Below are 45,008 nucleotides of genomic sequence, written 5' to 3'. Positions count from 1 at the left end.
TTTGATCGGCGGACTACACCTTAACACCCTGTCCGAATTCCTAGGACCACCTCAGTTCCGCGGACGCCGGCCTGCCCTCGCCACGCGACAAGGCTTGCACCGGCCGCGCTTTTCCGCCATAAGCCGCCTCGCTGTAAGGCACCCGGCTGGGGGCTGAACGGAAGGGTCATGTGCTTCAAAGCAGATGGCCAGGGGGTGAACCCCGTCTTCCCGTGTCTCCGCTCTTTCGTTTGACCGGTCTTTCGAGCCTTTCTGGGTTCGAAAGAGGCTCTGCGCCGGATGACTTAGGCTGTTGAAACGTAACGAAAGGCACAATCAATATGGCTCTCTATGAGCACGTGTTCATGACACGTCAGGACGCTGCGCCCACTCAGGTCGATGCCCTGACGGAGCAGTACAAGGCGCTTCTCGCTGCCAATGGCGGCAAGGTGACCAAGACCGAATACTGGGGCCTCAAGTCCCTCACCTATCGCATCAAGAAGAACCGCAAGGCGCATTACACGCTCTTCAACATCGACGCCCCCTCTGCCGCCGTGCAGGAGATGGAGCGCCAGATGTCGATCTCGGAAGACGTGATCCGCTTCATGACCGTCAAGGTCGAAGCCCTTGAGGATGGTCCGTCGGCCCAGATGCGCCGCCGCGAGGACCGTGACCGCCGCGAAGACCGCGTCGAAGCCACCGAGGAGAGCAACTAATGTCCGCTCCGCAAGCCCGCCGCCCCTTCTTCCGTCGCAAGAAGAGCTGCCCCTTCACCGGCGATAACGCCCCGAAGATCGACTACAAGGACGTGCGCCTCCTGCAGCGCTACGTCTCCGAGCGCGGCAAGATCGTGCCGAGCCGCATCACCGCGGTATGCGCCAAGAAGCAGCGCGAACTGGCCAAGGCCATCAAGCGTTCCCGCTTCCTGGGCCTGCTGCCCTACGTGCTCAAGTAAGGAGTAGCCCAGATGGACGTCATTCTTCTCGAACGCGTCGCCAAGCTTGGCCACATGGGCGAAGTGGTGAAGGTCAAGGACGGCTATGCCCGTAACTTCCTTCTCCGCGGCGGCAAGGCGCTGCGCGCCACCGAAGCCAACAAGGCCAAGTTCGAACGTGACCGCGCGGCCCTCGAGGCCCGCAACGCCGAACGCCGGGCCGCTGCCGGCGAGGAAGCCAAGTCGCTGGACGGCAAGAGCTTCACGCTCATCCGTCAGGCCGGCGAATCGGGCCAGCTCTACGGCTCCGTCAGCCCGCGTGACATTGCGGACGCCGCTGGCGCCATTGGCGTCAAGATCGACCGTGGCCACATCCAGCTGACCGCGCCGATCAAGACCATTGGTCTGCACGAGGTGATCGTCTCGCCGCATCCGGAAGTCGAAGTCAAGGTGACGGTCAACGTCGCCCGCTCGCCCGAGGAAGCCGCCGCCCAGGCGCGCGGCGAAGACCTCACCGGCCCGACCTCGGACCGTGCGGAAATCCGCGCTGCCGCCGAAGCCCTCTTCGAGGAAGCCCAGGCCGAAGCCGCCGCGGAAGACAACGCCTAAGCATCGCATCGACGGCGAATGCATCAGGGCCGCCCTTCGGGGTGGCCCTTTTTTCATTCCGAGAATGCAACGGGCTCCCGTCCAGCGTGCACAAAAAGCCATTAACCCTTGCGCATTCAACCCCTTGCGTGAGGCGGGGTCGGCACATTAAACTTTTGTTAATGAAAATGACATCAGGGGGCAGGTGTCAGAGACCGCCAGTATGGCGAAGGGCTAAGGAGCGCAGGGTTATGTACGCACTTCTGGATCGTGCACTGAAGACGGTCATGGAAAAGGGCACGCTGCGCGTGACCGGACCGGATGGCAAGGTGCGGGACTATGGCAATGGCACGGGCACGCCAGTGAACATCGCCATCAAGACGCCGCTTGCCGCGACCAAGATCGCAGCCGATGCCGATCTCTATCTCGGTGAATGCTACATGGATGGATCGCTGGATGTGTCCGGCGGCACCACCATCTATGATACGCTCGCACTACTCGCCGCCAATGTGCAAGCCCACAAGATGCCGAAGATCGCCAAGGCTGCAAATGCCGTGCGCATCGCGCTGAAGCGCGTCGACCAGTACAACCCCGTCGGCAAGGCCAAGAGCAACGTTGCGCACCACTACGACCTTTCTGGCGCGCTCTACGATCTCTTCCTCGATCGCGACCGGCAATATTCCTGCGCCTATTTCGAAACCGATGACGGTTCGCTGGAAGATGCGCAGCTGGCCAAGAAGCGCCATCTCGCCGCAAAGCTCGACATCAAGCCCGGCATGAAGGTTCTGGACATCGGCTCCGGCTGGGGCGGGCTCGGCCTCTACATCGCGGAAATCTGCGGCGCCGAAGTCACCGGCGTCACCCTGTCGGAGGAACAGTACAAGCTGTCGAACGAGCGGGCCGAGCAGCGCGGCGTTTCCGATCGCGTGCAGTTCCTGCTGAAGGACTATCGTCACCTCGAAACCAAGTTCGACCGCATCGTGTCGGTCGGCATGTTCGAGCATGTGGGCGTCGGTCACTTCAAGGAGTTCTTCACCAAGGTGAACGCCCTCCTCAAGGACAATGGTGTGGCCGTGCTGCATTCGATCAACCGCTCGGCAGGCCCTGACGCAACGTCCGCCTGGATCAAGAAATACATTTTCCCGGGTGGCTACATCCCGGCCCTCTCGGAAGTGCTTCCCTATATCGAGAAGTCAGGGCTCTACGTCACCGACATCGAGATCCTGCGACTGCACTATGCCAAGACGCTGCGCGAATGGTACCTGCGCTTCGCCGACCACCGCGAGCGCGCGAAGGAACTCTATGACGAGCGCTTCTGCCGCATGTGGGAGTTCTATCTCGCCGTATCAGAGTGCGCCTTCCGCTACGTGGGCATGAACAACTTCCAGATCCAGTTCGTGAAAAACCAGAATGCCTTGCCGCTGACCCGCAACTACATGATCGCGGAAGAAGACCGGCTTCGCGAGATCGACAGCAAGCTGCCACGCTTCAAGGCGGTTCCCGCCGAGTAAGGTGCACGGGGCGAAGAACCCCTGCCCTGCGCCGACGCGCAGGCCATGATTGTGGATAACGTGCATAAGGCGCACAATGGCGCCGCAACTGCGCTGCATGTGTCTACGGTCTCGCGATGAACCAGAACCCTGCCCTCCGCGCCGTCGATCCTTCACCGGACGACGAGAGCTTCCGCAACCCGCCCCACAACATCGAGGCGGAACAGGCGCTGCTGGGCGCCATCCTGGTCAACAACGAGGCAGCGGACAAGGTGTCCGCATTCCTGCTGCCGGAGCATTTCTTCGAACCGCTGCACGCTCGCATCTTCGAGGCGGCAACCACGCTCATCAAGATCGGCAAGCTGGCGAGCCCGGTGACGCTCAAGACGCATTTCGAGAATGACGCCACGCTGAAGGAAATTGGCGGCACGGCCTATCTCGCGCGGCTTGCGGCGAGCGCCACGACCATCATCAACGCCGAAGAATATGGCCGCACGATTTATGAACTCGCGCAGCGGCGCAAGCTCATCGGCATCGGCACGGAACTCGTCAACGAGGCCTTCGACCCCGACATCGAGGACTCCTCGCGCGAACTGATCGAGCGCGCCGAGCAGACGCTCTACACCATGGCCGAGACCGGAAAATATGGCCAGGGATTCCAGCCCTTCGCCCGGGCACTCACCGATGCTGTCGACATGGCGGCGAGTGCCTACCAGCGCGATGGTGGCTTGTCCGGCATCTCGACGGGGCTCAAGGACCTCGACGAGAAAATGGGCGGCTTGCAGTCTTCCGATCTCATCATCCTGGCCGGCCGCCCAGCCATGGGCAAGACATCGCTCGCCACCAACATCGCCTACAATATCGCCAAGGCCTACAAGGCGCAGCACAACGCTGATGGCTCGGTGAAGGTGACGGATGGCGGTGTCGTGGCCTTCTTCTCACTCGAAATGTCGGCCGAGCAGCTGGCGACGCGTATCATCTCCGAGCAGGCAATGATCCCGTCGGAGCGCATCCGCCGCGGCAAGATCACCGAGGATGAATTCGCCAAGATCGTCGAGGTGACGCGCGAGATGCAGTCGCTGCCGCTCTACATCGATGCGACCGGCGGCATCACCATTGCGCAGGTGGCAGCGCGTGCAAGGCGGTTGAAGCGCCAGCGCGGGCTGGGGCTTCTCGTGGTCGACTACTTGCAGCTGCTTTCCGGCTCCTCGCGCCGCGCATCGGAAGGCCGTGTGCAGGAAGTCTCCGAGATTACCGTGGGCCTCAAGGCACTGGCCAAGGAGCTTTCGGTGCCGGTCGTGGCTCTTTCGCAGCTGTCACGCCAGGTCGAGAACCGCGACGACAAGCGCCCGCAGCTTGCCGACTTGCGTGAATCAGGCTCGATCGAGCAGGACGCCGACGTGGTGCTGTTCGTCTACCGCGAGGAATATTATCTTGCGCGCAAGGAGCCTCGCCCCAACACACAGGAACACTTCGACTGGCAGGAACAGATGAACCGCGTGAACGGAGTTGCCGAAGTCATCATTGGCAAGCAGCGTCATGGCCCCACCGGCATAGTCGAACTGCAGTTCGAGGCGAGCCTGACCAAGTTCCAGAACTTGGTGCGCACTGACTACATTCCGGAGCGCTTCGAATAGCAACTCAACTCTACTTTCAGATGTATTTTCTACAATTATTGCACAGTGTTTAGTTCAAATTGTGCAAAATTGGATTACGTTCTGCGCGCAAACAGTGCATTATACGCCAATCCGGTTCAGGATAACACGGCGGAGCCGCGGATGGGCGTGTCACGATTCTCAAGCTTGGGGCTTTGGCGGTGAACCAGCACACGCCCTTCTCGCCGCACAGGAATTTCGCCGACAATCTCCGCGCGCTGTGTACGCGCCACGGCTCGATTGCCGCAGTTTGCCGGGCGCTCGGCATGAACAGGCAGCAGTTCAACAAATATCTCTCCGGTTCCACCCTTCCAAATGCTGCGACGCTCGAGAAGATCTGCAACTTCTTCCGGATCGAGTCCGAGAGCCTGTTCCACGATCCGGCGCGTTTCCAGAAACCCAAGGAAGATTTGCTGCTCAGCGGCTTTCCGCTTCATGGCCTGGGCCTTGCTGCCAATGCCTTCGCCGGGATGCAACCCACCACGCTGCGCACCGGCTGCTATCACCTGTACAGCCTGTGGCCGCGCGATGAGGCGAAGTGCCTGCGTGAGGCGGTGTTCATCCAGAAGAAGGGCGATGTCACGGTCTTTACCCGCTTTACCAAGTACCGTGCCGTGGGCCAGCGCCAGCACTATTACCTGAGCGGCAGGCATGACGGTGTGGTGCTCGAAGCGGAGAAGGCGCGCTTCCTGCTCTCGCTGAACCGAAAGGGTTGCGGCGAAGTGAGCCTTGTTTCGATGGGGTCGGAAAATGCGCTGTCTCAGGGGTTCTTGAGCGGTCTCGCGCTCACGATGGCGCCATCGGGAACGCCACAGGCAGTGCGTGCCACACTGCAGTTTCGTGGGTGTTCGGACGCACTGAGGCGCGCCATCCGGGATGCAGGCGTGCTGCCACTGGATGATCAGTCAATTCCAGAAGAGGTAAGGCAGTCATTGACCCTGCCACGCCAGGCACCGGTGGCCCATCTTGAGGCTTTCAGCCTTCTGGACGGTCTGCCCTCGGCTTTCCCCTGATCAACCCGTGATCACGTCGTCCGGCGCATATTTGTTCAGCGCCAGCATCGCGGCAACGACCTTGCGCGTTTTGACTGCAATCGGTTTCGATGCTTTCAGGCGGCGAATGGAGCCGGCCAGCTGATCTTTGAAGGCATCGAGCAGGATTGCCTGATAGTGGTCGTAACGGCTGGGACCACCAGGTGCAATCGGTTGCTTGAGGGCGCTGCCATCACCGCGGGCGACCTTCTTGACCGAGCGCAACACGCGGCGCAGTTCCTTGTTGTCGACCGTGGGAGCCGGACGGATAGCACGCTTCGTCGGTTCTCGCGGCGCTTGCAACGTGGCCTGCGTTCCATCCATGTGGTGCCTCCCGGTCTGGTCTGTCGAACGCAACTCCGTTACGTTCATCTGGTTGTAAATTATGCAATCGCTTGCAGAAGGCAATTTCGCTTTGATTTCGCTCTGCGCGCGAAGGGCGAGCGTCATGCGCTTTTTGAGCCTCCCCAAGGCAAGGCTTGATCCCTGGTGCAGGTGACCTTAAGCCAATTCCGGAAAGGATTTTGCGACCAGATGACCCCCACCCCAGAGGACCTGGCCGGAGCGGTGCTGACCATCGATCTGGTCGCGCTGAAGGAGAACTGGCGGCGGCTTAACATACGGGCCGGAAAGGCAGAATGCGGCGCGGCGGTGAAGGGCAACGCCTATGGGCTGGGCATCGAACCGGTGGCCCGGGCACTGTGGGAAGCGGGGTGCAGATCGTTCTTCGTGGCCCGCCCCAAGGAGGGCGAGGAGCTGCGGGAACGCCTGCCGGAAGCAACAATATACATCCTTGACGGTCTGTTTGCGGGCCAAGCGGAATTTTACGCAAAACTGAACCTCTGCCCGGCGCTGATTTCCATCGAGGAAGCGCAGGAATGGGCAATGTTTGGAAGGGTTTACGGGCGGAAACTGCCCTGCGCGATCCATGTCGACACCGGCATCAACCGGCTGGGCTTTTCAATGGCGGAATTCGATTCGCTGCTGGCCGACAACTTCACCATGGAGGGGCTGAACGTCACCCTGCTGATGAGCCACCTCGCTTGCGCGGACGAGCCTTCCCACCCGCTTAACCAGCGCCAGCGCACGGCTTTCGCGAGCATACGGGCCAAGCTGCCGGGCGTGGCGGCGAGTCTTGCCAATTCATCGGGCGTGTTCCTGGGCGATGGCTTCACCCATGACCTGGTGCGCCCCGGCATTGCGCTGTACGGCGGAAATCCGATGCAGAATGTTGCGAATCCGATGCTGCCCGTTGCCATTCTGGAAGGTGCCGTCATGCAACTGCGCAGCGTTGCCCCCGGTGACACGGTGGGCTACTCCGCCACCTGGAAAGCCGACCGCCCGAGCCGGATTGCGGTGCTGGGCGCCGGCTACAAGGACGGCGTTCCGCGCGCACTGTCCTCGAAACAGCCGCATGGCCCTGCCCAGGTCTTCATCAACGGACAGCGCTGCCCGGTTATCGGGCGCGTCTCCATGGACATGATGGGGATCGACATCACTGACCTTGCGGAAGGCAGTGTGGTGCGCGGCACGCGGGCGGAGATCCTGGGGCGCCACATCGGCATCGACGAAGCGGCCAACTGGGCAGGCACCATATCCTATGAGTTGCTGACGAGGCTGGGCAGCCGCTATGCAAGGCTCTACACCGGGCTCGAATCGGACAGCACAGCTTGAACATATTTGCCCATATCGGCCGCGCCTCGCTGGCCCTGCTCGGAGAAGTGGGCCGGGTTGCGCTGTTCCTGAAGGACGCGCTGCTGCAGGGCCTGACGCCGAAGATCTTCGTCCGGCAGATCCTCGAGCAGATGATGCGGATCGGCTATTTTTCGCTGCCGGTCGTCGGCCTCACGGCCTTCTTCACAGGTGGCGCGCTGGCGCTGCAGATTTACCTCGGATCCTCGCGCTTCAACGCGGAGAGCCTCGTCGCCTCGATCGTCGCACTGGGCATCACGCGCGAGCTGGGGCCGGTCCTCGCAGGTCTGATGGTTGCGGGACGTGTCGGCGCCTCCATCGCGGCCGAACTCGGCACCATGCGGGTGACCGAGCAGATCGATGCGCTGGTAACGCTGGCCACCAACCCGTTCAAGTATCTCGTGGGCCCGCGCATCATCGCAGCGGTGGTGACGCTGCCGATCCTCGTCGGCATCGCCGACGTCATCGGCATCATGGGCGGCTACATCGTCGGCACGCGCTCGATCGGGCTCAATGGCTATGCCTATATCCGCAACACGGCGGACTTCCTTGAATTCAGCGACGTCTCGTCGGGCCTCATCAAGGCTGCCGTCTTCGGCTTCATCATCGCGGTGATGGGCTGTTATCACGGCTTCAATTCCAGTGGCGGCGCCCAGGGCGTGGGCCGGGCCACCACCAATGCGGTGGTCTCCTCCGCGATCCTGATCCTCGCTGCCAACTTCGCCCTCACTTCGCTTCTGTTCGCGGATTGATGTGATGGCCGAGGCATTCATCGAACTCACCGACGTCAGAAAGAGCTTCGGCTCGAAGCACGTGCTGAACGGCGTGACGCTGTCGGTGCCGAAGGGCCATTCGCTCGTGGTGATCGGCGGCTCGGGCACCGGCAAGTCGGTGATGCTGAAATGCATCCTCGGTCTGCTGCATCCGGACTCAGGCTCGATCAGGATCGCCGGCGAGGAAGTGATCGGGCTCAAGGGCAGCGCGCGCGATGAATATCTGGCGCGCTTCGGCATGCTGTTCCAGGGTGCGGCGCTTTTCGACTCCCTCTCGGTCTGGGAGAATGTCGCCTTCGGCCTCATCCAGGGCCGCCAAATGGCGCGCGCCAAGGCGCGCGACATTGCCATCGACAAGCTGGGACAGGTGGGCCTCACGCCGGAAGTCGGCAACCTCTATCCGGCAGAGCTCTCGGGCGGCATGCAGAAGCGCGTGGGACTTGCCCGCGCCATCGCGGCCGACCCCGAGATCATCTTCTTCGACGAGCCCACCACCGGCCTCGACCCGATCATGGCCGACGTCATCAACAACCTGATCGTCGACTGCGTGAAGCGACTGGGCGCAACCACGGTGTCGATAACCCATGACATGGCGTCGGCCCGCAAGATTGCCGATGACATTGCCATGATCTTCAAGGGCGAGATCATCTGGCAGGGACCCGCGAAGACGATTGACACCAGCGGCAACCCATACGTCGACCAGTTCATCCACGGCCGCGCCGAGGGACCGATCCAGATGGATGTTCTGAAGCCCTGATCACATATCCGCGTGGAGCAATGTCTTGAGCCGACCGGGATTGGTGATCATCAGCTGGCGGTAGTCCACATCGACGCATTGCTGATCACGCAGAACCCGCAGGAGGGCGCCCACCGAGTTGCGTGACAGGTTCGTCATGTGTGCAAGGTCAGCTTGCGAGATGTCAAGCTCCACAGGGCCTTCGGCAAGTGGCTGGCCATGCCTGAGACCAGCCAGCCGCAGCAATGTTGCCGCACAGCGCTGCAGCGGATTGCGCAGCATGAGATCATAGGCGGCACCCATGGCGAGTTGGCCATTGAGGATGGCCAGCTGGACAAAGCCAGTCCAGCGACGGGGCTCTTCCTGCACCAGCGCATCAATATCGCGCATGGGAAGAACCACCGCGCGTGTGGCGCGCATGGCATGAACGCCGGTGTTGCGGGGCTTGCGCGCAAACGCCGTTTCACCAAACCATGCACCCGGCAGGATGATGTGCGACACGGTGGGGCCGGACTCCGGCACGACGAAGGACATGGCGAGGGCGCCCGAGAGAAGGCCATAGATTCCATCCGAGGGATCACCCGGACGATAGAGATGCTGGCCCGCTTCCAGCACCTGGATGCGGGTCTTGCCGAGCACAGCATCCACGAAGGCCGGCTCGCAGAGGCTGAGCCAGCCGGCAGTCTTCAGGATTCGTGTGTCTTCGCCAGTCAAAGGTTTCACAGCCTCGGATTTTGGCGACCTTGGGCAAAAGGATTGCCCAAGTCTGGGCAACATTGGACTGAATGATCAAAATAGCATCAACTTAAAACTGCGCAAATGATTTTTTAAGCCAAGCGGCGACTTGGCAGCTGGTGCCGTAGCTCGTGGCTGCATGTGGGACGGGAATACAGTCCACAAGGCTAAAATATTGATTTCTTTCAGCCCTGGTCACTCCGCCTTCAGAGCCGTCACCCGTCGTTGGCGTGCTTCTCCATCACCTCGATGGCATGCTGCAGCGGGTCTGGCGACAGGTTGACGAAGCCGCGATGTGGTGTTTCCAGCTCGAGGAGCAGGAGAACGGCGCCCGATGCGGCGCCCGATGACAGCAGCAGCACGGTGATGGATGTCAGATGCCGCGGGGCAAACAGGCCAAAACTTGCGAAGAGCAGGACGAGCCACAGCAACATCAGCACCAAGAGCGCGGCCGGAATGGCATCGAGCTGCTGCTTCACAAGCGTGAAGTGCTCCTGAACGATCCTGTCGGACACATCCATGATGTGCGGCTGCAGCCAGCGCTGTGTTGCGTTTGCCGGAACCATCAGCGTGGCCCATTTTTCCACTTTCGCCAGAAGATCCAGCGTCGCTTCGTTTTCGACGGTGCGCTGGCTCCCGTCCGGAGGGAACACGTCATTCAACATGGAATGTGCGTATTGCCTCAGCAGGTCCCGCGAGCCATCCGCCTCGGTTCCATAGAGACGGAGCAAATGATCCATTCGGATGATGTCGCTGGAGGTCGACATCAGCTGCTCCTGATTATCGCCGAACGACGTATTTGCGACAGACAGCAGAAGGCCAAGCACAAGCGCCGTCAGGGTGCTGACCATCGCCATCGAGTTCGACACCACGTTGCGGCTGTCGTCCGTTCGATGGCCCTCGGGCAGCCGCGCGCCGATCCATATGCCGACCAAGCCTGCAGCAAACACCAGAACCCATGTGAACAAGGCAATGACCAGTGGCGGCACATTCATCGGGCAGGTCTCCAATTCCGAATGTCCTGGGGCTTGGCGATGAAGCAGCACGCTGCGCCGGTGACATTGCCGACTTGAAGCCTGAGGCAGGGCCGCAGACAAGTGTTTTCAGCAGCGCGACACACAGGACCCAGCAATCCAGCGCCGCCGCCCGGAGAAACTTCCTCGTACAAGCCGCAGGAAGGAAAGCGATTGCACAGAAAGCTCATGCCCATGGTTCATCATGTCCGGGCTCCGTCCCGGGCACCCTCTTTGGCATCGGCGAAAGGGCTGCCCGGAGCAAGCCCGTGCATGATGAATGAGAGAGCGGGACGCGGAGAACGCGAAAAAGGCCGCCCCGGGGGGCGGCCTTTCCGTGAGATGCGCCGGAGGCGGTCTCGATATCGTTGCGTCAGCCCCGCGTTCCCGCGGAGGCAACGATCCGGCTCGCCGGCACAGTGAACTCACTCGACATCGGATCACCTCCTTTCGCTGTTGATACTGCCATGCAGGGTGGGGGCTTGCCGCGGTTTCGTCAAGCGGGCATTTTCGCCGCTCATTCGAAAGGACCGCCTGCCATGACTGCCGCCGACATCCTGATTACCAACGCCCGCGTGCTGACGATGGACCCTGCCCGCCCCCGGGCCGAGGCCGTGGCCATTGCCGGGAACCGCATCATCCGCGTCGGCTCGCTTGACGATGTGGCGGGGCTGAAGGCCAGGCACACGCGCGTGATCGATGCCGCACAGAAGACGGTGATGCCAGGCATCATCGAGGGCCATGTGCATCTGTTCGGCGGTGCTGTCGAACTCGAGACGCTGATGCTGAACGGCATGACCGGTTTCGAGGCCGTGGCAGAAGCCGTTGCCCTGTTCCGCAAGCAGCGGCCGGGCGAGCCCGTGCTGCTGGCCACCGGCATTGCGCATGAGGCCTTCGGCGAACCCATCACCCGGCAGATCCTCGACCGCATGGTGTCCGACATTCCCTTCATCATGGGCTGCTTTGACCACCACACCATGTGGGCCAATACCAAGGCGCTGGAAGCGGCGGGCCTCATGAAGGGCCGCGACCTTCCCGTCGGCAATGAGATCGTGCTGGACCACAATGGCATTGCCACCGGTGAGTTGCGCGAACCCGCTGCCTACATGCTGGTGCAGGCCCTCACCCCAACGGGCGGACGCGAATGGCTGGGCATGACGACGGGCGAGAGCCCCAACCCAGCAGCAACGGCGGCCCAGCGCGAGCTCGACATCGGCTTCTTCAAGAAGGGCATCGCGCATGCGGCTTCTCTTGGCATCACCTCGATGCACAACATGGATGGCAACTGGTACCAGCTGGAACTGCTGCAGACGCTGCTTGATCGCGGCGAGATGCATGCGCGCGTGGAAGTGCCCTTCCACCAGAAGAACACTTTCGAGATCGCGCGCGTCGAGGAAGCCGCCGACATGCGCGCCAAGTATGGCCGCACGCGGCCGGGCGGCGACATGCTGCATTGCGACCGGGTGAAGGTGTTCGTCGACGGCGTGCTCGAGACCTACACCGCGCTTATGCTGGAGGGCTACCCGGACCAGCCGGATAACATGGGCGCGCCATTGTTCACCGCTGAAGAGATGAACGAGATCGTGCGCCGGGCCGACAGGCACGGCCTGCAGGTGGCGACGCATGCCATCGCCGATGGCGCGGTGCGCCGCACGCTCGATGCCTATGAAAATGCCATCAAGGCGAACGGCCGGCGCGACTCGCGCCACCGCATCGAGCACATCGAGATGATCGACCCCGCCGACATCAACCGGTTGAAGCAACTGGGCGTCGTCGCCTCGCTGCAGCCCATCGCGGGCGTAGGGGTGCCGGGCTCACCGCCTGAGCCCATCCTGTCACGCGTGGGGGACAAGCTACCATGGTCCTATGCCTGGCAGACGCTGCGCGATGCGGGCGCGGTGATCGCTTTTTCCTCCGACTGGCCGGTTGCCCCCTTGAGTCCCTTCCTCGGCATGCAGGCGGCGATGACCGTCGTACCGCTCAGGACCGACTGTCCGCCGCAGGCGCAGAGCCTGATGGACACGCTCAACGGCTTCACCGCTGCCGGCGCCTACATGGAGTTCATGGAGCACGCCAAGGGCACGCTGAAGGAAGGCTACCTCGCCGACGTGGTGGTGCTCGACGCCGACATGGAACAGGCCCCGAAGGACCAGATCGCCAATGTGCGGCCCGTCACGACGATCTGCGACGGCCGTGTCAGCTTCGGGGCATAAATAAAATTCAGCCTGATCACCATGGACTTCGTAACGATTTTTTTTGGGTTTGAATTTTGTCAGTTAGGGCCCTAGCTGGGTGCCGCCGAAAGCCCGCCTAGCCTCTCCGCAAGGGCTTTTGCTGCGCGCCCCTAGGGCTTCGTCAGCAACTCGGCGACCACCGGGTTGGGAAAGCGCCGCTCGCGCGTGACGGCGAGGAAATGTTCGCGGATGCCGTCGAGCTGCGCCACCTCGACGAGGAGGCCAGAGGTGAGCTCGTCTCGCACCACGATGGGCGGGATAACGGCGAGGCCTGCGTCCTCGCGCGCCAGCAGACGCAGCATCGCCATGTCATCAGCTTCCGCCGCGATGTGGGGCGAGACGCCATAACGCGCCATCAAGGCGTCGAATGCGCCGCGCAGGGCGGAATCCTTCGCAGGGAGCACGAGCCCCTCGTCGCGCAGCAGCACCTGCATCTTGCGCCTGGCCACCCGCTTGGGCGTGCCGATGAGACTGACCGGCTGTTCGCCGATCTGGTGGACAAGCCACAGTGTGTCAGCCTCGCGCGGAGGCGCCATGTTGGTGAGCACCACGTCGAGCGCCAGCGCATCGAGATCGCGCAGCAGCTCCGCCTGGCTGCCCGAGCGCAGGATGACCTCCACATCGCGGCGGCCCACCAGCGGGCGCAGGAACTCCATCTGGAAATTGCGCGACAGTGTCGCCAGCGCGCCAACGCGGAGCGCACGGCGGACATTGCCCGTCTCGCGCATCACGGCGGCCAGGTCCTCCGCGGTGCGGAAGATGGCATCGGCATGGTCCAGCGCGATGCGGCCCGCCTCGGTCAGAACGAGGCTGCGGCCCCGGCGCTCGAACAGGTCATGTCCGAGGGAAGCCTCCAGCCCCTTGATCTGGGTGGAAAGTGCTGACTGCGACAGGTTGAGCCGCCGGGCAGCCCCGGTAAGGGTGCCGTCGGCTGCCACGGCCCGGAACAGGCGAAGATGATGCAGGTTCATATCACTTCCATAAAACAGAACGATATGTGTTAAAAGATATAATTTTATGGAATAGCGAATGCGCTTATCCCTCCGTCCACATCCGGACCGGAGTTACCCCATGCATGCGCTGCCCCCGCTGACCGCCCTCGCCCCCCTGCTCCTGCTGGCGGTTGCCGCTCTCACCTTGATCAATACCGGCCGACGCTCCGGCCTGCTGCCGCGCATCGCGGAAGGGTCCACGCTTGCCGCACTGGGCCTTGCACTGGCCGGGTTGGTGCAGTTGTTGTGGACGGGGCCCACCACGCTCAGCCTTGGAAGCGGCGCGGCACTGCTGGCGCTGCGGCTTGATGCGGTGAGCGTGAGCATGGCGCTGCTCGTCAGCTTCGTCGGTTGGATCGTGGTGCGCTATTCGCGCAGCTACCTCGACGGCGAGGCGCGCGAGGGGCGCTTCCACGGGCTGATGCTGGCAACGCTTGCTGCCGTGCTGGTACTGGTGCAGGCGGGAAGCCTCACCGTGGTGGTGGCGGGCTTCATCGCCATCGGCCTCTTGCTCCGGCAGTTGCTGCTGTTCTACCCCGAGCGTGCCGAGGCGCAGCGGGCGGCGGCAAAATTCTCGCTCGTGTGGGGTGCAGGCGACGTGGCTCTCATCATCGCATCGCTGCTGATTGGCGGCAGCTTCGGCACCGGCAGCCTGGCAGCGATCGGCGCAGCGGCGGTGAACGGGCTTCCGCTTGCCGCCGAAATCGGTGTCGCGTTCCTTGTGCTGGCGGCGGCGCTTAAGACGGCGGCCTTCCCGCTGCATGGCTGGCTGACCGAGGTGATGGAGGCGCCGACACCAGTCTCCGCACTGTTGCACGCCGGCATCATCAATTCTGGCGGCGTGCTGCTGATCGCGCTGGCGCCACTGGTGCAGGCGAGTACGGGCGCGATGGCGGCTCTCGTCATGATCGGTGGGCTCACCGCACTCTTCGGTGCGGCGGTGATGCTGACGCAGAGCGCGGTGAAGACGGCACTCGCCTGGTCCACCGTGGCGCAGATGGGTTTCATGCTGCTGCAGTGTGGCCTCGGACTGTGGACACTGGCGCTGCTGCACATCGTGGCGCACTCGCTCTACAAGGCACATGCCTTCCTCTCCTCAGGTGGTGCGGTGCAAGCCGTTGCCGCGGTGAAGCGGCCGGGGCCGGTCGCGGTGCCGGGCATCGCGGCGGTGGCCAAAGCCTTCCTGCTGGCACTCGCGCTCTTCGCCATCGTCGCCAGCATCTTCTCGCTCATGACGCCGAAGTCACCGCAGTCGCTGGCGCTGGGGGCGATCCTGATCTTCGGTGTCGCCTACCTGGTGGCGCAGGGGTTGGCCGATGCCGCACCGCGCGCACTCACCCTGCGCACCGGCCTTGCCGCCACCGCAGCGGCCGTTGCCTACTTCAGCTTCCAGCTTATCGCGCAGGCGCTGTGGGGGTCGAGCCTGCCGCAACCGCCGGAGGCCGGGCCGCTGGAATGGGCACTGATCGTGCTGGCACTGCTCTCATTCGGCATCGTTGCAGTGGCGCAGGCGCTGTTCCCGCTGTGGGCGCACCACCCGGCGACGACGGGACTGCGCGTACACCTCGCCAACGGGCTTTACCTCAACGCGCTGCTCGACCGGGCGACCGGCGGCTTCCGCACCTCACGCACGACCTGACATCAGATGGAGGTTCCCATGTTCATGATGCATCCGCAATTCGCACCGGCCCGCGTCAATGGCCTGCTCAAGGCGGCGGAAGATGCCGCGCGGGCTGTGCCCCCCGCCTTCCCGCTCACCGCCACGGTGGCCGTGAACCCCTTCCTCGGCCAGACGGCCAAAGACCTCGCCACCACCGCGGCGCTGATGGCCCGCGTCGCCGGCACGCGCGTCACGCTACCGCGCGGCGACTATGCCGCGAAACTGCGCGACGGCGAGATGTGCGAGGAGGATCTCGCGGCAGCGTTCTCGGCCTGCCCATCAACGCTCAAGCCCCATGACGTGACAGCATTGAAGGCCCTGCTGGCGCAGGACCGCAGTGCGCCGCAGCCGCTGCCCACGCTGGCGGAGCTTGCGGCACGCACCGACGGCACCGACTGGACCGGCATCATCGCGCGCGCGATCGGGCTGTGGGCGGCGGGGCACTTCGACCGCGGCCAGGCGCTCTGGTCACCGGCGCCCGGGCGCAGCGCCTATGCCGCCTGGCGGGCCTGGGCGGTGCATGACCTGACGCCCGAGATCGCGGGCCTCACAAGCTTCTGCACCCATGTGGCCGAAGCGCCGGACACCGCCGAACGCGCCATCCTGCGGGCGACGGAAAGCCTCGGGCTCGGCGAGGCTGCAGCGGGTACTGCCTTCCATCGCCTGCTCGTCGAACTGGGCGGCTGGGCGCAGCATGCGCGCTGGCTGCTGTGGGAGGCTGAATTGAAGGGCACGACCGACGCAACCCTCACCGACCTGCTGGCAATCCGCCTCATCTGGGAAGAAGCGCTGCTTGCGCACCGCCCCTATGTGGCCGGCAGCTGGCAACAGGTGATGGAGGCTCACGCGGCCCCGGTGATGGCCTCTGCCGACGACGTGGCCGACGCGATCCTGCAGGATGCACTGGAGAGAGCACATCAACGCCAGCTCGTGCGCAAGTTGACAAGTGACAAGACCACGCGGAGCAGGCCATCGCTGCAGGCAGCCTTCTGCATCGACGTGCGCTCGGAGGTTTTCCGCCGCGCACTCGAAGCGGCTGACCCAACGGTGGAGACGATCGGCTTTGCGGGCTTCTTCGGCCTGCCGGTAAGGCACCGCCCGCATGGCACGGAGATGACCGAGGCGCACTTGCCCGTGCTGCTCAACCCCGCGCTCACCTCGACCGGACACGAGAGCCCCAAGGCGGAGACGGACGCACGCATCACGGCGCGCACGCTGCGGGCCTGGGGACGCTTCCGGCAGGCCGCGGTCTCCTCCTTCGCCTTCGTCGAGGCGGCAGGGCCAGGCTATGCCGCGAAGCTGGTGAAGGATGCGCTGGCGCTCGACAGGAAGACGGAGAGGCAAGAGCCCGCGCCGCGCATCGAGGGAGGCCTGACGGCGGAGGCGAAGGCGGCAACGGCAGCCGCGGTGCTGAAGGCCATGAGCCTCACAACCGGACATGCGCCGCTGGTGTTGCTGATCGGCCATGGCGCGCATGTGACCAACAACCCGTATGAGAGCGCCTATCACTGCGGAGCCTGCGGCGGGCACACGGGCGAAGTCTCGGCACGGCTGCTGGCACAATTGCTGAACGACCCGGAAGCACGCAGCGGCCTCATCGCTCATGGCATCACCCTGCCGGAAGACACGCTGTTCGTGGCGGGCCTGCATGACACGACGACCGATGCTGTGACACTCTACGAAGACGGCTTCGCGCCACCGCAACGGGCACGGATCAATGATGCCAGGTCACTTCTGGCAATGGCGGCACAGGCGGCGCGAGCCGAACGTTCGCTACGGCTGCCAGGATCGTCAGCCACGACCATCACGCAGCGCGCGCTGAACTGGGCGGAGGTGCGGCCTGAATGGGGGCTTGCTGGGTGTGCCACCTTCATCGCCGCGCCGCGCGGCGTGACAGCCGGCGCAGACCTCGGCGGGCGCGCCTTTCTGCACAGTTATGACTGGCGCGCCGACAAGGGCTTCTCCACGCTGGAGCTGATCATCACCGCGCCAGTCGTCGTGGCGAGCTGGATCAGCCTGCAGTACTACGGCTCGGCGGTAGCTCCGCACGTGTTCGGCGGTGGCAACAAGCTGATCCACAACGTGGTGGGCGGCATCGGCGTGCTGATGGGCAATGGCGGTACACTGCGCGCCGGCCTGCCGTGGCAGGCCGTGCATGACGGCGAGAAGCTGGTGCACGAGCCCTTGCGACTCACGGTGATGATCGAGGCGCCGCAGGAGGCAATTGGTGCGGTGCTGGCAAGGCACCCGGAGGTGGCAGCCCTCTTCGACAATGGCTGGCTGCATCTTCTGGCGCTGGAGAATGGCGCCGTGAGCGCGCGCTACCGCCCCGGCGGCACCTGGGAGCGGCAGGGCGAGGCGCGCAAGGCGGCATGAGCTATCACGGCCTCATTGCGGCACTCGCCACGCAGCACGGGAAAGAGAAGGCGATCACCCCGCCCCTTGCGGCAATGACGGGACTTGCCGTTACAGTGCCGCAGGGCATCGACACCGATGCGCTGGGCACCTTCACCGGCGAGACGCCGCGTCTTGCCTCGATGCGCGAGACGCTCCGCACGAAGGCGCAGCTGGGCATGGAGGCGACGGGCCTGCCCATCGGCATTGCCAGCGAGGGCAGCTTCGGGCCGCACCCGTTCGTTCCCTTCCTCGCGGGCGGCGTGGAAATGATCGTCTTCATCGACCACACACGCGGCATCGAGGTGGTGGAACAGGCAGTCAGCGAGAACACCAATTTCGCATCGCTCTGGATTACGCAGTGTGCGGATGTCGACGGCTTCCTCGCACGCATTGGGTTTCCCGAGCATGCGGTGGTGCTGCGCAGTAGCGACCACATCATCAAGGGCATCAACTCACGCGGTGAGCTCGATCACCTGCTGAGGCACTGCGGTGAAGGTGCACGCATTGAGACTGACATGCGCGCCCATCTCAATCCGACACGCATGACCGAGATCGGCAAGCTGGCGGAAAAACTCGCCAGCCGTATTGCAACACCCTGCCCGGCCTGCTCCACGCCGGCCTTCGGCACCCTGCGCCACGAGGCGGGGCTGCGCTGCGAGGACTGCGGTGCGCCAACCCAACTGGTGCGCAGCATCGTGAAAGGCTGCGCATTGTGCCGCCACGAAGAACACCTTCCACGAACCGACGGTCGTACGTTCGCCACAGCCGCCGAATGCCCGGAGTGCAACCCATGACATTGTCCCACCTCGACCGCCTCGAAGCCGAGGCGATCCACATCATTCGCGAGACGGCGGCGCAGTTCAGGAAGCCTGTTCTGCTCTATTCGATCGGCAAGGACTCGACCACGCTTCTTCACCTCTGTGCCAAGGCCTTCTACCCCGGCAAGCCGCCCTTCCCGCTGATGCACATCGACTCGACCTGGGAGTTCAGCGATGCAATTGCCTTCCGCGACTGGGTGGTAAAGCACTACGGCGTGGAACTCATCGTCTATCGCAACGAGGAGGGTGTTGCGAAGAACATCAACCCCTTCGACCATGGTTCGAGCCTTTACACCGAGATCATGCGCACCGTGCCACTGAAGCAGGCGATCACCGAACTCGGATTCGACGCGGCCATGGGCGGGGCACGGCGCGACGAGGAGAAGTCGCGCGCCAAGGAACGCGTTTTCTCGGTGCGTGATGCGAGCCACGGCTGGAACCCCAAGGCCCAGCGCCCGGAGCTATGGGACAATTACAATGGCCGCCTCGCACCGGGGCAGACCATGCGCGTTTTCCCGATCTCCAACTGGACGGAACTCGACGTGTGGCTCTACATCCTGCGCGAAGAGATTCCACTGCCGCCCGTCTATTTCGCGGCAGAGCGCCCGGTGGTGACGCGCGACGGGCAGATCATCCTCGTCGATGACGACCGCATGCGGCTTCACCCCGGCGAGGAGCCGGAGATGCTGCCGGTGCGCTTCCGCACCTGCGGCTGCTACCCGCTGACGGGCGGCATGGTATCATCCGCGAAGACAGTGCGCGAGGTGATCCTCGAGACTGTTCAGGCTTCGGGCTCGGAGCGCGCTGGCCGCATGATCGACAAGGACGGAGCCTCGGCGATGGAGGACAAGAAGCGGCAGGGCTATTTCTGAGGCTCAGGGTGCAAGGTCGTAGAGGATCTCGTTGCGGCGCAGGAAGCCCGGCGTGAAGGGATCGTTGTAATAAGCAAAGATCGGCGGGCCGACCGTTGTGAGGCCCTTCTTCTGCAACCACGCCTGCAGTTCGGCATTCTTCTGCGTGAACAGCGGGTCCGACCACCAACCGCTGAAGCGGATGGCGACGCGGTGCGCAGGCGGCTCCTCGCGCAGTTGCACGTCGGCGCCGGCGGGCTTCGGCAAAGAGTCCAGCGTGTAACCCGATGGCATGATGAACTGGACGGTCCATGATCCTTCACCCTGATGCTGGGTGACAGGTGCCGTCATGGCGATCTTGGGGCCCGGCCGCTCGCTGGCGAATATATAGCGGGCGAGCGGACCAAAGCCGGCGCGCACTGCCTGATCGCGGCTGCCGGAGCGGGTGACCTCGGCAACGGTGAGAGCAGGATAGTCGCGGATTTCGATGGGGCCGTCGGTTTCCGTCACGCTGTAGCGCGCGATTTCCACGTTGCGGGTCTGCACATACCAGAAGGCGACGAGCCCGGCGAAGACCGCCACGGCCAGAAGGGCGACGAAAATGAGCATGCGCTTTACCTTGTTCATGGGGTCCATGCCTTGCAGGCTCTTACATGGGGTTGAATCGCCCGGATTTCACCCACAAACGACAGGCGGAGCGGAGGCCGTCCCGCGCTCCGCTCCGCCCTTCGCCACCCGGGTCTGCACGAGGGCGGCGATGTTCCGGTTACCAGCACTGCACGTGGCGCGTGGCTTGGCCCATGACGCAAATCAAATCCAGTGCCTATAAGCGGCCAAATTCCGTGACCCGGCAAACGTAGAAACCCTGACACCGTGAAGCAGCGCGACCTCGTGACATATGCCGTGCTGGCGCTCGTGTGGGGCTTGTCCTTCATGGTGCTGGTGCATGTGGTGAAGGCCTTCGGCTGGGCCGGAACGGTGAGCCTGCGGGCGCTGACGGCGGGCTGCGCGCTGTGGCTCGTGGCACTCGCCATGCGCCGCAAGCTGGACTTCAGCTGTGGTTGGTGGCCGCTGGCGGTTGCGGGTTTCCTCACTGTGGTGATGCAACTCGCCGGCATCGCCTATGCAGCGCCCAGGATCGGTACCGCCATGACGGCGATTATCGTCTCAGCCATTCCGCTGTTCACCATGGTGGTGGGCCGCTTTGCCGGGCTGGAGAGGTTGAACGAACGCAGCATCATCGGGCTCGTGATGGGCTTCGTCGGGATCGTGCTGCTGGTCGGCTTTCCCGATGCGCCGCTGACGCCGGACTTCCTGCTGTCCTGCGCCATCTCCATCATCGGATCCTTCTCCGCTGCCTGCGGCAGCCTCTATGTGAGCGTGAAACTGCGGAACACCGACCCATGGGTCGTCACCATAGGTTCCTTCCTGTGGGGCGGGGTGATGACGCTGCCGCTGATCCTGTTGGTGCCGCTGCCCACGGTGCCGGGCCTTACGGACGTGTTGTGGCTGCTCGTGCTCGGCCTCATCACCAGTGCCCTCATGTATGTGCTGTTCTACGGATTGCTGGCGGCCATTGGGCCGACCCGCGCAATCAGCGTCGAATTCGTGGTGACGGTGGTGGCCGTGGTGGCGGGCACCACACTCCTCGGCGAGCGCCTATCATGGCCGCAGGTGGTGGGGGCGGTGGTGATCATTTCCGGTTGCGCCCTGGTGCTGGGCATCTGGCCGGGGGCACGCCGCCAGGCGACTGGTCTCTGACGTTACGTCAGAATACCTGACATTAAAGTTGATTTCACAACCTATACTAGTGTAATAACCTGATTATCATCGTCACTCCGCCAGCGACAGCCCGGAGGCGATGTGCGAGGTCCGCCCTGCCCCGGCGCCTCGCAGGACGTGCCTGCCACGGGAAGCTCTTGAGGCCCATGTCTGTCAGCCTCGCTGCAAATCACCTAGAGCGCGTTTCCCGGACGGTCCCGGAGGTGCCCCACCCCTCCGGGACCAATGGCCGTTTTGTCTCGGGGTGCAACTTGCCCCTTTCCGTTCCTTGAATGTTCCGGTACAGAGGGGCATGGCCAAATCGTCCCAATTCGTCTGCCAGAGCTGCGGCTCAACCTCCACCAAGTGGTCCGGCCGCTGCGACAATTGCGGTGAATGGAATGCCATCGTCGAGGAACAGGCAGCCGCCCCGCTGTCCGGCTCGAAGGGCGCCAGCCTGCCGAAGGGCCGGGCGACCAGGCTGGTGGGCCTGCGGGGCGAGACCCCCGCACCGCCACGCATCGTGACCGGCATTGCGGAACTGGACCGTGTTGCCGGCGGCGGCTTCGTGCCGGGCTCGGGCGTGCTGATTGGCGGCGACCCCGGCATCGGCAAGTCGACCCTGCTGCTGCAGGCGCTGGCCGCCCTGGCGCGCAAGGGCGAGCGCGTCGTCTATATCTCGGGCGAGGAGGCGATTGCCCAGGTCAGGCTGCGCGCGCAGCGACTGGGGCTGGACGATGCGCCGGTGCTGCTGGCGACGGAAACCAATGTCTCCGACATCCTCGCCACGCTGTCCGAAGAGAAGCCGCCCGCAATCGCCGTCATCGATTCGATCCAGACGCTGTGGTCCCCCACCATCGAAGCGGCACCCGGCACCGTGTCGCAACTCAAGGCCGGTTCCGAGGCTCTGATCCGCTTTGCCAAGCAGAAGGGGACGGCGGTTCTTCTGGTGGGCCACGTGACCAAGGACGGGCAGATCGCAGGCCCTAAGGTGGTCGAACACATGGTGGATGCCGTGCTCTATTTCGAGGGCGACCGCGGCCACCAGTATCGCATCCTGCGGGCCGTCAAGAACCGCTTCGGGCCGACTGACGAGATTGGCGTTTTCGAGATGTCGGACGGCGGGCTGGCGGAAGTCACCAATCCGTCACGTCTTTTCATGGGCTCCGACGAGCGGCCCACTCCCGGCACCGCCGTGTTTGCGGGCATGGAAGGGACGCGGCCGCTGCTGATCGAGGTGCAGGCGCTGGTTTCGCCCTCTCCACTCGGCACACCGCGGCGGACCGTGGTGGGCTGGGATTCCAACCGGCTGGCCATGATTCTCGCCGTGCTGGAGGCCCGCGCCGGCGTGAAAATCGGCCCGAACGACGTCTACCTGAATGTCGCAGGCGGGTTGAAGGTGCGCGAGCCGGCGGCCGACCTTGCCGTAGCGGCGGCCCTCCTTTCCTCCCTCACCGGCACGGTGATTCCGCCCGGCACGGCGGTGTTCGGCGAGGTCGCCCTTTCTGGCGCCATCCGCCCGGTGGGCCAGACCGAGGCCCGCCTCAAGGAAGCCCAGAAGCTGGGCTTGAAGGAGGCCGTGGTTGCCGCGACGCCTGAACAGCCGACCGTCAAGGGCCTGAAAGTGAAGGGCCTCGAGACGATCATGGACCTGGTGGCGTGGTCTGCCGCGCAGGACCGTGGACAACGGAGAATCGCCTAGTCCTGTCCTGAAAAGCTTTCTATAAGGTGCCTTCAACCGGGTGGCGCACCCTCTAGGACTGATGATGCCTCTGACGCTCCTCGATTTCATCCTTATTGCCATCATGCTTGTGTCCGGCTTGCTTGCGCTGATGCGCGGCTTCACCCGCGAGGTGCTGTCCATGGTCGCATGGGCCGCCGCGGCAGTGGCAGCCTATTTCGCCATCAAGCAGCAAGGCCTTGTCGAATGGGCAAGTTCCAGCGTGCCCTATTTCGAAAAGGAACCCCTGCCGCAAATCGCGGTGGGGGCCACAGCCTTCCTGATCGTGCTCATCATCGTGTCTGTCATCAGCGTGAAGATCTCCGACTGGGTGGTCGATTCGGCCGCAGGCTCCTTCGACCGCACATTGGGCTTCGTCTTCGGCGTGGCCAGGGGTTTCATCTTCGTGGCGATCGCCTATCTTTTCTATGGCTGGCTCACGCCCTTCGACAAGCAGGAGAGCTGGGTGCGGAGCGCCTACTCGCTGCCGATGATCAAGTCGGCGGGCGAGGGCCTTCTCTCCTTCATGCCGCCCGACATCGCAGACACGCTGAACAACACGGCGCTTGCCACCGGTGGTGACAAGACATCAGCGGAACCCGAGCCCGGGCAGACCGACCCCGGTTACAAGAGCAATGACAGCCAGCAGCTGGACAACCTGATGGAAAGCACCGGTGGCAACGAACAGCCGCCGCCCGCGACACAGGACAATGGTGGACAGGAGACGGGCCAATGAGCATGGACCTCGACTTCGAATTGAACGCCGACCGCCTGCGCGAAGAATGCGGCGTGTTCGGCATCTATGGCCACCCCGACGCAGCGGCGCTGACGGCCCTGGGCCTGCACGCGCTGCAGCACCGCGGCCAGGAGGCAGCGGGCATCGTGTCCTTCGACGGCGAGCGCTTCCAGACGGAACGCCGCCTTGGCCTCGTGGGCGACCACTTCTCCTCCGAGAAGGTGATCAACCGGCTGCAGGGTTCCTCCGCACTCGGCCATGTGCGCTATTCGACGACGGGCGAAACCATTCTCCGCAACGTGCAGCCGCTGTTCGCCGAGCTGGCAGTGGGCGGCTTCGCGGTCGCCCACAACGGCAACCTGACCAACGGACTGACGCTGCGCCGCGAGCTGATCGGCCAGGGCGCCATCTGCCAGTCGACGTCGGACACGGAAGTGATCCTGCATCTCGTGGCGCGCTCGCAGAAGACGCGCATTGTCGAGCGCTACATCGACGCGCTGCGCTCGCTCGAAGGTGCTTATGCACTGGTGGCGCTGACCAACAAGAAGCTGATTGGCGCGCGCGACCCCAATGGCATCCGCCCGTTGATCCTGGGCGAGCTGAATGGCGCCTACATCCTGTGCTCGGAGACCTGCGCGCTCGATATCATTGGCGCCAAGTACATCCGCGAGATCGAGAACGGCGAAGTGGTGGTGATCTCGGATGCCGGCATCGAGAGCTTGCACCCCTTCCCCAAGCAGCCCGCCCGCCACTGCATCTTCGAATACATCTATTTCTCGCGGCCTGACTCCATCCTCGGCGGGCGCTCGATCTATGACGTTCGCAAGGGCATGGGCCGCGAGCTCGCGAGGGAATCGGCGATCGACGCCGACGTGATCGTGCCAATCCCGGACTCCGGCGTTCCCGCGGCAATCGGCTATGCGCAGGAGACGGGCATTCCCTTCGAGCTCGGCATCATTCGCAATCACTACGTCGGACGCACCTTCATCGAGCCCACCCAAACGATCCGCTCGCTCGGCGTGAAGCTGAAGCACAACGCCAACCGCGCCGTGGTGCAGGGCAAGCGCGTGGTGCTGATCGACGACTCGATCGTGCGCGGCACCACATCGGTGAAGATCGTGCGCATGATGTATGAGGCCGGCGCCAAGGAGGTGCACATGCGCATCTCAAGCCCGCCCATCAAGCATCCGGACTTCTATGGCATCGACACGCCGGAACAGAAGTCGCTGTTGGCGGCCACCCACACGCTGGAAGAAATGCGCCAGTACATCGGCGTCGACTCGCTGGCCTTCCTCTCCGTCGACGGCGTCTACCGCGCGGTGGGCTATCCGGGCCGCGACAATGCCAGGCCGCAGTTCACTGACCACTGCTTCACCGGCGACTACCCCACCCACCTCACCGACCTCGTCGGCGAAACCAAGAAGCAGCAATTGTCGCTGCTGGCGGAAGCGGGCTGATTTCACATGACTGGACGGCTTGAAGGGCGCGTCGCCCTGGTGACCGGCGCCTCGCGGGGGCTTGGCTTCTCTGCAGCGGTCGCACTGGCGAAAGAAGGTGCACACATCATCGCCACGGCGCGCACCGAGGGCGGGCTCACCGAACTCGACGACGCGATCAAGGACGTGGGCGGCTCCGCGACGCTGGTGCCTGTCGACATCAAGGACTTCCCGGCCATCGACCGGCTGGGCGCCGCCATCTTCGAACGCTGGAAGAAGCTGGATATCCTGATTGGCAATGCTGGCGTGCTGGGCAAGCTGACGCCCGTCGCGCACGTAGAGCCAAAGCTGTGGGATGAGGTGATGGCGGTGAACGTCACGGCCAATTATCGCCTCATCCGCTCGATGGACCCGCTGCTGCGCCAGTCGGATGCCGGGCGCGCGGTGTTCGTGACATCCGGCCTCGCCCACAGGTGCTGGGCCTATTGGGGGCCCTATTCGATCTCCAAGGCGGCCCTCGAGGCAATGGTGAAGACCTATGCCGCGGAAGTCGCCACGACGCACATCCGCGCCAATTGCTTCAGCCCCGGACCGACGCGCACCAACATGCGCGCCACCGCCATGCCGGGCGAGGACCCGATGAGCCTTCCGCACCCCGACGAGGTGATAGCCCAGCTGATCCCGATGTGCGAACCCGCCTTCAGCGACAATGGCGGCGTGTGGAAATACGACTCCAAGGGCCTGTTCAAGCAGTTCTGAGACAAGGTGAGACCATGAGCGACTCTCAAGTGATCGCGGCCTTCGCTGCCGCCCGCAAGTCCCAGTCGCCCTTGAGCCACCTGCCAGAAGCAACCGCCCCCGACCTCGACCGCGCCTTTCACCTGCAATGCGCAGTGACGAAGGAACTGGGCTGGGAACAGGCCGGCTGGAAGATCGGCTGCACCTCCGAGCGCGCCCAGAAGGCACTCAATGCCGCAGGCCCCTTCCCCGGCACGATGTTCACCAACCGCGTCTATCGCTCGGGCGAGATGTTCCCCACCATTGCCGAGAACAAGCGCGTGGTGGAACCCGAGGTCTGCTTCACCATGGCGAAGGGCCTGGCTCCGCGCGGGCGCGAATACTCAATCGACGAGGTGATGGCCGCCGTGGCGCATGTCTGCGTGGCGATCGAGGTCGTCAACCCACGCGGCCCCAAGGGCTTCAGCGAAGAAGTGCCGTGGTTCATCGTCGATGGCGGACTGAACGAGGGCATCGTGCTGGGCGAAGCGAAGAAACCACTGTCGCGCGCGCAGTATTCAGCGTTGCGCGGCCAGGTCTGGTGGAACGGCCGCGAGATGCAGGGGGGCGTCGGTTCAAACGCACTGGGCGGCGGCGACCTGGCGCTGACATGGCTGGCCAATCACCTGAACGGTCATGGACTGGGCCTCAAGGAAGGCGAGATCATCACCACCGGCGTGATTACCGAATTCTTCTCGGCAGGTCCTGGTGACGACATCGAGGTGACGTTCGAGCATCTTGGCATTGTCACGGTGAAGTTCTGATTTCACACTCACCTGAATTCATCATGCGCGGGCCTGACCCGCGCATCCTTTTCAGTGGCGACCAAAGAGGATCGCCGGGTCAAGCCCGGCGATGAAGATGAAGTGACGATGAAACCTACTTGTCCTTGTCGAACGGGTTCTTGCCGCCGCGCAGGCTGAAGCGGATGGGCACGCCCTTGAGATCAAAGCTCTCGCGCAGGCCGTTCATCAGGTAGCGGGTGTAGCTTTCCGGCAGCTTGGAGAGCTGGTTGCCGAAGAGCGCGAAGGTCGGCGGGCGGGCGCTGGCCTGTGTGGCGTAGCGGATCTTGATGCGGCGGCCCGAGGGTGCGGGCGGCGGGTTGCGCGCCAGCGCACCTTCGAGCCAGCGGTTGACCTGGCCGGTGGTGATGCGGCTGTTCCAGCGCTCCATGGCCTTCAGCACGGTCTCGAGCAGCCTGTCGATGCCCTTCTCCTGCTTGGAGGAGATGGTCACCACGGGGACGCCACGGATTTCCGGCAGCACGTCCTCAAGGTCGCTCTGCACTTCCTTGAGCTTCTTCTGCTTTTCTTCGACGAGGTCCCACTTGGACAGCGCAAGGACCACGGCGCGGCCTTCGCCCGCCACCAGGTCGCAGAGCGAAAGGTCCTGCCTTTCGATTGGCAGCGAGGCATCAATCAGCACCACCACGCATTCGGCAAAGCGAATGGCGCGCAGCGCGTCCGACACAGCGAGCTTCTCGATCTTGCCGACGACGCGTGACTTGCGGCGAATGCCCGCCGTGTCCCACAGCTTGATCTTCTGGCCACGCCACTCGAACTCGGAAGAGATCGCATCGCGCGTGATGCCGGCCTCGGGGCCAGTCAGCATCCGGTCTTCGCCGAGGATGGTGTTGACGAGCGTGGACTTGCCGGCATTCGGCTGGCCGATGATGGCAAGACGCAACGGCCCGTCACCGCGGTCGTCACCTTCCTGCTCCAGCTTCGCCGCTTCCTCCGTATAAGGAAGAAGCGCGTCATAGAGCTGGTCGAGGCCCTCGCCGTGTTCGGCGGAAATGCCAAACGCTTCGCCGAAGCCCAGTTCGTAGGCTTCGTTGAGTGCGGCTTCATGCCCCCTGCCCTCGGCCTTGTTGGCAACGAGGATCACGGGCTTGCCGCGGCGGCGCACGCGGCCCGCGAACTCACGGTCAGTCGGCGTCACGCCGGCGCGCGCGTCAAAAACGAAAAGCACGACATCGGAGTCATCGACCGCCATCTCGGCCTGCGCACTCATGCGCGCTTCGAGGCTGTCGCCCTTGATGTCGTCAAGGCCTGCGGTGTCAAAAATGCGGAAGCGCAGGTCGCCGAGGCGTGCCTCGCCTTCGCGGCGGTCACGGGTGACGCCGGGCTGGTCATCGACGAGGGCGATCTTGCGGCCGACGAGCCTGTTGAACAGGGTCGACTTGCCAACATTGGGTCGCCCCATGATGGCGACTGTTGCTGTCATTGTGGATCTTTGAATGTGTCGTTGGTTGTTGTGGGCGGCGCGCAGCCCGGATCATTGGCCGCGCAACCCGACTGGCCAGATGAGATGGAGTTAGATGCCACAGATGCAGATCCAACCTTGGGGTCTGGCTTGTCGGGGAAGCTGGGGCGGCCGGGAATGGCATCCTCACGCGCGCCCGGCAGGACCGTATTGTTGGTCTGGCCGGTAAAGGTGTCGAGGTAGGTGCAGCCAGAGAGCAGCGTCATGACGCCAACAGCCAGCAGCAGCCTGGGGGCTAACCTCATTGCGAGGTCACCATGGGCTGGATGAGTTGGGCCATGGTCTGGGCGCGCTGACGCAGCTGCGGCGGCGTTGCGGGATCGGCGATGATCGCCTGCACCTGCTTGTCCGCACCTGCGTAATCCTTCAGGCGATACTGAACGGACGCCATGATCTCCCGCGCGATGTGGCGCCAGGGGCTGTCCGGATTGGCAAAGTTCTTGAGCCGGGCCTCGATGTCAGCGAAGGCGGCTGTGTCAGCCAGAACGGCAGCGGAGCGGATGCTGGCGAGGTCTCGCAGCGTCTGGTCCACCTTGGCGTCGGCGGCGATCGCGTCATACAGCTTCACCGCGTCCTCGGCCTTGCCCTCGGTGGCAAGCTGGGCAGCAGCGCGCAGACGGCCAAGATCGGCGAAACCGGTCTTGTCGATCGACTCGAACTCCTTGACGGCATCGGCCGCCTTGCCAGATGTCGCAAGCTGGGCGGCGGAGAAGAAAGTGTCTCCCGCCGTTTCCGACTGCTTCAACTGCCAGTACTTCCAGCCTTCCATGCCGGCAACGCCGAGGATGACGAGAACGCCCAGCCCGATGACGGCTTTGCCATAGCGGGCCCACAGTTTCTTGAACTGTTCCTGGCGGACCTCTTCGTCCACCTCGCGAAACAGGGATTCGTCGCTCAAAGCGTGGCTCCTCATATCAGCCAAGGGATTGAGAAGCGGCGTAGATCAGCCCCGGGGCCAAATCAAGGCAATTCAGGCGCGCTGGCGCCCGCGGCGCACCCCATATACGCCTTCGACGACCCGGCTGCTGTCGCGCGCGTAGAGCAGCCAGAAGGCGGCGCCAATGCCGGCGACACCGGAAAGAAAGCCCAAAACCTCGAAGAGCATGATCCCACCCAGACCCAAGATTATTCGAATGATGCTGGGACGTGGCGGTAAACGTTGCGTTAAGTGCGGCTCATTCGGTGACCGTAAAGGTGCCGATGAGGCCGCCATCCGCCCGCTCCGCCACCAGGGAGTGCAAAGCCCACAGTCCCGGGTTATCGGCTGTGAAGGCGACGCTGACCGTCTGCCCGGCCAGCACCACCACCGTGTCCAGGAACGGCCCCGGCGGCTCCTCGCTGACCACCTTCCAGCCATGGCCATGAATGTGAAGGGGTTGGGCGAAGGCAGTCCTGTTCTCGATGTCGAGGCGGATGGTCTCGCCCTTCTTCGCGGTGAAGAGCGGTTCGGCGGCGGGGCCCGCGACGCCGTTGATGGCCCAGCCCTTGCCATTCTCCAGAAGCGTGCGCAGGTCGCGCATCTCGCCGTTGAGCTTCGCCGCGGAGAGGCCACCCTTGATGCCGCCCTCCAGCGTCAGGGTCACACTGCGCATCGCTTCGGGCGACGAAAGCGGGCTCACCGGATTGGGCGGAAGCGCGAAATTGTCTGCCAGCGCCGCGGGCTTCGTGCTGCCCTTGGGGGCGATGAGATAGCCGATCTCTGCCACGTCCTCAAACAGGTCCAGCGCGAGGCCGATGTCACCCTCGCTGGCGCTGATAAGGAGGTCGGCACGCTCACCGGGTGCCAGCACAATGGACTTGCCTTGCAAGGCCTCAGGCTTCACCGGCTGGCCATCACGCGCGATGAGCAGCGGGTCCTGCCCCTTGAACAGCAGGTACATCGTCCGGACATTGGCCGCATTGAGGATGCGCAGCCGCGTATAGCCGTCCTTCGCGAGGTCCAGCTTCGGGCGGAACCGATTGTTGATGGTGAACCAGTTGCCAAGCCGGCCCTCGCCCACCATGACCTCGACGTCGCCGAAATTGCCTGCGACCGAACCGTCGTCTGCAAGCTTCCAGTCGTCGAGCACCATGACGAGGTCGCTCATGCCCGGAATTGGCACGGCTTCTTCCACCACGAGCACGGCACTGAGGCCCATGTCGCGCATGCGCGATTGCTCGGACATCGGCGCGATCCAGAAGGTGCCGGCATCGGGCGGCGTGAAAACGCAATCGACCGCATGGTCGGCACCCGGCGGCACGTTGATGGTCATGAGCTCGGTCGGGCCGCGCACGCCGAAGCAATGAAGCCAGATTTCACGGTCAAGATCATTGATGAAGCGGAGTTTCAGGGGCTGGCCCTGTTTGGCGCGGATGACGGCGGGACCAGGCCCCGGACCCAGCAGCCAGGCCTCCGTCTTGCCGGCCCCAGCCTCGAGCAGGCCGAGCGTCGCCTTCTGCGCATGAAGTTCGATGAAGCCATCGGCGGTGAGCACCTGGCCCTGCGCGGGCGCCGCGAACGCCGCAATGGCGAGTGCGCCTCCCATGAACTGCCGCCGTGTGATGGTCATGAAAGCCTACCTCCGGATCACCCCTAGTGCCCGCCTGTGGCGGCAAGATGATGGCGGCGGAAGCTAGTCCTTCATCTCGTAGGTGTTCTCGGGCCCAGGGAAGGCGCGGCTGCGCACGTCCTCGGCATACATGCGGATGGCGCCCTCGATGGCAGCGCCCACCTTGCCGAACTCCTTCACGAACTTCGGCACGCGCGGGCTCAAGCCCAGCATGTCTTCCATAACGAGGATCTGCCCATCACAGGCCGGCGATGCACCGATGCCGATGGTCGGGATGGGGATGGACTTGGTGATCTTCGCGGCCAGCGGCTCGGCAATGGCCTCGAGCACGACGGCGAAAGCGCCGGCCTCGGTGACGGCCTGCGCATCTTCCTCGATGATCGCCCATTGCTCGCGCGTGCGGCCTTGTGTCTTGAAACCGCCGAGGATGTTGATCGACTGCGGGGTGAGGCCGATATGCGCCATCACCGGAATGCCGCGCTCGGTGAGGAAACGGATGGTCTCCGCCATGCGCTTGCCGCCCTCGAGCTTGATGGCGCCGCATTGCGTTTCCTTCATCACCAGCGCGGCATTGCGGAAGGCCTGCTGCGGGCTTTCCTCGTAGGACCCGAAGGGCATGTCGACCACCACGAGGGCGTGCTTGGCGCCACGCATGACGGCGCGACCATGCAGGATCATCAGCTCCAGCGGCACGGGAAGTGTGGACTCGAAGCCGTGCATCACCATGCCGAGCGAGTCACCCACCAGCAGGAAGTCGACATACTTGTCGGCAATTGCCGCAGTGTGAGCATGGTAAGAGGTGAGCGAGACGATGGGTTCCCGGCCCTTGCGGGCGGTGATTTCCGGCGCCGTCAGGCGGCGCGTGGCAACATGCTGCGACATGCCTTGAAGCCTAGTCCCGCCGCGTCAGATCGGCAAGGGCATCAGTTGAGCTGGAAGACCGGAACACCGATCAGCGCCATGTGCAGCTGGGTCATGATGCCATAGAGAGCGATACCGCCGAGAACGGAGAGCAGATTGTGCCCCTCGCGCACCACCGGCGACGGTCGCACGCCGTTGAGCGTGCCGATGACGATATGCAGGATGGCATAAACCAGGAAGCCGCCGAACAGGATGATGCTGGCGAGGTCACCATTGGCGAGCAGATGCCCGATCGCCCAGAAGATCACTGCAAACGCCATCGGGAAACGAACCTTCTGCCGCCAGCTGCCGCGGAACAGGAAGATACCGAGGAACACGAAGGCAATGGGCGTCAGCAGGTAATTGGCGTGGCGGCCCCAGCTCGGCGGATCATACACGGCGACGAAATCGGATGAGCGCCAGCCGAGCACAATGATGGCAATGCCGATGATCGAGGCGATGCCGAAGAGCGGGCCATAGGCGCGTTCACCGAGGCGCTGCTTGATGCGGGCCTTGAGCGAAGGAGCGGCTGCCACCAGATGCAGGGCGGCCGTGAACAAGACACCAAAGGCGAGCAGAAACATCAGACCACCGGAATGCCAAGAACATAGGGATGGAAGCCGAAGAGGAACACGGCATAGAGCACGACGCCGATGACCACGGCCAAAATGTCAGAGCGGACTCGCGGAATGTAGTCGGCACGCTTGCCGCGGATCTCCGACATGATGATGTCTGCGAGGCCAACCACGAGGAAGGTGCCGAACAGCCAGAGAGCGCTGCGCTGGCCATTGACGAGAAGATGCCCGACCGACCACAGCACGATGCCGATCGACATCGGATTGTGCAGCCACTTCTTGAGATAGCCCTTGCCGTGCGAGGCGCCGATCAGGATGAAGGCAAGCAGCACCAGCAGCATGGTGAGGTGCTTGAGACCGATCAGACCGTCATAAATCATGTCCGGTTCGGCGCGGGCCTGACGGAAGCCGACCACCATCAGCACCAGGCCGGCGAGCGACACCACGCCATAGAGCGCCTTCCAGGCCCTTTCGCCCAGCTGCGCGCTGAAACTGTCACGCAAGCCCGGAAACAGGATCGAAAAGAGATGGCTGCCGCCGAACAGCAGGCTGCCGATGTAGAGCAGTGTCATGTCGCGTTATCCTTCTCCCACACTTGCTTGTGCCAGATAACTCAGGCGGTTCCAACCCCGCGCAGGGCGTCGGGCAGGCTTTCGAGGCTTTGCGCGATGACCTGATCGGTGGCGAGGTCCGGCGGCAGCCTGCCATCGATGATCAGGCTGGCGAAACCATGGACGAGCGCGAAGGCATGGGCGGCACGTGCCTCAACGTCCGGGCGGTCCAAGCCGATGACAGCCGCAACAGCTTCCTCCAGTTGATCCCAGGCGGCCTCCGCTGCCTTGAGAAAGCGCGGCGTGCACGCGAAGCCCTGCTGGTCGCGGAACATCATCTGATAGGCGGCCGGGTTGGCGGTGGCGAAGCGAACATAGGCAATGCCCATGGCAACGAAACGTGAGTCGGCGGATTGGCCGGTTGCCGCATCCGCGGCCACCGCGAGTTCGCGAACCATCTGCTCGAAGCCGCGCGCGCCGATCTCGGACTTGAGGTGATCGACAGTGGCGAAATGGTTCTTCGGCGCGGCATGCGAGACACCCGCCCGCCTGGCGCATTCGCGAAGCGTGAACTGCCCGATGCCGCCCTCGGTGAGGATGTCGATTCCGGCCTGCACCAGAGCCTCAGAGAGGTCGCCATGATGGTAGGGCCGCTTGTTCGGTGACGCGCTTGCCATGGATCATGGTTTCCCACAAAATATTTACAGCGTCAATATTTATGTTGACGGTGACAATTTATTGGCATTACACAACCTCCAAGACGCACATCAAGGAGGTCCTATTGCCGGAAACACTCTTCTCAGTCAGCAGCGCAGTTGCGATGGCAGGCTGGCTTCTTCTGGTCCTCGGCATCGTATTGGACAAGCCACTGCTGCGTGACACCATCGCCGGTCTATGGATCCCGCTCATCCTGGCGGCGGCCTACACGGTGTTCATCGCCGTCTTCTGGTGGGACGCTGAAGGCAGCTTCGATAGCCTCGCCGAAGTACAGAAGCTCTTCACCTGGCCATGGGTCGCGCTCGCCGGCTGGGTTCACTACCTCGCCTATGACCTGTTCATCGGCGCGCTGATGGCGCGACGCCTGATGGAAGCCAAGCGCTCCCGTCTGCTGCTCATCCTGATCCTGCCCATGGCCTTCATGTTCGGCCCCATCGGCTTCGTGATGGCCCAGTTCCTGCTCATTGCCCGAAAGGAAGCCACCGCGTGACCTACCTTGCCTCCGCCCTCTACCCTGCCCTGCCATCGCTGAGAGCGCTGCACCGGGCCAATCCACCAATGTGGAACACCGGTATCGCATTCCTCGTGCTCTGCGCCGTGTGCATCGGTCTCACGCAGGTCGACGACAGGTTGTTCAACGGCATTAATGTCTGGATCAAGCCCGCCAAGTTCTTTGGCTCTATCGGGCTTCACCTGCTGACGGTTGCTGCTGCGCTGCTGCTGCTGCCGGAGAAGACCCGCAACAGCACCAGGGTGAGGACACTCGCGTTCATCATGGTGGCGATGATGATCTACGAGACCGTCTACATCACATTCCGCGCCACGCGCCTTGAGGCCTCGCACTACAATGAAACGCCATGGGGTGCTGTGGGCTATGCGATGATGGGCGTGGGCGCCGTCTCGGTGGTGGTCTTCACCGCATGGGTGGGCTCTCTCATCCTACGCCAGGGGCCGGGCACGCTGCTCGCCAAGACCGTCGGCTGGTCCTTCATCATTGCCGCTCCACTTACCATCATCACCGCGGCGACGCTGAGCGCCATGGGTTCGCATTGGATTGGCGGCGACCAGACGGATGCAACGGGCCTTCCCTTCTTCCATTGGTCGACAACCGGCGGCGACCTTCGCCCTGCGCACTTCTTCTCGCTGCACCTCATACAGATCGCGCCGGCCGCCGCACTGAGCGGCAGCAGGGGCTCCACCCTCGCCATCGGGGGGTTCACAGCGGCGGCAGCGATCGACAGCTTTGCTTTGGGACTTGCCGGGATCCCCCTCATTCCGCTGCACTGAGACCACTGTGTCTCCGCCAGTCCCGCTGGCGGAGATATTTACCGGACGTATACGGAGAAACGGCATGCTATTTGTTCGCCATCCGTCGCGGGGACGAATCAGCCTACCTGCCAACGGGCACACTGACTGAAGCCGATCCAATGCCCGCACCGCCGACCATCTACATCATCTGCTCGGACCGTGGCCGCAACGGCAAGACGCTGCTGGCCCGGGCCCTGACCGACCACCTGCTGATCGAGGAACGCGATCCCTTCTGCTTTGACCTCGGCGCGCCCGAGGGTGCACTCCGCGCCTTTTTTCCGGGCCGCACGGCACTCATCGACATCACTGACGACAAGGGCCGGGCGAAGCTCTTCGACATCCTGCTGGCGCGCGCCGGGCGGGACTATGTGATCGACGTTCCGGCGACACATCTCGCCCGCTTCCTTGAGTCCGCCAACGAAGCCTCGCTGGCGGAAGCGGCAAAGGCCAAGGGCTTCCAGGTCTGCGTGCTGTTCCTGGTCGACCGCGATCCGGCCTCACTGAAGATGGCCGTGGCGCTGGAGGACATGCTGCAGCCCGACCTGCTGGTGCCGGCCATCAACCGCTTCGTCGGAACCTCGCTGCCCGAAGGGGTGCCGGGGCCGCTGATCGTCATCGACAAGATCGAGGGGGAGTTGCGCGTGCTCATCTCCCACCGCCGCTTCTCTTTCCGTAGCTTCCTGCTGGGAGACGAGTCGGCGGTGCCGGCGCGGCTCCGCCCCGGGCTCAAGAACTTCCTGCACGGGGTGATCGACGGCCTGCGCAACATCGAACCGGCCATGAGCCTTCAGTCGCTGCACGAAGCCGATCTCTGAGCCCCAAAAATGCCATTTGAACGGGCTTCCTCCGGCGACTAGACTGAAGCCTGACCGCATCCGGGAGTTAGCATGAAGACCCTCAAGGCCCTCGCCATCGCCATCGCCCTTCTCGGCATCGCCGTTCCGGCTGCGATCCCGCCCGCACAGGCGCAGGTGACCAACATTGACGTGCAATGGGCCACCTCGTCGATTCAGATGGCGGGCAAGCGCGCCAACCAGGTTCCCGGCATCAAGAAGGTGCCGAGCGTCGGCGTCATCCGTCTCGACATCCCCACGGTGCCGATGTTCCGGGGTGATATTCCCGACTGGCAGGAATTCAAGATCATGACCCAGCGCAATGCCGCCGGTGTCGCCAAGCTGCAGCGGAACCTGGCCGCCAATCCCGTGACCGCCGCGGCACTCGCCAAGAACCACGTGAAGCCGTGGCAGGTGGCAGGCGTTCAGATCGGCAGCAACGGCGCGCTGCGCCTCTATATCTTCTCCTCCCGCAACTGGTAGCTCAGGCGGCGGCGAGCCTCTTCGCCTCATCCTCGAGCTGGTCGGCCGCCTTGCCCCAACCTGCGTGGAACCCCATCTCCTCGTGGCGCATCATGGCGGCCTCCGACCAGTGCCGGACGCGCGCCTCATAACGCGTGCCGCCCGCCTCGTCGGCGAAGGTGACGACAGCCGTCATGAAAGGCTCGGCCGAGAGCACCCATGCCTCGAGATAGGCATCGGTGAACACCAGCCTCTGCTGCGGCACCACTTCAAGATAGACACCTCGGTTGGGAAACTCCTCGCCATTGGGACCGCGGAACAGCATGTAGCTGGCACCGCCCGGCCGCAGGTCGGTCTCGACAACGGGGGTCGTCCAGGGCCGCGGCGTGAACCACTGCTTGATCAACTCCGGTTCGGTCCAGCAGCGCCAGACGGCTAAGCGCGGGGCGGCAATGAGACGGGACAACGTGAGTTCATGCAGCGGTTCAGTCATGTGACCTCCGGATCGGATTGTGCGGCTCGCAACAGTTGCTTTTCTCCGCCCCCGCTAGATTCGACAGTGCATGCATCGGAGAAGGACCAGCAGGATGATCACGGAATTCGCGACGCGACGCCAGAATCTCTTTGTTCAGTTCATTGTCCTTGTTCTCGCCGTGCTTTCGGCGGGTTATGCCCACGCCGCCGACCCGCTGCCCTCATGGAACGATGGGGCCGCGAAAAGCGCGATCATCGACTTCGTCACCAAGGTAACCACGCCGGGGGCGCCTGACTTCGTGCCGGAGAGCGAGCGCATCGCGGTGTTCGACAATGATGGCGTGCTGTGGCCTGAAAACCCGATTCCCTTCCAGATGGCCTTTGCGGTCGACGAGGCCAAGCGGCACGCCGCGGAGGACCCCAAGATCGCCGCCGACCCGATGGTGAAGGCACTGCTCGCAGGCGACTACGACAAGCTGATGGCCGGGCCCCACCATGAAGGCCTGCTGCAGATCATCAACATCACTCATTCCGGCATGACGACCGACGAATTCGCGAAGGCGGTCGAGGCCTGGATCGCCACGGCGAAGCACCCGCGCTTCGACGTTCTCTATGACCAGCTCACCTACCAGCCGATGCAGGAGGTGCTGGCCTTCATGCGCGCCAATGGCTTCACCACCTACATCGTGTCAGGCGGCGGCGCCGATTTCATGCGGGTGTGGAGCGACCGCGTCTATGGCATCCCGCCAGGACAGGTGGTCGGTTCCACGGCGCGGGTGAAATATGAACTGCGCGACAGCGGGCCCGTGCTGGTGAAGACGATGGACAACCTGTTCGTGGACGACAAGGCGGGAAAGCCTGCCGGTATTTACCAGTTCATCGGCAAGCGTCCGATTGCGGTCTTCGGCAACAGCGACGGCGACAAGGAAATGCTGGAATATGGCACCATCGCCAATCCACGCCCGAGCCTCGGTGTCATCATCCGCCACACCGACGGCGAACGCGAATATCAGTATGACGTGAACCCGAAGAGCAGCGGCACGCTGGTCGAGGCGCTGAAAGATGCCCCGAAGCGCGGCTGGACCGTCGTCAGCATGAAGGACGACTGGAAGACGGTCTTCGCGCCGAAATGACCTAGCCGACGCGCGCTTCGGGCGGGGTGGACTTGCGCTGCTCCGCCCGATCTATTTCAAGCTGCAGGAAGAAGTTCAACGCCGTCCGGATCGTGGCGATCGCGGCGAGCTGGCCGATTTCCGACCAGGTGGGAGCCACCGCCGTGCGCAGGATGTCGGCGGCGAGGAGGAATTCCAGCGCCAGCGCCAGCCACCGCCCAAGCCGCAGCCGCACGTCTTCCTTCGCCTCATGCGAGGCGGAGGACCCGGCGGGCGAAAAGCTCTGCAGGATCACGAGCAGCGTGCGGAACACACCCTCGATCACGGCAATGGCGATGACGAGCGCAGCAACACCCTCCGTGATGGTGGAAAGCTGCAGGGTGAGTTCCTTGATGATCTCGGATGTCATCACGGTGTTCGCCGTCAGCCGATCTGCGCGAAATTGGCATGCGCCACGATCAGCCAGCCTGCGGCGTCTTTGCGGAACACCGAGAGGCGCGGCGCCAGAGACTGCACCGGCTTGTCGCCAATCTTCTGCTCGAGCTTGAGATTGTAGCGGGCGACGAGCAGGTCGCCGTTCGCACCGAAGGCAAGCTCCATGATCTCAGGCTCGCCATTGAACTTGGGAAGGTTGGCGAGATAGTTCGTGCTGTCGTAGCCGCTGCCGTCGGAACGCATGATCTGGAATTCAGGCGCCAGCACCTTGGCGACGGTTGCGGCATCATGGCTGGCCAGCGCGTCAAGCCAGCCGAGAATGGCCGCCCTGGCATCGACTTCACCCGCGCCACCTGCTGCGCCAACGGTTGCCGGGATGAGGGCCGCTCCCGCCAAGCCCGCGAAGACACCCAGTGCAACCTGCCGCTTGTTCATGCCATGCTCCGTGGTTCCGAACGGCGGCAAGCGCCACCTGTTGCAACGCCTCTAGATGATCCGGGGCCGGGCCGCCAGCCCCACGGAACACATCAGGCTTCGAGACAACTCAATATTGCATGGTCATGCTGTTTTCAACGATGCATGCGTGCTCGCGAAACGGCGCGACGCCATCCGCGATGGTCTCAGTGGCGTCCGGCAATGTGAGGTGCGGCGTCAATTCGTGATCGACGTGATTGACAAGGCAGGACCTCGCGCCGAGGCTTAAACCCATGCGCCGCGTCCGATACATGAGTCTGTTGCTGGCACTCGCCGGCCTGCCCGCCGAGGCGGCGGTCACCCAGTCACAGACGATCGAGTTTCCCTGTTTCAAGAACCTGGCGGACGGGAAGGTTCTCGTCGATGGAACGCAGTGGGACCGGAAGATGCAGGACCTCGGCTATGTGCTCGCAGACGGTTCCTACGTGCCCTGGAGGGTGCTGACATTCACCCGGCAGAACACCCATGACGACTTGTGGGCGGATGGGATGTGCCACATGCAGTTGCTGCCGGTGGAGAAGTAATCCGCCTGATCAGTAGTGAGGTGGCGGCGGCTCCCTCCCGTCTGGTCGGCCTGCTGCCGACGCGTCGAACTCCTCGCGCAATTCGCCCAGGCGGCGGTCCAGATTGTCGATTTTTCGCCACTGTGCGACGACCATGTCGTTCAGATCGGCGATCACCCGATCCTGTTCGGCGATCCGCCGCTCCATATCCGCCATGCGGCCGTGATGTTCGTCTGCGGGCATGCCAGCCGCTCCTTCAGCATTTCTTCGCTGCACTGAAGCCGATTTCGGCGGTGATTGCCATGTGCGATGCAGCTCTCGCATTCCATCTCGGGCAATGCCCCCTGCATCACGCAGTCACCAATGGTTAACAATTGATTTCCAAAGACGTTTTGAAATCGATGGCTTGTCTGTTGGCCTGGATGCTTTATCGTAGAAACACCGAGGTCGCTCCTCGTGAATCAAGAGCCTATCATGGAACCACAATGCAATTCCGCCACCTTCCGGCGCTGGCCAGCGGCTTTCTGCTCTCCGTTTCCGCGGCAACGCTTCCGGCGTTCGGCGCTGACATTGCTGTTCCTGCAAACGATCCTTGGACCGGCTTCTATCTTGGCGCCCAGGCCGGCAATCTGAAGGGAACGGGCAGCGACGCAGACTTCTGCATTACCGGCGCCCTGTCGCCAGTCTCAGGCTGTCTTGGCGGCAGCAATAACGACGGCGTGCCGAGCGGCCTCGACGTGCTGGACAATCTCCTCGATGGTGCCTCTGCCGGCGGTTACCTCGGCTTCAACTATCGGTTGGACAGGGTCGTCCTTGGCCTCGAGGCTGACCTCAACTGGGATCATGCCGAGGGGAAAAGCCATATTCCCGGCGATGTCACCACAGATACATCATTTGGTTGGGATGCCTCGTTTCGCGCGCGGCTGGGTGCGCTCGTGGGGGAGCGCGGGCTCATCTACGTGACGGGCGGGCCGAGCTGGTTGAGCATGGACATCGGCAGCGATCTCTGCGGCTACTTCCGCTCGGAGTATGCGGGCAGCGCCGTCGACTGCGGAGACTCCGGCACGGAATTCGGCTGGCAACTGGGCGCAGGAGCCGAATTCCTCCTCACCGACAATATCTCCCTCAAGGCGGAATATCTCCATGGCTGGTATGGAAATCAGGACCTGAACCTCGTGACGGTGACCGAGGGCGCGGAAAACCTGAAGTACAGTTACAAGCAAACGCTCCAGACCAACGTCGTGCGCGCGGGCGTGGCCTACCACTTCGGCGGTTTCTGAAACGCTTCATCATGCATGAATGATTGCACCACGAAGAACAGGAATTCGTGTTGCAAATTCCGCTTCTGGCCTGCCCCGATGCGGATTAGGCTGCGCTGGTTTCGGCAGGAGGCAAGAGGCATGACGCAAGCGAATTGGATGGACATCGGCGCGGCAGAAGACCTGCGCGCCCAACCCGTGTCGCGCGTGCGCGCCGGCGGAACGGCGCTGGCCGTCACCTGGAAAGATGGCGCCTTCGGCGTCCTGTCGAATGCCTGCAACCATGTCGGCGGCCCGCTGGGTGAAGGCCAGCTGGACGGGGATTACGTCGTCTGCCCGTGGCATGGCTGGAAATATCACCGCTGCTCAGGCCAGGGCGAGCCCGGCAGCGAGACGGACTTCGTGCCTTCATACCCCGTGAAGGTGGAGAACGGGCGGGTGCTGGTCGACCTCGCCAATGCCACACCGCGGGTGAAGTCGCCGCATGCGCCGCATCCGCTGGCGCGTCCCGTGAAGCGCGAACCCGGCCCGCTGCGCCTGCTCGGCCTCTCGACCACCGCAATGGACGCGAAGAACCCGCGCTTCTCCGGCTCGGACCACGTGCTCGCGGCGGCAGTTGCTGCGGCGGCAGCGAGCGGCGCCGAGACGAAGACCATCAAGCTCAATGACCTGAACTTCCGCACTTGCGAGGGCTACTATTCGAAGGCCGCACACGCCTGCACCTGGCCCTGCTCCATCACGCAGATGGATTCGAAGGACCAGATGGATCAGGTCTATGAGGCGCTGGTGCATTGGGCCGATGCGATCATCGTGGCCACGCCAATCCGCTGGGGTGCCGCCTCCTCGCTCTATTTCAAGATGGCGGAGCGACTGAACTGCGTGCAGAACGCCATCACCATCCACAACCGCGTGCTGATCCGCAACAAGGTGGCAGGCTTCATCATCATCGGGGGGCAGGACAACATCCAGTCGGTGGCGGGCCAGATGCTCGGCTTCTTCGGTGAGCTGGGCTACGTCTTCCCGCAGTTCCCCTACATCGCCCACTCGCGCGGCTGGACGCATGAGGACATGGAAAACAACGTCCGCATCGTCGCCCACTCGGAAGAACTCGCGAAAGGCGCTGCCGAACTGGCAGAGCGCTGCCTTGGCATGGCGCGCACGCTCATCGACAAGGACGAGGCACCGGCCTCGATCGAGCGCGGAGGTCGCAAGGCACACCGGCTGATTGGCGGGGATTAAAGCCGGACGGCTGCGATTACTCCCACTCGATTGTAAACGAGCCAATTATCGCGTTGATTTTGCTGGTTTAAAAAATCAGAGAAATCCAAACACCGTTGTTTCTACCGTCAGAAAACACTCAAATCCGAGAGGACGCCAAACTACGCCACGGTATCACGACACCCCATCTCATTCGGAGTGATAGCAATCCAGGTTAGCCGAAACAACGGCGGCGCCGATCTCCGATGCTGAAGCGAGAGTGAGAGGTCTGAGCAGATTGTCATGATGGGAGATCTGCCGAGGGAGAGTCCTTTGGCTCCCCGTCATGGAGAATGACCTTGGCTCAAGTTCAAATGGGGCGACCGCTGTCCCCTCTCGACATTCCAAGTTTCAATTCACTCGACCGCGTGAAAAGGATGCTGCGCCGAAAGGAACTCAGACTGGTCGTACCGCTTGCAGACACCACGATTTACGAAATGGAGCGCCGCGGCGAATTTCCCCGTCGCTTCAATCTTACACCCCGCTGCGTCGTCTGGGATCTCGCGGAGGTGGAAGCCTGGATCGACCAGCGTCGCAAAGATTCTGACGCAAGGCTTGCCAGACGTACGTCTGAGACGGACATGTCCGGTCAAATTACCTCCGCAAATCGGGCGGCCGGAAAGATAGCAGGAACGGTTCAGACCGATGTGACAATTCCTCTGCTGTCTGTCGCGCGGTCAGAGGTTTCATCACCGACCTGGCAACTGAAGCGATCATTCGTTTAGCTGCCGCCCATCACGCAAACTTGTCCCTCATGCTGTCCGCGAGCGCCGAAAGCACATTGGCAAGTTGTCTCGCGGTTTCCGGCGGGGGCAGTGGCACTTTGAGGTTTTGCGCGCCGGTGGCTGGATCGCGCTCAATCCATGGATGCGCCGGAGCGTTGGGATCGTTGGCGGCCGCGAGAGCGGCAATAAACTGCGCACCGACCTGCACCAATGCTTGCCACGGATCGGGGCCTGCATCGCGAGGTGATGCTCCAGCCCCGTCAATCCGTGCGGTCGCCGTCTCGCCAGCGCCAATGTTTACAATCGCATCCACATTTTCCACGGATCCGGCGTCATCGGCAGCGACGAAATTCCTCGCTTCTTCAGCCGGGGTCATAGCCTCGCCCTCGCCCATACTCCCAGTGACGTTTTCCACGTCCTTCATGAAGCGGTTGAGGCGCGACCCGCCGAACGATATCTCGCCTGTACCGCCGTCAAGAATTCCTGCCGACAAGGAGCGCTTAAACGCCAGCACCGAAAGCATGCCCTCTTCGATGGTGCCTTTTGACACGAAATTTATGATCTGAACCGGCCGCTTCTGGCCCAAACGATGGATGCGCGCGATGCGTTGCTCGAGAATTGCCGGGTTCCAAGGCAAGTCCATGTTCACAAGCGTCGAAGCATGCTGCAGATTAAGGCCCGTACTACCGGCATCGGTGGATAGGAACACGCGGCAGGCCGGGTCGTCTCGAAACTGCTCAACCAGTGCCAGCCGTTTTTCCGGCGGCACGCCGCCATGGAAGCTGACGTAACCAAACTCGCGCGCTTCCAACCGGCGGATGACAATGTCCTGAGTCCGCGTCCATTGCGAAAACACCACCGCTTTGGCCTGAGGCTGCACGAACAGGTCATCTAGCAACGCCGCCAATTCGTCGGCCTTGACCCCGTGGTCGCTTTCCCGGTCGAGCAGATAGGTGCTGTTGCACGACATGCGCATATTCTGCAGGGCACAAGTCAACCGCCGCTGATCTTTGTCCGACAGGAACCTTGTCTTGCGCCAGCGCTGGACAATTCTCGCCACCACGTCGGCGTTTTCCTGGTGATAGAGCATCTGCATCTGCGTCATCGGCACCAGCAGGTTCTGGTCGGTCCGGCTAGGTAGTTGCCGCAGCACCTCGGATTTGCGCCGGCGGATCATAATCGGCGCCAGCGTTTGGCCAATCTTCTCCAACCCGGTATAGCCTGTGACGCGCCCCGCTTCGTCTTTGACCTGATGCTCGTGCAAGAGCTTCCAGGTTGGCCCTAGGCGGTGCTGATCGACAAACTGGACAATGGAAATCAATTCCTCCAGCTTGTTTTCCAGTGGCGTCCCGGTGAGCACAATCGCGTAAGGGCTATCGATGCGCTTCAAGGCGCGCGCGGCAATTGTGTTCCAGTTTTTCACCCGTTGCGCTTCATCGACGATCACGAGATCGGGCGCCCAGGCGGTAATCAAGTCCAGATCGGGCTTCAGTTTCTCGTAGTTGGTGATCTTGCAAAAGTCGTCTAGGGCATAGTCCTTCTGCCTTTGCGCCCGGCCGCCGGCAAGAACGCGGGCCGCGTTTTCGCCCTGTCGCCCGGAGTAACGCATGATCTCGCTCTGCCACTGGTACTTGAGCGAAGTTGGGCAGATAACCAGCACTTTCGAGGTGCCAAAATGCCGTGCGAGTATTTCCGCCGCGGCAACCGCCTGAATGGTCTTGCCCAAACCCATGTCGTCGCCGATCAGAGCGCGGCCAGCACGCACCGCGAACAGCGCACCCTCGGCCTGATAAGGATAAAGCGGCACCTTGAGGAGGTTTGTCATCTTGGGATCGGCAGCGCCCTGCGGGAACAGCCTTTCCAGTACAAGAACCCGCCGTTCCTCATCACGCCTACCCGCGACAAAATCGAGCGCGTCGTCGTAGGCGCGCAGCTCATGGCCGCTCTTCGATGCTGCGGCCATGAAATGCTCCAGCTCGCCAAAGCGCTTTTCCGCCAGCATCCCGTTGCGACCGGCGTCGAACAGACCGGCGGCAGCCTTGGCCAAAACCGGCGGACAATCCGTCCCCGCGCGAAAATGCACACAGCGACGGCCGTCATTGCGCAAATACAATTCGGAAAAGGCCGGCTGGCGTCCCTCAGCGAACGCCTTTTTGGCGCCACGTCTTTTCAGAAGCCTGGCGAGCGTAAATTCGATGTGCTTGCAGGTGCCCAGTTCGCTGGTCGCGTAATCGGGACATGAACAAAAATTGCCGCCCGGGCCCAAGCCGCGGATCGCCACGCGATAGCCGGATTTCGAAGCGGGATTGGTGATCCGGAACTCGGAGAAAAACGGTTCGCCGCCCAGATTTTCCATCCCGAAGGCCTGCTCGCGGCCGAATTGGCGGCGCAAGCCCCGTTGCCAATCCAGCGGGGAAAGACCGGCGGGCGCATGGGTGCGCGAGAGCTTGGTTTCCTTGTTCGGCTTGGCGGCGGAATTCAATTTTCGGCGCTTGGATTTCATCGAAGTGCATTCCGTTCAGCAAAAGTTTCTCGCGAGACATTAACCGACATCCACCGGATGACCGGCTTGTTAGGTCCAAGATTTGCGCAATTTTTGGG

General features: G+C 63.2%; 47 protein-coding genes and 2 pseudogenes. 29 read left to right on the top strand and 20 right to left on the bottom strand.

Features of this window, described 5'->3' with window-relative positions:
- Positions 1–320: 320 nt before the first annotated feature.
- The 6 genes and pseudogenes from rpsF to WCJ41_RS08810 all read left to right on the top strand — a co-directional run.
- A pseudogene (rpsF, locus tag WCJ41_RS08835) lies at positions 321–668 on the top strand (30S ribosomal protein S6); the annotation flags it as partial.
- Between the two features lie 26 nt (positions 669–694).
- On the top strand, positions 695–934 hold the full coding sequence (rpsR, locus tag WCJ41_RS08830) for a 30S ribosomal protein S18 (protein ID WP_290546472.1): 240 nt from the start codon (positions 695–697) through the stop codon (positions 932–934).
- Between the two features lie 12 nt (positions 935–946).
- Positions 947–1,429, top strand: a pseudogene (rplI, locus tag WCJ41_RS08825) (50S ribosomal protein L9); the annotation flags it as partial.
- 323 nt (positions 1,430–1,752) lie between these two features.
- The gene (locus WCJ41_RS08820) at positions 1,753–3,012 is read left to right on the top strand and encodes a cyclopropane-fatty-acyl-phospholipid synthase family protein (RefSeq protein ID WP_336905484.1); all 1,260 of its coding nucleotides are present in this window, start codon (positions 1,753–1,755) and stop codon (positions 3,010–3,012) included.
- A gap of 116 nt (positions 3,013–3,128) precedes the next feature.
- A complete protein-coding gene (locus WCJ41_RS08815; RefSeq protein ID WP_336905483.1) occupies positions 3,129–4,628 on the top strand; it encodes a replicative DNA helicase in 1,500 nt (499 codons plus the stop codon).
- 179 nt (positions 4,629–4,807) lie between these two features.
- Entirely contained in the window at positions 4,808–5,659 is an 852-nt protein-coding gene (locus WCJ41_RS08810) for a helix-turn-helix transcriptional regulator (RefSeq protein WP_336905482.1), read from the top strand.
- On the opposite strand, the gene WCJ41_RS08805 is transcribed toward WCJ41_RS08810, so the two are convergent.
- Positions 5,660–6,127, bottom strand: coding sequence for a hypothetical protein (locus WCJ41_RS08805; RefSeq protein ID WP_336905481.1), 468 nt, complete (start codon positions 6,125–6,127; stop codon positions 5,660–5,662). It lies immediately after the preceding gene.
- 84 nt (positions 6,128–6,211) lie between these two features.
- Between WCJ41_RS08805 and alr the strand changes: the two genes are divergently transcribed.
- From alr to WCJ41_RS08790, 3 genes are read left to right on the top strand one after another with little or no spacing between them, the layout of a single operon-like run.
- Complete coding sequence (alr, locus tag WCJ41_RS08800; RefSeq protein WP_336905480.1) at positions 6,212–7,351, top strand: alanine racemase; 1,140 nt, start codon at positions 6,212–6,214, stop codon at positions 7,349–7,351.
- On the top strand, positions 7,348–8,121 hold the full coding sequence (locus tag WCJ41_RS08795) for an ABC transporter permease (protein ID WP_336905479.1): 774 nt from the start codon (positions 7,348–7,350) through the stop codon (positions 8,119–8,121). Before alr ends, WCJ41_RS08795 begins: the two co-directional genes overlap by 4 nt.
- Before the next feature lie 4 nt (positions 8,122–8,125).
- Positions 8,126–8,899: an ATP-binding cassette domain-containing protein gene (locus WCJ41_RS08790; protein WP_336905478.1), complete on the top strand. Its 774-nt coding sequence runs from the start codon at positions 8,126–8,128 to the stop codon at positions 8,897–8,899.
- Here WCJ41_RS08790 and WCJ41_RS08785 read toward each other — a convergent pair whose 3' ends face one another.
- Positions 8,900–9,592, bottom strand: coding sequence for a Crp/Fnr family transcriptional regulator (locus WCJ41_RS08785; RefSeq protein ID WP_336905477.1), 693 nt, complete (start codon positions 9,590–9,592; stop codon positions 8,900–8,902).
- Between the two features lie 236 nt (positions 9,593–9,828).
- Complete coding sequence (locus WCJ41_RS08780; RefSeq protein WP_336905476.1) at positions 9,829–10,710, bottom strand: hypothetical protein; 882 nt, start codon at positions 10,708–10,710, stop codon at positions 9,829–9,831.
- 455 nt (positions 10,711–11,165) lie between these two features.
- Here WCJ41_RS08780 and WCJ41_RS08775 point away from each other — a divergent pair, with 455 nt between their 5' ends.
- Entirely contained in the window at positions 11,166–12,839 is a 1,674-nt protein-coding gene (locus WCJ41_RS08775) for an amidohydrolase (protein ID WP_336905475.1), read from the top strand.
- 131 nt (positions 12,840–12,970) lie between these two features.
- On the opposite strand, the gene WCJ41_RS08770 is transcribed toward WCJ41_RS08775, so the two are convergent.
- A complete protein-coding gene (locus WCJ41_RS08770; RefSeq protein WP_336905474.1) occupies positions 12,971–13,831 on the bottom strand; it encodes a LysR family transcriptional regulator in 861 nt (286 codons plus the stop codon).
- Between the two features lie 100 nt (positions 13,832–13,931).
- On the opposite strand from WCJ41_RS08770, the gene WCJ41_RS08765 reads away from it, so the two are divergent.
- The 4 genes from WCJ41_RS08765 to cysD are packed head-to-tail and all read left to right on the top strand — an operon-like array spanning position 13,932 to position 19,599.
- A complete protein-coding gene (locus WCJ41_RS08765; RefSeq protein ID WP_336905473.1) occupies positions 13,932–15,491 on the top strand; it encodes a proton-conducting transporter membrane subunit in 1,560 nt (519 codons plus the stop codon).
- An 18-nt stretch (positions 15,492–15,509) separates the two neighbouring features.
- Positions 15,510–17,888, top strand: a complete 2,379-nt coding sequence (locus tag WCJ41_RS08760) for a DUF2309 domain-containing protein (RefSeq protein ID WP_336905472.1) — start codon at positions 15,510–15,512, stop codon at positions 17,886–17,888.
- A complete protein-coding gene (locus tag WCJ41_RS08755) occupies positions 17,885–18,703 on the top strand; it encodes a DUF6671 family protein (RefSeq protein WP_336905471.1) in 819 nt (272 codons plus the stop codon). Before WCJ41_RS08760 ends, WCJ41_RS08755 begins: the two co-directional genes overlap by 4 nt.
- Positions 18,700–19,599, top strand: coding sequence for a sulfate adenylyltransferase subunit CysD (cysD, locus tag WCJ41_RS08750; RefSeq protein WP_336905470.1), 900 nt, complete (start codon positions 18,700–18,702; stop codon positions 19,597–19,599). The genes WCJ41_RS08755 and cysD overlap by 4 nt, the downstream gene beginning before the upstream one ends.
- A gap of 3 nt (positions 19,600–19,602) precedes the next feature.
- On the opposite strand, the gene WCJ41_RS08745 is transcribed toward cysD, so the two are convergent.
- Positions 19,603–20,205, bottom strand: coding sequence for a heme-binding protein (locus WCJ41_RS08745; RefSeq protein WP_336905469.1), 603 nt, complete (start codon positions 20,203–20,205; stop codon positions 19,603–19,605).
- Positions 20,206–20,451: 246 nt separating this feature from the next.
- Here WCJ41_RS08745 and WCJ41_RS08740 point away from each other — a divergent pair, with 246 nt between their 5' ends.
- The 6 genes from WCJ41_RS08740 (at position 20,452) to WCJ41_RS08715 (ending at position 26,772) form a co-directional block, all read left to right on the top strand.
- On the top strand, positions 20,452–21,339 hold the full coding sequence (locus WCJ41_RS08740; RefSeq protein ID WP_336905468.1) for a DMT family transporter: 888 nt from the start codon (positions 20,452–20,454) through the stop codon (positions 21,337–21,339).
- A gap of 313 nt (positions 21,340–21,652) precedes the next feature.
- The gene (gene radA, locus WCJ41_RS08735) at positions 21,653–23,041 is read left to right on the top strand and encodes a DNA repair protein RadA (RefSeq protein ID WP_336905467.1); all 1,389 of its coding nucleotides are present in this window, start codon (positions 21,653–21,655) and stop codon (positions 23,039–23,041) included.
- Positions 23,042–23,105: 64 nt separating this feature from the next.
- Positions 23,106–23,795, top strand: coding sequence for a CvpA family protein (locus tag WCJ41_RS08730; RefSeq protein WP_336905466.1), 690 nt, complete (start codon positions 23,106–23,108; stop codon positions 23,793–23,795).
- Positions 23,792–25,252, top strand: coding sequence for an amidophosphoribosyltransferase (purF, locus tag WCJ41_RS08725; protein ID WP_336905465.1), 1,461 nt, complete (start codon positions 23,792–23,794; stop codon positions 25,250–25,252). Before WCJ41_RS08730 ends, purF begins: the two co-directional genes overlap by 4 nt.
- Before the next feature lie 6 nt (positions 25,253–25,258).
- On the top strand, positions 25,259–25,990 hold the full coding sequence (locus WCJ41_RS08720; RefSeq protein WP_336905464.1) for an SDR family NAD(P)-dependent oxidoreductase: 732 nt from the start codon (positions 25,259–25,261) through the stop codon (positions 25,988–25,990).
- A 14-nt stretch (positions 25,991–26,004) separates the two neighbouring features.
- Complete coding sequence (locus WCJ41_RS08715; protein ID WP_336905463.1) at positions 26,005–26,772, top strand: fumarylacetoacetate hydrolase family protein; 768 nt, start codon at positions 26,005–26,007, stop codon at positions 26,770–26,772.
- Between the two features lie 115 nt (positions 26,773–26,887).
- Here the strand turns inward: WCJ41_RS08715 and der are convergent, their stop codons facing one another.
- From der to WCJ41_RS08670, 9 genes are all read right to left on the bottom strand, one after another.
- Positions 26,888–28,234, bottom strand: a complete 1,347-nt coding sequence (gene der / locus WCJ41_RS08710) for a ribosome biogenesis GTPase Der (protein WP_336905462.1) — start codon at positions 28,232–28,234, stop codon at positions 26,888–26,890.
- On the bottom strand, positions 28,231–28,518 hold the full coding sequence (locus WCJ41_RS08705) for a hypothetical protein (RefSeq protein WP_336905461.1): 288 nt from the start codon (positions 28,516–28,518) through the stop codon (positions 28,231–28,233). Before WCJ41_RS08705 ends, der begins: the two co-directional genes overlap by 4 nt.
- Positions 28,515–29,171 carry a tetratricopeptide repeat protein gene (locus WCJ41_RS08700; RefSeq protein WP_336905460.1) on the bottom strand — a complete coding sequence of 219 codons (657 nt, stop codon included), beginning with the start codon at positions 29,169–29,171 and terminating at the stop codon, positions 28,515–28,517. The genes WCJ41_RS08705 and WCJ41_RS08700 overlap by 4 nt, the downstream gene beginning before the upstream one ends.
- A gap of 72 nt (positions 29,172–29,243) precedes the next feature.
- A complete protein-coding gene (locus WCJ41_RS08695) occupies positions 29,244–29,378 on the bottom strand; it encodes a hypothetical protein (protein WP_336905459.1) in 135 nt (44 codons plus the stop codon).
- A gap of 70 nt (positions 29,379–29,448) precedes the next feature.
- Positions 29,449–30,822, bottom strand: a complete 1,374-nt coding sequence (locus WCJ41_RS08690; protein WP_336905458.1) for a multicopper oxidase family protein — start codon at positions 30,820–30,822, stop codon at positions 29,449–29,451.
- Positions 30,823–30,885: 63 nt separating this feature from the next.
- Complete coding sequence (panB, locus tag WCJ41_RS08685; RefSeq protein ID WP_336905457.1) at positions 30,886–31,704, bottom strand: 3-methyl-2-oxobutanoate hydroxymethyltransferase; 819 nt, start codon at positions 31,702–31,704, stop codon at positions 30,886–30,888.
- A 41-nt stretch (positions 31,705–31,745) separates the two neighbouring features.
- Complete coding sequence (locus tag WCJ41_RS08680) at positions 31,746–32,306, bottom strand: NnrU family protein (RefSeq protein WP_336905456.1); 561 nt, start codon at positions 32,304–32,306, stop codon at positions 31,746–31,748.
- Positions 32,306–32,869 (bottom strand): NnrU family protein, encoded by a 564-nt coding sequence (locus tag WCJ41_RS08675; RefSeq protein WP_336905455.1) that lies wholly within the window; start codon positions 32,867–32,869, stop codon positions 32,306–32,308. The genes WCJ41_RS08680 and WCJ41_RS08675 overlap by 1 nt, the downstream gene beginning before the upstream one ends.
- Positions 32,870–32,910: 41 nt before the next feature.
- Positions 32,911–33,525 (bottom strand): WHG domain-containing protein, encoded by a 615-nt coding sequence (locus WCJ41_RS08670; protein WP_336905454.1) that lies wholly within the window; start codon positions 33,523–33,525, stop codon positions 32,911–32,913.
- A gap of 5 nt (positions 33,526–33,530) precedes the next feature.
- On the opposite strand from WCJ41_RS08670, the gene WCJ41_RS08665 reads away from it, so the two are divergent.
- The 4 genes from WCJ41_RS08665 to WCJ41_RS08650 all read left to right on the top strand — a co-directional run bounded on the left by WCJ41_RS08665 (position 33,531) and on the right by WCJ41_RS08650 (position 36,189).
- Positions 33,531–34,055, top strand: coding sequence for an abscisic acid-deficient protein Aba4 family protein (locus WCJ41_RS08665; protein WP_336905453.1), 525 nt, complete (start codon positions 33,531–33,533; stop codon positions 34,053–34,055).
- Positions 34,052–34,852 carry a hypothetical protein gene (locus tag WCJ41_RS08660; RefSeq protein WP_336905452.1) on the top strand — a complete coding sequence of 267 codons (801 nt, stop codon included), beginning with the start codon at positions 34,052–34,054 and terminating at the stop codon, positions 34,850–34,852. Before WCJ41_RS08665 ends, WCJ41_RS08660 begins: the two co-directional genes overlap by 4 nt.
- Positions 34,853–34,992: 140 nt before the next feature.
- Positions 34,993–35,688: a hypothetical protein gene (locus WCJ41_RS08655; protein WP_336905451.1), complete on the top strand. Its 696-nt coding sequence runs from the start codon at positions 34,993–34,995 to the stop codon at positions 35,686–35,688.
- Positions 35,689–35,760: 72 nt separating this feature from the next.
- Complete coding sequence (locus tag WCJ41_RS08650; protein WP_336905450.1) at positions 35,761–36,189, top strand: hypothetical protein; 429 nt, start codon at positions 35,761–35,763, stop codon at positions 36,187–36,189.
- A 1-nt stretch (position 36,190) separates the two neighbouring features.
- On the opposite strand, the gene WCJ41_RS08645 is transcribed toward WCJ41_RS08650, so the two are convergent.
- Positions 36,191–36,661: an SRPBCC family protein gene (locus WCJ41_RS08645; protein WP_336905449.1), complete on the bottom strand. Its 471-nt coding sequence runs from the start codon at positions 36,659–36,661 to the stop codon at positions 36,191–36,193.
- 94 nt (positions 36,662–36,755) lie between these two features.
- On the opposite strand from WCJ41_RS08645, the gene WCJ41_RS08640 reads away from it, so the two are divergent.
- Positions 36,756–37,775: an HAD family hydrolase gene (locus WCJ41_RS08640; protein ID WP_336905448.1), complete on the top strand. Its 1,020-nt coding sequence runs from the start codon at positions 36,756–36,758 to the stop codon at positions 37,773–37,775.
- Between the two features lies 1 nt (position 37,776).
- Here the strand turns inward: WCJ41_RS08640 and WCJ41_RS08635 are convergent, their stop codons facing one another.
- From WCJ41_RS08635 to WCJ41_RS08625, 3 genes are all read right to left on the bottom strand, one after another.
- A complete protein-coding gene (locus tag WCJ41_RS08635; protein WP_336905447.1) occupies positions 37,777–38,163 on the bottom strand; it encodes a DUF1622 domain-containing protein in 387 nt (128 codons plus the stop codon).
- Between the two features lie 14 nt (positions 38,164–38,177).
- Positions 38,178–38,624, bottom strand: coding sequence for a nuclear transport factor 2 family protein (locus WCJ41_RS08630; protein WP_336905446.1), 447 nt, complete (start codon positions 38,622–38,624; stop codon positions 38,178–38,180).
- A 109-nt stretch (positions 38,625–38,733) separates the two neighbouring features.
- Positions 38,734–38,898, bottom strand: a complete 165-nt coding sequence (locus WCJ41_RS08625; RefSeq protein WP_336905445.1) for a hypothetical protein — start codon at positions 38,896–38,898, stop codon at positions 38,734–38,736.
- Here WCJ41_RS08625 and WCJ41_RS08620 point away from each other — a divergent pair.
- Positions 38,897–39,187: a hypothetical protein gene (locus WCJ41_RS08620; protein ID WP_336905444.1), complete on the top strand. Its 291-nt coding sequence runs from the start codon at positions 38,897–38,899 to the stop codon at positions 39,185–39,187. The genes WCJ41_RS08625 and WCJ41_RS08620 overlap by 2 nt on opposite strands.
- A gap of 9 nt (positions 39,188–39,196) precedes the next feature.
- On the opposite strand, the gene WCJ41_RS08615 is transcribed toward WCJ41_RS08620, so the two are convergent.
- Complete coding sequence (locus WCJ41_RS08615) at positions 39,197–39,409, bottom strand: SlyX family protein (protein ID WP_336905443.1); 213 nt, start codon at positions 39,407–39,409, stop codon at positions 39,197–39,199.
- Between the two features lie 131 nt (positions 39,410–39,540).
- Between WCJ41_RS08615 and WCJ41_RS08610 the strand changes: the two genes are divergently transcribed.
- The 3 genes from WCJ41_RS08610 to WCJ41_RS08600 all read left to right on the top strand — a co-directional run bounded on the left by WCJ41_RS08610 (position 39,541) and on the right by WCJ41_RS08600 (position 42,407).
- A complete protein-coding gene (locus WCJ41_RS08610) occupies positions 39,541–40,446 on the top strand; it encodes an outer membrane beta-barrel protein (RefSeq protein ID WP_336905442.1) in 906 nt (301 codons plus the stop codon).
- Between the two features lie 120 nt (positions 40,447–40,566).
- Complete coding sequence (locus WCJ41_RS08605) at positions 40,567–41,664, top strand: Rieske 2Fe-2S domain-containing protein (RefSeq protein WP_336905441.1); 1,098 nt, start codon at positions 40,567–40,569, stop codon at positions 41,662–41,664.
- A 317-nt stretch (positions 41,665–41,981) separates the two neighbouring features.
- Complete coding sequence (locus tag WCJ41_RS08600; protein ID WP_336905440.1) at positions 41,982–42,407, top strand: AlpA family phage regulatory protein; 426 nt, start codon at positions 41,982–41,984, stop codon at positions 42,405–42,407.
- Positions 42,408–42,417: 10 nt separating this feature from the next.
- Here the strand turns inward: WCJ41_RS08600 and WCJ41_RS08595 are convergent, their stop codons facing one another.
- On the bottom strand, positions 42,418–44,910 hold the full coding sequence (locus WCJ41_RS08595) for a DEAD/DEAH box helicase (protein WP_336905439.1): 2,493 nt from the start codon (positions 44,908–44,910) through the stop codon (positions 42,418–42,420).
- Positions 44,911–45,008: the final 98 nt, after the last annotated feature.

The organism is Aestuariivirga sp. (genome assembly GCF_037139295.1).
Lineage (GTDB): Bacteria > Pseudomonadota > Alphaproteobacteria > Rhizobiales > Aestuariivirgaceae > Aestuariivirga.
Note: the sequence above shows the minus strand (reverse complement) of the source record. Positions and strands in the feature narration are given on the sequence as shown.

Coding starts and splice junctions, on each gene's coding strand:
- WCJ41_RS08820 (WP_336905484.1), top strand. CDS start 1,753: ATGTACGCACTTCTGGATCGTGCACTGAAGACGGTCATGGAAAAGGGC.
- WCJ41_RS08640 (WP_336905448.1), top strand. CDS start 36,756: ATGATCACGGAATTCGCGACGCGACGCCAGAATCTCTTTGTTCAGTTC.
- WCJ41_RS08635 (WP_336905447.1), bottom strand. CDS start 38,163: ATGACATCCGAGATCATCAAGGAACTCACCCTGCAGCTTTCCACCATC.
- WCJ41_RS08720 (WP_336905464.1), top strand. CDS start 25,259: ATGACTGGACGGCTTGAAGGGCGCGTCGCCCTGGTGACCGGCGCCTCG.
- WCJ41_RS08695 (WP_336905459.1), bottom strand. CDS start 29,378: ATGCTCTTCGAGGTTTTGGGCTTTCTTTCCGGTGTCGCCGGCATTGGC.
- alr (WP_336905480.1), top strand. CDS start 6,212: ATGACCCCCACCCCAGAGGACCTGGCCGGAGCGGTGCTGACCATCGAT.
- WCJ41_RS08765 (WP_336905473.1), top strand. CDS start 13,932: ATGCATGCGCTGCCCCCGCTGACCGCCCTCGCCCCCCTGCTCCTGCTG.
- WCJ41_RS08650 (WP_336905450.1), top strand. CDS start 35,761: ATGAAGACCCTCAAGGCCCTCGCCATCGCCATCGCCCTTCTCGGCATC.
- WCJ41_RS08620 (WP_336905444.1), top strand. CDS start 38,897: ATGCGCCGCGTCCGATACATGAGTCTGTTGCTGGCACTCGCCGGCCTG.
- WCJ41_RS08670 (WP_336905454.1), bottom strand. CDS start 33,525: ATGGCAAGCGCGTCACCGAACAAGCGGCCCTACCATCATGGCGACCTC.
- WCJ41_RS08815 (WP_336905483.1), top strand. CDS start 3,129: ATGAACCAGAACCCTGCCCTCCGCGCCGTCGATCCTTCACCGGACGAC.
- WCJ41_RS08775 (WP_336905475.1), top strand. CDS start 11,166: ATGACTGCCGCCGACATCCTGATTACCAACGCCCGCGTGCTGACGATG.
- WCJ41_RS08605 (WP_336905441.1), top strand. CDS start 40,567: ATGACGCAAGCGAATTGGATGGACATCGGCGCGGCAGAAGACCTGCGC.
- WCJ41_RS08665 (WP_336905453.1), top strand. CDS start 33,531: ATGGTTTCCCACAAAATATTTACAGCGTCAATATTTATGTTGACGGTG.
- WCJ41_RS08655 (WP_336905451.1), top strand. CDS start 34,993: ATGCCCGCACCGCCGACCATCTACATCATCTGCTCGGACCGTGGCCGC.
- WCJ41_RS08595 (WP_336905439.1), bottom strand. CDS start 44,910: ATGAAATCCAAGCGCCGAAAATTGAATTCCGCCGCCAAGCCGAACAAG.
- WCJ41_RS08645 (WP_336905449.1), bottom strand. CDS start 36,661: ATGACTGAACCGCTGCATGAACTCACGTTGTCCCGTCTCATTGCCGCC.
- WCJ41_RS08715 (WP_336905463.1), top strand. CDS start 26,005: ATGAGCGACTCTCAAGTGATCGCGGCCTTCGCTGCCGCCCGCAAGTCC.
- WCJ41_RS08630 (WP_336905446.1), bottom strand. CDS start 38,624: ATGAACAAGCGGCAGGTTGCACTGGGTGTCTTCGCGGGCTTGGCGGGA.
- WCJ41_RS08770 (WP_336905474.1), bottom strand. CDS start 13,831: ATGAACCTGCATCATCTTCGCCTGTTCCGGGCCGTGGCAGCCGACGGC.
- WCJ41_RS08745 (WP_336905469.1), bottom strand. CDS start 20,205: ATGAACAAGGTAAAGCGCATGCTCATTTTCGTCGCCCTTCTGGCCGTG.
- WCJ41_RS08805 (WP_336905481.1), bottom strand. CDS start 6,127: ATGACGCTCGCCCTTCGCGCGCAGAGCGAAATCAAAGCGAAATTGCCT.
- radA (WP_336905467.1), top strand. CDS start 21,653: ATGGCCAAATCGTCCCAATTCGTCTGCCAGAGCTGCGGCTCAACCTCC.
- WCJ41_RS08730 (WP_336905466.1), top strand. CDS start 23,106: ATGCCTCTGACGCTCCTCGATTTCATCCTTATTGCCATCATGCTTGTG.
- WCJ41_RS08615 (WP_336905443.1), bottom strand. CDS start 39,409: ATGCCCGCAGACGAACATCACGGCCGCATGGCGGATATGGAGCGGCGG.
- WCJ41_RS08760 (WP_336905472.1), top strand. CDS start 15,510: ATGTTCATGATGCATCCGCAATTCGCACCGGCCCGCGTCAATGGCCTG.
- purF (WP_336905465.1), top strand. CDS start 23,792: ATGAGCATGGACCTCGACTTCGAATTGAACGCCGACCGCCTGCGCGAA.
- WCJ41_RS08680 (WP_336905456.1), bottom strand. CDS start 32,306: ATGTTTCTGCTCGCCTTTGGTGTCTTGTTCACGGCCGCCCTGCATCTG.
- WCJ41_RS08625 (WP_336905445.1), bottom strand. CDS start 38,898: ATGGGTTTAAGCCTCGGCGCGAGGTCCTGCCTTGTCAATCACGTCGAT.
- WCJ41_RS08690 (WP_336905458.1), bottom strand. CDS start 30,822: ATGACCATCACACGGCGGCAGTTCATGGGAGGCGCACTCGCCATTGCG.
- rpsR (WP_290546472.1), top strand. CDS start 695: ATGTCCGCTCCGCAAGCCCGCCGCCCCTTCTTCCGTCGCAAGAAGAGC.
- cysD (WP_336905470.1), top strand. CDS start 18,700: ATGACATTGTCCCACCTCGACCGCCTCGAAGCCGAGGCGATCCACATC.
- der (WP_336905462.1), bottom strand. CDS start 28,234: ATGACAGCAACAGTCGCCATCATGGGGCGACCCAATGTTGGCAAGTCG.
- WCJ41_RS08790 (WP_336905478.1), top strand. CDS start 8,126: ATGGCCGAGGCATTCATCGAACTCACCGACGTCAGAAAGAGCTTCGGC.
- WCJ41_RS08755 (WP_336905471.1), top strand. CDS start 17,885: ATGAGCTATCACGGCCTCATTGCGGCACTCGCCACGCAGCACGGGAAA.
- WCJ41_RS08705 (WP_336905461.1), bottom strand. CDS start 28,518: ATGAGGTTAGCCCCCAGGCTGCTGCTGGCTGTTGGCGTCATGACGCTG.
- panB (WP_336905457.1), bottom strand. CDS start 31,704: ATGTCGCAGCATGTTGCCACGCGCCGCCTGACGGCGCCGGAAATCACC.
- WCJ41_RS08675 (WP_336905455.1), bottom strand. CDS start 32,869: ATGACACTGCTCTACATCGGCAGCCTGCTGTTCGGCGGCAGCCATCTC.